General features: G+C 57.5%; 46 protein-coding genes (1 of these 46 running past the window's edge). 17 read left to right on the forward strand and 29 right to left on the reverse strand.

Annotation, left to right across the window (positions count from 1 at the left end; genetic code table 11):
• The first annotated feature begins 320 nt into the window (after positions 1–320).
• Positions 321–818: a hypothetical protein gene (locus tag L6963_RS02910; RefSeq protein WP_237206898.1), complete on the forward strand. Its 498-nt coding sequence runs from the start codon at positions 321–323 to the stop codon at positions 816–818.
• 86 nt (positions 819–904) lie between these two features.
• Positions 905–1,411, forward strand: coding sequence for a hypothetical protein (locus L6963_RS02915; protein ID WP_237206899.1), 507 nt, complete (start codon positions 905–907; stop codon positions 1,409–1,411).
• A gap of 174 nt (positions 1,412–1,585) precedes the next feature.
• Here the strand turns inward: L6963_RS02915 and L6963_RS02920 are convergent, their stop codons facing one another.
• From L6963_RS02920 to nhaA (L6963_RS02980), 13 genes are all read right to left on the reverse strand, one after another.
• Complete coding sequence (locus L6963_RS02920) at positions 1,586–2,128, reverse strand: hypothetical protein (protein ID WP_237206900.1); 543 nt, start codon at positions 2,126–2,128, stop codon at positions 1,586–1,588.
• A 175-nt stretch (positions 2,129–2,303) separates the two neighbouring features.
• A complete protein-coding gene (locus L6963_RS02925) occupies positions 2,304–2,855 on the reverse strand; it encodes a hypothetical protein (RefSeq protein WP_237209142.1) in 552 nt (183 codons plus the stop codon).
• A 32-nt stretch (positions 2,856–2,887) separates the two neighbouring features.
• Positions 2,888–4,000, reverse strand: a complete 1,113-nt coding sequence (locus L6963_RS02930) for a hypothetical protein (protein WP_237206904.1) — start codon at positions 3,998–4,000, stop codon at positions 2,888–2,890.
• A 258-nt stretch (positions 4,001–4,258) separates the two neighbouring features.
• Complete coding sequence (locus L6963_RS02935; RefSeq protein WP_237206906.1) at positions 4,259–5,197, reverse strand: DUF808 domain-containing protein; 939 nt, start codon at positions 5,195–5,197, stop codon at positions 4,259–4,261.
• Between the two features lie 134 nt (positions 5,198–5,331).
• Positions 5,332–6,396 carry an NAD(P)-dependent alcohol dehydrogenase gene (locus L6963_RS02940; RefSeq protein WP_237206907.1) on the reverse strand — a complete coding sequence of 355 codons (1,065 nt, stop codon included), beginning with the start codon at positions 6,394–6,396 and terminating at the stop codon, positions 5,332–5,334.
• Between the two features lie 64 nt (positions 6,397–6,460).
• Positions 6,461–6,796 carry a PLD nuclease N-terminal domain-containing protein gene (locus L6963_RS02945; protein ID WP_237209144.1) on the reverse strand — a complete coding sequence of 112 codons (336 nt, stop codon included), beginning with the start codon at positions 6,794–6,796 and terminating at the stop codon, positions 6,461–6,463.
• Between the two features lie 155 nt (positions 6,797–6,951).
• Entirely contained in the window at positions 6,952–9,417 is a 2,466-nt protein-coding gene (locus tag L6963_RS02950) for a 5'-nucleotidase C-terminal domain-containing protein (protein WP_237206911.1), read from the reverse strand.
• A 103-nt stretch (positions 9,418–9,520) separates the two neighbouring features.
• Positions 9,521–10,939, reverse strand: a complete 1,419-nt coding sequence (locus tag L6963_RS02955) for a TIGR01777 family oxidoreductase (RefSeq protein WP_237206912.1) — start codon at positions 10,937–10,939, stop codon at positions 9,521–9,523.
• Between the two features lie 233 nt (positions 10,940–11,172).
• Positions 11,173–11,631, reverse strand: a complete 459-nt coding sequence (locus L6963_RS02960; RefSeq protein ID WP_237205367.1) for a hypothetical protein — start codon at positions 11,629–11,631, stop codon at positions 11,173–11,175.
• Between the two features lie 455 nt (positions 11,632–12,086).
• Positions 12,087–13,589: an APC family permease gene (locus L6963_RS02965; protein ID WP_237206913.1), complete on the reverse strand. Its 1,503-nt coding sequence runs from the start codon at positions 13,587–13,589 to the stop codon at positions 12,087–12,089.
• A gap of 176 nt (positions 13,590–13,765) precedes the next feature.
• Positions 13,766–15,316: an alanine/glycine:cation symporter family protein gene (locus tag L6963_RS02970; protein WP_237206914.1), complete on the reverse strand. Its 1,551-nt coding sequence runs from the start codon at positions 15,314–15,316 to the stop codon at positions 13,766–13,768.
• A gap of 309 nt (positions 15,317–15,625) precedes the next feature.
• On the reverse strand, positions 15,626–16,984 hold the full coding sequence (nhaA, locus tag L6963_RS02975) for a Na+/H+ antiporter NhaA (RefSeq protein WP_237206915.1): 1,359 nt from the start codon (positions 16,982–16,984) through the stop codon (positions 15,626–15,628).
• Between the two features lie 218 nt (positions 16,985–17,202).
• Positions 17,203–18,552 carry a Na+/H+ antiporter NhaA gene (nhaA, locus tag L6963_RS02980; RefSeq protein ID WP_237206916.1) on the reverse strand — a complete coding sequence of 450 codons (1,350 nt, stop codon included), beginning with the start codon at positions 18,550–18,552 and terminating at the stop codon, positions 17,203–17,205.
• A 414-nt stretch (positions 18,553–18,966) separates the two neighbouring features.
• Between nhaA (L6963_RS02980) and L6963_RS02985 the strand changes: the two genes are divergently transcribed.
• The 3 genes from L6963_RS02985 (at position 18,967) to L6963_RS02995 (ending at position 21,880) form a co-directional block, all read left to right on the forward strand.
• Positions 18,967–19,485, forward strand: a complete 519-nt coding sequence (locus tag L6963_RS02985) for a MarR family winged helix-turn-helix transcriptional regulator (RefSeq protein WP_237206917.1) — start codon at positions 18,967–18,969, stop codon at positions 19,483–19,485.
• 621 nt (positions 19,486–20,106) lie between these two features.
• Positions 20,107–20,739, forward strand: coding sequence for a superoxide dismutase (locus tag L6963_RS02990; RefSeq protein ID WP_237196787.1), 633 nt, complete (start codon positions 20,107–20,109; stop codon positions 20,737–20,739).
• 163 nt (positions 20,740–20,902) lie between these two features.
• On the forward strand, positions 20,903–21,880 hold the full coding sequence (locus tag L6963_RS02995) for a thermonuclease family protein (protein ID WP_237206918.1): 978 nt from the start codon (positions 20,903–20,905) through the stop codon (positions 21,878–21,880).
• A gap of 95 nt (positions 21,881–21,975) precedes the next feature.
• Here L6963_RS02995 and L6963_RS03000 read toward each other — a convergent pair whose 3' ends face one another.
• From L6963_RS03000 to L6963_RS03035, 8 genes are all read right to left on the reverse strand, one after another.
• Positions 21,976–22,833 (reverse strand): thermonuclease family protein, encoded by an 858-nt coding sequence (locus tag L6963_RS03000; protein WP_237209147.1) that lies wholly within the window; start codon positions 22,831–22,833, stop codon positions 21,976–21,978.
• The gene (locus L6963_RS03005) at positions 22,833–23,657 is read right to left on the reverse strand and encodes an NUDIX hydrolase (protein ID WP_237206920.1); all 825 of its coding nucleotides are present in this window, start codon (positions 23,655–23,657) and stop codon (positions 22,833–22,835) included. Before L6963_RS03005 ends, L6963_RS03000 begins: the two co-directional genes overlap by 1 nt.
• Before the next feature lie 322 nt (positions 23,658–23,979).
• Positions 23,980–24,300, reverse strand: coding sequence for a putative quinol monooxygenase (locus L6963_RS03010; protein ID WP_237206921.1), 321 nt, complete (start codon positions 24,298–24,300; stop codon positions 23,980–23,982).
• A gap of 128 nt (positions 24,301–24,428) precedes the next feature.
• The gene (locus tag L6963_RS03015) at positions 24,429–25,280 is read right to left on the reverse strand and encodes an anchored repeat-type ABC transporter permease subunit (protein ID WP_237206922.1); all 852 of its coding nucleotides are present in this window, start codon (positions 25,278–25,280) and stop codon (positions 24,429–24,431) included.
• The gene (locus L6963_RS03020; RefSeq protein ID WP_237206923.1) at positions 25,277–26,056 is read right to left on the reverse strand and encodes an anchored repeat-type ABC transporter ATP-binding subunit; all 780 of its coding nucleotides are present in this window, start codon (positions 26,054–26,056) and stop codon (positions 25,277–25,279) included. The genes L6963_RS03015 and L6963_RS03020 overlap by 4 nt, the downstream gene beginning before the upstream one ends.
• Positions 26,053–27,093: a choice-of-anchor M domain-containing protein gene (locus tag L6963_RS03025; protein ID WP_237206924.1), complete on the reverse strand. Its 1,041-nt coding sequence runs from the start codon at positions 27,091–27,093 to the stop codon at positions 26,053–26,055. The genes L6963_RS03020 and L6963_RS03025 overlap by 4 nt, the downstream gene beginning before the upstream one ends.
• A gap of 225 nt (positions 27,094–27,318) precedes the next feature.
• The gene (locus L6963_RS03030; RefSeq protein ID WP_237209145.1) at positions 27,319–28,794 is read right to left on the reverse strand and encodes an anchored repeat ABC transporter, substrate-binding protein; all 1,476 of its coding nucleotides are present in this window, start codon (positions 28,792–28,794) and stop codon (positions 27,319–27,321) included.
• Between the two features lie 94 nt (positions 28,795–28,888).
• The gene (locus L6963_RS03035; RefSeq protein ID WP_237206926.1) at positions 28,889–30,982 is read right to left on the reverse strand and encodes a TIGR03773 family transporter-associated surface protein; all 2,094 of its coding nucleotides are present in this window, start codon (positions 30,980–30,982) and stop codon (positions 28,889–28,891) included.
• Between the two features lie 125 nt (positions 30,983–31,107).
• Here L6963_RS03035 and L6963_RS03040 point away from each other — a divergent pair, with 125 nt between their 5' ends.
• Together L6963_RS03040 and L6963_RS03045 are read left to right on the forward strand one after the other, a co-directional pair.
• On the forward strand, positions 31,108–33,852 hold the full coding sequence (locus tag L6963_RS03040; protein WP_237206927.1) for a choice-of-anchor M domain-containing protein: 2,745 nt from the start codon (positions 31,108–31,110) through the stop codon (positions 33,850–33,852).
• 186 nt (positions 33,853–34,038) lie between these two features.
• Complete coding sequence (locus tag L6963_RS03045) at positions 34,039–35,274, forward strand: NRAMP family divalent metal transporter (protein WP_237206928.1); 1,236 nt, start codon at positions 34,039–34,041, stop codon at positions 35,272–35,274.
• Between the two features lie 78 nt (positions 35,275–35,352).
• Here the strand turns inward: L6963_RS03045 and L6963_RS03050 are convergent, their stop codons facing one another.
• The gene (locus L6963_RS03050; protein ID WP_237206929.1) at positions 35,353–36,039 is read right to left on the reverse strand and encodes a GntR family transcriptional regulator; all 687 of its coding nucleotides are present in this window, start codon (positions 36,037–36,039) and stop codon (positions 35,353–35,355) included.
• 162 nt (positions 36,040–36,201) lie between these two features.
• On the opposite strand from L6963_RS03050, the gene L6963_RS03055 reads away from it, so the two are divergent.
• On the forward strand, positions 36,202–36,858 hold the full coding sequence (locus tag L6963_RS03055) for a hypothetical protein (RefSeq protein WP_237206930.1): 657 nt from the start codon (positions 36,202–36,204) through the stop codon (positions 36,856–36,858).
• A gap of 167 nt (positions 36,859–37,025) precedes the next feature.
• On the opposite strand, the gene L6963_RS03060 is transcribed toward L6963_RS03055, so the two are convergent.
• The 3 genes from L6963_RS03060 to L6963_RS03070 form a co-directional block, all read right to left on the reverse strand.
• Positions 37,026–38,834 (reverse strand): acetyl/propionyl/methylcrotonyl-CoA carboxylase subunit alpha, encoded by a 1,809-nt coding sequence (locus L6963_RS03060; RefSeq protein WP_237206931.1) that lies wholly within the window; start codon positions 38,832–38,834, stop codon positions 37,026–37,028.
• A gap of 8 nt (positions 38,835–38,842) precedes the next feature.
• On the reverse strand, positions 38,843–40,609 hold the full coding sequence (locus tag L6963_RS03065) for a carboxyltransferase domain-containing protein (RefSeq protein WP_237206932.1): 1,767 nt from the start codon (positions 40,607–40,609) through the stop codon (positions 38,843–38,845).
• A 375-nt stretch (positions 40,610–40,984) separates the two neighbouring features.
• On the reverse strand, positions 40,985–41,134 hold the full coding sequence (locus tag L6963_RS03070) for a hypothetical protein (RefSeq protein ID WP_237199849.1): 150 nt from the start codon (positions 41,132–41,134) through the stop codon (positions 40,985–40,987).
• A gap of 267 nt (positions 41,135–41,401) precedes the next feature.
• On the opposite strand from L6963_RS03070, the gene L6963_RS03075 reads away from it, so the two are divergent.
• Positions 41,402–41,941 carry a DUF559 domain-containing protein gene (locus tag L6963_RS03075; RefSeq protein WP_237225451.1) on the forward strand — a complete coding sequence of 180 codons (540 nt, stop codon included), beginning with the start codon at positions 41,402–41,404 and terminating at the stop codon, positions 41,939–41,941.
• Between the two features lie 96 nt (positions 41,942–42,037).
• Here the strand turns inward: L6963_RS03075 and L6963_RS03080 are convergent, their stop codons facing one another.
• Positions 42,038–42,799, reverse strand: a complete 762-nt coding sequence (locus L6963_RS03080) for a LamB/YcsF family protein (protein WP_237206934.1) — start codon at positions 42,797–42,799, stop codon at positions 42,038–42,040.
• A gap of 135 nt (positions 42,800–42,934) precedes the next feature.
• Between L6963_RS03080 and L6963_RS03085 the strand changes: the two genes are divergently transcribed.
• The 7 genes from L6963_RS03085 (at position 42,935) to L6963_RS03115 (ending at position 53,675) form a co-directional block, all read left to right on the forward strand.
• Entirely contained in the window at positions 42,935–44,173 is a 1,239-nt protein-coding gene (locus L6963_RS03085; protein ID WP_237206935.1) for an MFS transporter, read from the forward strand.
• A 40-nt stretch (positions 44,174–44,213) separates the two neighbouring features.
• A complete protein-coding gene (locus L6963_RS03090; RefSeq protein ID WP_237206936.1) occupies positions 44,214–44,702 on the forward strand; it encodes a hypothetical protein in 489 nt (162 codons plus the stop codon).
• Between the two features lie 336 nt (positions 44,703–45,038).
• Positions 45,039–46,742 carry a DUF5635 domain-containing protein gene (locus L6963_RS03095; RefSeq protein WP_237206937.1) on the forward strand — a complete coding sequence of 568 codons (1,704 nt, stop codon included), beginning with the start codon at positions 45,039–45,041 and terminating at the stop codon, positions 46,740–46,742.
• 47 nt (positions 46,743–46,789) lie between these two features.
• Positions 46,790–48,910, forward strand: a complete 2,121-nt coding sequence (locus L6963_RS03100; RefSeq protein ID WP_237206938.1) for a hypothetical protein — start codon at positions 46,790–46,792, stop codon at positions 48,908–48,910.
• 106 nt (positions 48,911–49,016) lie between these two features.
• The gene (locus L6963_RS03105; protein WP_237206939.1) at positions 49,017–50,726 is read left to right on the forward strand and encodes a type I restriction-modification system subunit M; all 1,710 of its coding nucleotides are present in this window, start codon (positions 49,017–49,019) and stop codon (positions 50,724–50,726) included.
• 2 nt (positions 50,727–50,728) lie between these two features.
• Positions 50,729–51,841 (forward strand): restriction endonuclease subunit S, encoded by a 1,113-nt coding sequence (locus tag L6963_RS03110; protein ID WP_237206940.1) that lies wholly within the window; start codon positions 50,729–50,731, stop codon positions 51,839–51,841.
• Between the two features lie 4 nt (positions 51,842–51,845).
• Positions 51,846–53,675 (forward strand): DUF6119 family protein, encoded by a 1,830-nt coding sequence (locus tag L6963_RS03115; RefSeq protein WP_237206941.1) that lies wholly within the window; start codon positions 51,846–51,848, stop codon positions 53,673–53,675.
• 206 nt (positions 53,676–53,881) lie between these two features.
• Here the strand turns inward: L6963_RS03115 and L6963_RS03120 are convergent, their stop codons facing one another.
• The 3 genes from L6963_RS03120 to L6963_RS03130 form a co-directional block, all read right to left on the reverse strand.
• On the reverse strand, positions 53,882–55,228 hold the full coding sequence (locus L6963_RS03120) for a HEPN domain-containing protein (RefSeq protein WP_237206942.1): 1,347 nt from the start codon (positions 55,226–55,228) through the stop codon (positions 53,882–53,884).
• 68 nt (positions 55,229–55,296) lie between these two features.
• Positions 55,297–55,773 (reverse strand): DUF4411 family protein, encoded by a 477-nt coding sequence (locus L6963_RS03125; RefSeq protein WP_237206943.1) that lies wholly within the window; start codon positions 55,771–55,773, stop codon positions 55,297–55,299.
• Positions 55,773–56,918 (reverse strand): ImmA/IrrE family metallo-endopeptidase, encoded by a 1,146-nt coding sequence (locus L6963_RS03130; protein ID WP_237206944.1) that lies wholly within the window; start codon positions 56,916–56,918, stop codon positions 55,773–55,775. The genes L6963_RS03125 and L6963_RS03130 overlap by 1 nt, the downstream gene beginning before the upstream one ends.
• Before the next feature lie 483 nt (positions 56,919–57,401).
• On the opposite strand from L6963_RS03130, the gene L6963_RS03135 reads away from it, so the two are divergent.
• Positions 57,402–57,671, forward strand: the 5' portion of a protein-coding gene (locus L6963_RS03135; protein WP_237206945.1) for a hypothetical protein. 60 nt of this gene lie beyond the right edge of the window; 270 of the gene's 330 nt are visible here — the first part of the coding sequence; it begins with the start codon at positions 57,402–57,404; its stop codon lies off the right edge, out of view.

Genomic DNA, 57,671 nt, shown 5'->3' on the forward strand with positions numbered 1-57,671 from the left:
ACACACGCAGACGACACTCCTGGTGCAACCTTCTAGCCCCCGATGACTTCGAAGCACTCACATCAGCTACACTGACCCAAGCAGCATAGCTAACCCCCGACGTGTCTACTTTCCAGGGGTCAGGCCCTTATCGGGCTCCTCAGGAGGTGGTTGATGGTGCTTTAGTGGTCTTATAATTGTCGGAACTAAAGCCAGTACATATCACTGATCTCGTTGATACAGGAAAAGAGTAGGGATTTGCTATGCATAGGGCGCGATTATTTCAGTTACGTGTTGTTGGTGCGATCGTATTGAGTTCTTTATTTTTGGGAGGGTGTTCTATGAACGGTTCTGAGGATTCTGGTGTAAAGGTTGATCCGTCCTCGTCGGCTTTTGATGCATCGGTGGATGTGAATAAGGATTTTGAGCAGGCGGTATTGGGTACAGTTGAAGCTTCAGGTATTTCTGATAGCGACTGGAGATATGCCGGAGGAGATACTTTCGGATCGGAGGATTTCAAAGCTTATGTGCCCCAGATGAGTACTTACTGTGGCAAAAAAGAAGATGGAACAGAGCTGTATAACAAGGATTTGCGTCTTGAAGCAGAGCATCGCTTTACAAAGGAACAGTACCTGAAGAAGAGTGATGATATGTGGGCGCACTGGGAGTCACAGGGGCAAAAGCCATATGTAGTAGGTTCTGATTCTTCTTCGAAGAAGATTGCCTATAAGACCGAAGGTGGTGCCCTGATTCAGTTTGATGCTGGTAAGGGCGGTCTGATGGTTTTTGCGGATTCTGCGTGTGTTTTGCCGGGGGAGCCTGATCCGTTGGCATCTTAGATTGTACTTATATGACGGGTCTTGTTGTGCGCAAATCAGTAATGGGGTGGCTAGTCCTGGGCACGATGGTGTGTTCTGGGTGCTCTATGCAGTTCGAGGATGGTGCGGTTAGTTCGGTTTCAGATTCTGAAACGAAGGTTGAGGCTATGCGGGATGATTTTCGGGTAGCGGTTCAGGAGACGGTAGAGGCTACCGGGTTAGGGACAGAACACTTTGAATGGAACGGCAGCAAACCTTATTCTGAAGTTTCTTTTGAGCCAGGTCAATATCGCGCTACTGGGTGCGGAGGGAATGCTAAAGACGGGTTTGAGTATCACTATGCTGCTGTGGTTAAAGGGGATAGGAAATATACGGCCACGGAGTGGGAGGTGCAGTCTGAGAAGGTTCGTGCTCGGTGGGAATCTTTGGGGTGGGAGGTGAAGAATGTTGCTCCGGGAACGAGGGATGCTCCTGGTATTACGATTGGTGCTTCTACTCCGGCGGGTGTGACGGTGTTGTATACGGTTAGTGAGGGCGGCGTGGATTATGTGAATGTGGATTCACCGTGCTCTGCTGAGATTCCGGCCCCGTCGTCGTCGGCTTCTACCTCGTAGCTTTGATGTTGTTGGGGTATATTTCTATGGCTAAGTAAAACAAGAGTATAGGGCATACTTTAAATTGATATGTACTGTTATATGTACGTGGTTTAGTTCCGACAATTGTTTTTTGTTTATTTTCAATGTACGGGAGCGGAACTAAACCCAGTACATATCACTCATCTTTTATCCCTATGCTTTCTCACCGGGGTAAACCTGAGCTGAAGATTCATCACCCTTAAACCCAGCAAAACACTGCGTATCAGCCTCCACCGATTCACCACCAATCCCAGCGGTATAAACCACCACAGTCCCATGAGCTAAATCGGTAGCTATCTGCATCATGCCCTTACTCTCACCGACGTTACGAACTTTCAGCCCACGAGATTCCCACGCCTGGCGAACTTTCTTAATCTGGTCTTGATAGTTCTTAGTGCCGAGGTTCTGGCCATAGGTAGTAGCCTTGAGTTCGAGGCTCCCTTCACCTTCCCCACAGGGAAAAACTGTCACATCAGCCCACGAAGCTTCCTGATATGGAAAAGGCATCGTATTATTCTTCCACCGAAACTTCGCTTCGTTCCCGTTAGCGCTAGCGGCAATAGTTACGGCAGAATACATATCTTTGAAGATTTCATTAGTGCTCGGCTCAACAGCCTCATTCTTCTGATCCACAGAACCACATCCTGACAATACAAAAACTAAAACAACCACAACCGACAAAAAAATACGCTTCATCGCATTACTCTCCTTCGCCTTACAATCTGCTGGTCAAAAGGTACTACTTGATACCTAGAATGCCATCTTAAATAGTTTGTACCGTACCCTGCTGAGATTCCTGCACCGTCGCAATCTGCTTCTATCTCGTAGCTTTTACCTTTTGGCTCATTCCCAGAGGGATAACGCTTCGTACCTATTGTTGAGCAGCGTACACCACAGGCTCCTCCACCGGGTTGCCCTTATCAAAGAACTCAGGAATACACTGTGAGGTTACTTCAATATCTTCACCAATAACACTAGCGGTATACATCAAGTTAATATCGGTATCAGTGACAGTCAGAATCTGTTTCTTATCAGGATCCTTAGGGGTTGAAAGATCTTTCACCTCCCAGCCTTGAGACTCCCAATACGCTGAAACTCGGTCGATAGCTTCCTGAGGATTTTCATAGCCTAAATTTAATCCGTAGGTATCAAACATGCCATAAATTTTGGCGATATCTTTATTATCGCAACCTGAAATATACGGAGAAAAATCAGTCCATTTAGCCTCATCCGGATACGGGAATTTCTCATACCCACCCCGCCACTGATAATCATCCCGATGCACACTAACAGACATCGTCCCCGTCAACGCAGCATAATAGTCTTCAAATACCTCATTAGCAGACGGCTCAGGCGATAAAGCAGAACACCCAGAAACACCCACCACAAACACACCCACACAAGACACTGCCAACCGACGCACCCGAACACCCCTCCTATACCTATCGTTCCACTTCATCGAGTTGCCTGCCTCGAATAATACTCCACCTCACCACGAACACCCACCACCTGATCCTCCACCACAGACACCTCACCCACAAAACTCTTACGCACCAACGAACCAGCCGACAAGGGCAACCACCTCTTCTTCTCCAAAGCCCCAACCAGCCCCTGAGGCCTCCTACTCTTCACCCGAGTCCACCAACGATCCTCAGACACAAACACAAACGACTCCCCAGATACAGGATCAGCCTCACCCACCACCATGCGCAACTGACCTGACTCAAGAACGCTGATCTGCACATCATCCACAGAAACATTAATAAAAGACACCACCCAACTGTGACGCCGCACATAATCCTCACCCGGCACCTGCACAAAACTTAAAAGGTTCTTATCCACAAACATCTCAACGATGCGTGTACGGGTTGGTTCAAGATTTGGCTCTTGTTCAAAGTACATGGACTTGCGATAGCGAAGCTCTTGTGCTGATAGATACTGGGTGGGCACTTGACCAGTGAAGGTGAAGGGGCCGGTGATGGTTCCTCTAAGGGTATAGCGGTGAGTGGGGTTGGAAGGGACGAAGTGGTGGTAGAGCTTAAAGCTAGTGTGGGTGTTGGTGAAGGCTGAGAGCTCGATGGCGTAGGGTTGGTTGGTTTTACGGATGTTGGTGATGGGTTCTGTGGGGGGTGCTGTGGGGGTGGGGATGCGGTAGAGGCGGGTGGCGTGGATGTGGTGGTGTTGTGTGTGGCGGGTCCAGGCGTAGAGGGTGTGGTGGGTTTCTTTCCACCAGCGGGGGCGGGGGCCGATGAAGGGGGCAGGGGTGAAGGAGGCTGCGCCCCAGGTCAACACAAGCCAGCCTAAAGATCCAGCAGACACAAAGCCTGCCAATAAAAATAATAGATTCTCATTGCCGAAGTAATGCAACAAGATGGACGCAACTAGGAGACCTAAGAAAAAAATCCCGCTGGCGCCAAGAATGAATAGGTAGAGGTCCATCCAGAAGGGGTCTTTGGTGAGGGCGTAGGTGCGGTTTTTTCCTGCGCCGAGGAGGGCCCAGCCACCAAGACTAATAACAATCAATCCTATACAAAAAAGAATAGCTGGAGTTATCTCGTAGGTTGTCATTAGCTAAGCATTCCTTTTAGTCCGTTAAAAATATTCCACTTATATCTGCTACCCGGCCCCCCTGTCTCCCCTACCCTCGCCCTTTAACCTGCTGGCCAAAAGCTACTACTTGATACCTAGAATGCCATCTTAAATAGTTTGTACCGTGCCCTGCCCGTTTTTGATACTAAAAACGGGCAGGGCGCGGTACAAACTAGGGGAGGGGTTCGTAGGGGCGAGCGTGATCCTGCAGGACCCCTCCACGAGGAGCTACAAAGCCTAGTGGTGCTTCTTGCCGGGCAAGAAGTGGACCACAGCGGCAATAATGCCGCCCCAGATCAGGCCGATCACCATAGAGCAGAAGGTGTTGATCAGCCAAGCTGCTACTCCGCCCAGGGCGGGCAGGTGGTGGCCGTACTCCTCAAGATGGTGCACGAACTGGTAGGGAGCCTCCCACCAGTGCATATCGTAAAGACCCAGCAGAATAATGTGGCCACCCACCCAGAGCATGGCGAACGTACCCACGACAGAAATAACGTTCATGACCACGGGCATAGCCTTCACCAGGCCCAGGCCAAACTTCTGCGCCCCGGCAGATTCACGCTGAGCCATCGCCAGGCCGATGTCGTCCATCTTGACCAGCAGACCCACAGCACCGTACACCAGCAGGGTAATGCCGATACCGACCACAGCCAGAATAGCGGCGCGGGCCCAGAAGCCCTCAGAAGCAACCTCGTTCAGGGCAATCACCATGATCTCGGCGCTCAGAATAAAGTCGGTGCGCACAGCCCCCGAGATAATCTTTTTCTCGGCGTCCTCACCCTGCACCACCGCGGGAGTTTCTTCCGCGGCGTGCTCCTTCTTCGAGAACATCTCGATGACCTTTTCGGCGCCCTCAAAGCAGAGGTAGGTGCCGCCCAGCATAAGCAGGGGGGTGAGCATCCAGGGCAGGTACTGGCTCAGCAGCAGGGCTGCAGGAAGAATGAAGACCAGCTTGTTGCGCAGGGACCCTACCGCAATTTTCTTGATGATGGGCAGCTCACGCTTGGGTTCGATATTGCGCACGTACTGCGGGGTGACGGCGGCGTCGTCCACCACCACACCGGCTGCCTTCACGCTGGCGCGGCCAGCTGCCGCTGCTACGTCGTCCGCGCTTGCGGCTGCCAGCTTGGCAAGAGCCGCTACGTCATCTAAGAGAGCCGCTAAACCACCGGCCATAGAAATCTCCTCGGGAATGAAAGGTTGTCTTGTTCCTAAGAATACTGCCCGGCGGCCCTAGGCAGGCTAAGACCCCGCACACACTTTGGCGGGCGGGGTCTGAGCTACCTCCAGATCAGGACGCCGGTGGTCGGCTAGGCGCTGACCTCAGCGCTGTCGAAGGTTGCGGTGTCGATGACCACGCGGAACTGCACATCACCGTCCACAACACGCTCATAGGCGGCATCAACCTCGTCCACGCCGATTTTCTCAATCACAGCGCCGATGCCGTGCTCGGCGCAGAAGTCCAGCATTTCCTGGGTTTCGGGAATACCGCCGATGTTGTTGCCGGTGAGTACCTTGCCGCCCCCAATCAGGCGGTTCATGTGAATCTCCAGGGCCTCCGGGGGTAGGCCCACCACCGAGAGGATACCGCGGGGCTTAAGCAGGCCCAGGTAAGAATCCAGGTCGATGGGGGCAGAGATGGTGTTGAGGATCAGGTCGAACTCACCGCGGTGTTCGGTGAAGAAACCCTCGTCGGTGGTAGCCAGGGTGCGGACGGCACCCAGCTTGGCGGCGGCGTCCGCCTTCTTGAGGCTGCGGGAGAGCACGGTGACCTCGGCGCCCATGGCGGCGGCAATCTGCACGCCCATGTGCCCCAGACCGCCCAGGCCCAAGATGGCAACCTTCATGCCGGGCTTAACGCCCCAGCGGGCCAGGGGTGAGTAGGTGGTGATGCCGGCGCAGAGCAGGGGCGCTGCCACGTCGAAATCCAGGGCGTCGGGAATGCGCAGAACGAAGCGCTCATTGACGGTGACCTTCTGGGCGTAGCCGCCCTGGGTGATGGTGCCGTCCACGTCCTTGGAATTGTAGGTGCCCACAGAGCCGTTCAGGCAGTTATTCTCGAAGCCGGCAACGCACTGCTCGCACTCGCCACAGGAATTGACCAGGCAGCCAACACCCACGCGGTCACCCACCTTGAACTTGGTGACGGCAGAGCCAACAGCCTCAACAGTACCCGCGATCTCGTGGCCTACGGCCAGGGGGAAGTGGGCTTGGCCCCACTCATTGTGGATGGTGTGAATGTCGGAGTGGCAGATACCGGCTGCCTCAATCTTGATGACGACATCGTCCTCGCGGGGGTCGCGACGCTCGATTTCGGTGACTTTGAAGGGCTGGTCGGGGCCAAATTTTTGCAGGGCCTTGACGGTGATAGGCATAGAGTCTCCTGAATGAGGTGGTGCTGTCACCTTTCACTCTACGCCTGCCCGCTTCTTGCGCTACCTACTGCGCCGCCGGTTCGCTCTCAGAGTGAGAGCTGGCGGACTCAGCCAGTTCGCGCCGGTCAGCGCGCATGCGCAGCCAGTAGGCTAGGGGGCCAACGATAGGGATAAAAAGGGTGAAGAGCAGCCACTTGAGCTTCTGCGTCTCACTCAGGTGGGGCTGGCGGTGCACGGTGAGCACGCAGAAAATGGCCAGGCCCATGGCAAGAAAGAGCAGGGGGTAGAAGAACCAGCCGAAGAGGCTGAGCTGGGTTCCGGTTTCTTCAGCGGCGCGGACGCCCGCAGCAAGTAGGCCTGTAAGGGAAAGGGCGGGGGTGGAAAAGACATCGAGGGGCATAGTGTCCATGGTAGTGGGCAGAAGAAAGAGAAGGGACCAGATCGCTCCGATAGTCCTTGTACACAACACATACAATGCGGAGTAATCTGGTCCCTTTGCGGGGGCAGACTAGATTTTTAGCGCAAATGCGGTATCTAGCCTATGAAAGCCAACTCTTAGGCCTTGCGGCGGCGGTTAGCTACCAGGGCAGCACCACCGGCAAACAGGGTCAGGGCGCCCGCGCCAGCAATCATAGAGGCGGTGAAACCGGTGTTAGCCAGGTTGCCGGAGGAGCTGCTACCCGAAGAAGAGGTAGAGGACTTGATGGCGCTGCCGTCCTCAGCCTTGTTGGTGTAGTTGGGGTCCTGCTCGCACCCTACGCCGTCCTTATCGGCATCCAGGCCCTTGTGGAAGCCTGCCTCGTCGGACTTGATGGAGCGGCCCAAAGCGTCCCATACAGCGGCGCAGTTCTCGTACTCAAAAGCGGTAGCTGAGGGGGCAGGTGCAACAACAGTGCTCTCGGAGCTAGGAGCTACGGTCGGCTCGGTGGTGGGCTCAGCGGTCGGCTCAACAGAGGGAGCGACAGTGGGCTCTTCGCTAGGAGCTACGGTCGGCTCTTCAGAAGGAGCGGGAGTAGGTTCCTCAGAGGGGGCAGGGGTGGGTTCGGCAACCGCACCGGTGAAGTTCGCGGAGAGGCGGACGGTGGTGCCAGCAACGCCGGTCGCATCAGTCAGAACAACCTCGTGGGTGCCGTTGGTGATGCCCTTACCTGCCAGGTCCAGGGAAACTGCCGCGGTGCCGTCCTCAGCAACAGCGACGGTGCCAACCTCAACGCCACCCACGGTAACCTTCAGCTCGGTCAGAGCGGGTACGCCGTAGCTACGAACGTTCAGGTCGGACAGGGAGAAGCTCAGGGTGCCGTTGACGTCGTAGCTCTCAGCCAGATCTGCCACGCGCACAGCCTGCTTGGCGAAGTTGGGGTCAACGGTGCCAGCGTTCTTGAAGTAAGAAACGAAAGCGTCTGAATCTACCAGAGCGGTGTCCTTGGCGTTAGCGCCCTGGGAGAGGGTGCCGAAGTTGTCGCCGCCGCCCAGCAGGAAGCTGGGGATAGCGACGGTGTAGGTGTCGGCGTCCTCAACCTTTGTGCCGTTGACGTACACATCGAGGATGTTGGAGCCGCGGCTTGCGTAGCCCTCAGCGTCGGGGGAGCCGGTGTAGGTGTAGGTGACGTTTGAGGAGAAGCCCAGCTGCAGGTAGGGGCGGGTTGCCATCTCGCCTGCCGAGTTCTGCTGCCACTGCTCTTCAAGCACGGTCTTGAGCTGGGCGCCGGTGAGCTCGGTGGTCCAGAGGTTGTTGGCGAAGGGGGTCACGTTGACGATGTCCATGACGCGCACGTTCTTGTTTACGGCCAGACCCAGTGAGGTGCGCAGGCCGCCGGGCAGCTCATCGCGCAGACCGCCGGGGTTGACGATGCCGATATCGGCGGGGGTGCGGCCGGTGGAGTTAGCGGCAGCCAGGTACATATCCGCTACCAGGTGACCCATGGTGGACTCGTAGTTGCGCATGTCAAAGCCACCCTGGGTGTCCTTGGCGGAGTCAAAACCGGTGGTGATGGGAGCGCTGACCTGGCCAGCTACCACAGAGCCCTGCTCGGTGGCGTAGGTGTTGGCGTTGGTGATGATGGTGTTCACGTTAGCCAGGACGGGATCAGCTGCAATCTGCTCGGCGGTGGGGGCGCTCATGCGCTTGACCAGCTCTGAGGAGTAGGCGGTGACGTTCTTCTCGGCGTCCAGGGTCAGCACAACCTTGCCCAGGTTATCGCCGTAGTTGCCGGTCTGAATAACGGGGCGGGTCTTGCCTGCCTGGCCGGGAACTGCGCCATCAATGACGTACTCGGCGTGGGTGTGGCCGGTGAAAATAGCGTCCACGGCGGCGCTGGTCTGGTTGATAATCGCGTCAGCTTCGGGAGCTGAGGTGTCTACACCCTCGTGGTACTCAGCGATAATCACGTCGGCTTCGCCGTTGCTTGCATCACCGTCAGAGAGCTGGGCGGCGTACTTGTTCACGGCCTCGATGGGGTCGGTGAACTGTACGGACGCCAGCGCTGAGGGGTCAGTCAGCTGCGGGGTTTCGGTGGTGACAGCACCAATGACGGCCACGGTGGTGCCGTTGACCTCGGTGGTGTAGTAGGGCTCCAGGGCGGGGGTGCCGTCAGCCTTCAGGACGTTGGCGCCCAGGTAGGTGAAAGAGGAAGCAGGGATAATGCGGTTGACCAGGTCGTCCATGCCGGCATCGAACTCGTGGTTACCCACGGCGCTGGCAGAAAGGCCCAGGGCGTTCAGGTAGTCCAGAGTGGGCTGATCCTTCTGCACGCTGGAAACGTAGAGGGAGGCACCTACGTTATCGCCAGCTGAGAGCAGCAGGGAGCCGTCGGTGGCAGCGGCACGCTCGGTCTGGATGGTGTTGGCCAGGCCCATAGCAATGCTGGTAGAAATACGACCGTGGAAGTCGTTAATGTTCAGCAGGGTCAGGGTGGTGGTATCGGCTGCACCTGCACCCGGAACGGGGGCAACAACCAGGGCAACAACGGTTGCACCGCTGGCTGCCAGGCCAGCAAGACGGCGGGAGAGAGAAGAAGACATGCTTATCTTTCGGTGAGAATGATGATGTGTGTCATTCAACAGAATAGCCCGCTCCGCGCCGTCTCGCCGGTGTTTACAGTGACATTTCGGTGAACAAAAAGCCCTAGCGAACCAGCTCGTGAGCCAGAGCCCGCTCTAATTCCGGCTCAAAGAAAACGTAGCCACTAGCCAAGAGCTTATCGGCGCTCGCCAGCTGGCTCGCCAACGCTAATTCCTTCACTCCCTCCTGCCCCAGGGCCAGGGCAGGTACGGCAGCAGGGATAGGTAGCAGGACGGGGCGGCGTAGCACCTTTCCTACTGTCTTGGCCAGGGTCTTTGCCGTTACCGGCGTGGGTGCCACCGCATTTACCGGCCCCTCTAACTTTTCAGTGAGAACAGCGTGCACGTAGATACCGGCAATGTCGTCCAGGCTGATCCAGCTCTGCACCTGCTTACCTGAACCAACCCAGCCACCGGTCCCGCTCAAGAAGGCCGGAAGCTGCAGGCGCAACATGCCACCCAGGGCAGACTGCACCAGGCCGGTACGCACGTTCACTACTCGAAGTCCAGCCTCGCGGGCAGGCTCACAGGCAGCCTCCCATGCCTGGCACACCTCCGCCAAGAAGCCACGCCCGGCGCTATCTTCTTCAGTGAGCACCACATTCCCCCGGTCAGCACCGTAGAACCCCACTGCCGAAGCGCAGACGAAAACCTGCGGGGCAGCGTCCGCACCCCTCTGTTGCACAAGCTCAGCCAGAGTTGTTGCCAGCAGGGTTGTGGACTCAACGCGAGAATCAAGAATCTTCTTCTTATTCTCCTCGGTGAAGCGCTGGTTGATGCTGGCCCCGCCCAGGTGAATCACGGCGTCCGCCCCCTCAAAAGCGGCGGTATCAACCTCGCCAGCAGACGGATCCCAACGGAACTCGTGCTCAGCCTCGGGTGCGCGGCGCACCAGCGTGCGCACCGTATGCCCACCACCGGTCAGCAGGGCAACCACCTGGCGCCCCACCATGCCGGACGCCCCAGCCACCACGACCGTCAGCGGCTCCTGCTGGTAGCGCTGCTGAAAATCAAGATCGGCACCGATTCGGCGCTCGCGGGCAGCAAAAACCTTCTCAAGCTGTTTCTGAGCAGCGACCTGAGCCAGTCGTTCGGCGCCAGCCCCCACCTTTTCTACGGGTGCAGGGGCTGTGGGGAGCACCCTAAAAGTAATGCTGTCACGCACCACCGTATCGCCCGGGGTGGGCAGGAAATCGTGGGTGTGCTCCCAGGCCGAAAGGGGGCCGCGGGCCAGCTCATCGGTAAAGGAATCGGCGGACGCCCGAGTATGGCGAGCTGCCCACGGCAGGGTTAGCAGGCCCGAGGTCAGGGGCAGGGCCACCCGGGTATGAGCGGTACTTCCCGGTTCCTGAGGACTGCCCTCCTCAACCACAGACCCAGCCCAGTGAGGGGTCGCCCGGGTCAGGGCACCCGGACGCATAAACCAGGTGCGCACAGTTTCCTCGGCATAGGGGTAGGCGGCGGTATAGGTAAAGTTAGCCATGGGAGCCCTCCTGGGATCAAAGGAATTTTAAGCAACCTTACCTTTTAGGAGGGGTAATGCGCAGCAGGTACGCGCGATTGATAGAAAAGAAAGCCGACCTAGAGACCTATTCATTAAGGTGGGTGGAGCAGGCTCACAGCGAAGCTGCTGGCTCGGCGGCTGGCGTGAATCGCCTTGTGAGCGAAGCGAACCAGGCGAGAGGGTCGGCAGCGAGCGTGAGCCTGCGGAACCCCTTAGATAGCCAGAGCGGTTAGTTTGGCCTCCACAGCCTCAATCAGCTCAGCCAGCGTAGTGATGTAATACTTCTCAGCCAACGTCACCGCATTCTCACCCGGCAGGCCATCCGTAGCGAAAGATCCCAGGCCAAAACCCGCCCCCGTACCAAAGCTGCTGGGTGCGGGTGCCTGGCCGCCCGCGTCCTGACCAAAAGCGCCCACACCAAAGGCGGACGCCGGGGCGCTCGCCGCCTCGCGCGTGAGGGTGTACCCGTAGGCGGTCGAATCGGCATAACTGATATTGAGCACATACTCCACCTGCACGCCGTCCTCGGAGCGCTCCACCGACAGGTCAGCATCGTCAAGAAACTCACCGTCGAGCTCCAGACCACCGTTGTACTCAAGGGCCCACCCAAACTTACGGGCCAGCGCAAAGGCGGTCTCTTTAATCTGGGTGTGCTGCGGATCAACGGCCATTGATACTCCTTGCCGAGGCGGATGTTTCGTATCTACTGTACTCGGAGTCAAAGAAAGGGGATAAAGAGAAGTGGAGACGAGCCCTTCCCAGGGGGCTCGCCTCCACTTCGATGCACTGCCCACACCCCTGCGGGCAGCTATCAGAGACGATAAATTTGAAACACACTCATACTCTGAATCGCAGGTCTGTCAGCCCAAACTCTTCCAGACCTACTACACCAAGTATGACATCTGAACCTCTGCAAAACCTGAGATTCTGTAGGTATAAAAGGGGATAAAAACTAGGCAGGTATATAGGGTTGCCCCCTATTTTGGGTCTGGCAAGGTCAAACAAAACCACCCCTAAATAGTGCAAATTTTATCTATCTGTAAAAAATTTCTAGACCTTCAGGGCGTGTTGCCCTCTCTGTCACACGCTTGGCCGGTGCTAGAGAGGGCATGGTGGTACAGTCGCTCTATTTCACCTCGTCCAGGTCAGCAGACTCGGGTACCTTGACCCGGGTATCCATATTCAGAGTCTCACCCCGGAAGAAGGGCTTGAACTCGTCCCGGCCCATCAACAGCGCCATCAGGCCAAAACCAATCACAAACGAAGCTACCGCAGTGACAAAGACACCGCTGGTACTCAGCATCTGGGTATAGCCGTACTCCGGGTCAGCCATATTGACCAGAGAAATCACCAGAATCGCGGTCATCATCACGCCACCGGTTGCTGGAATGATCAAACGGAAGACCACATTGCGGGCGCTGGTGAAAATATCGCCCCGGTAGTACTTGATGCAGGCGAAGGACGTCACTGCGTAGTACAGGGCCACAGCCACACTGGCTGCCTCAATCGTATCGGCCAGCATGTTCTCACTGATGTAGGTCATGCCCGCGTAGAAGAGAGCCGAGCAAACACCCATATAAACAGTGGAAGTCTTAGGGGTCTTGAACTTGGGGTGTACATCGCCGAACTTAGCCGGAACTGACCGGTAAACCGCCATAGCGAAAATGCCGCGGGACGAAGGCAGAATCGTGGTCTGGCAGGTTGCCAGGGCAGATACAGCCACCGCCAGAATGATGATCCAACCCCAGGAGCCCAGGGCGGCGTCCTTAAAGGGGGTGAAGACGTCGTCCGAATTATCGGGGTTAGCCAGGCCAATGCCGCCCGACCCAGCGCCCGCGTACATCAGGGCCACCACGGTCACAAACACATAGGTAACCACCAAAATAGAGCTGGAAAGGACGGCTGCGCGCCCCGGGGTGCGGTGAGGGTCCTTGGTCTCTTCGGCAATGGCCAGGCAGGTGTCCCAACCCCAGTAAATGAAGATAGCGATGAGAACAGCCTGAATCATTCCGTCAAAGCTAGCCTCAAAGGGATTGAACCAGCTGGCTTCAAACTCATAGCCGGTCACAGCCCCCGATGCCAGGGAATTAAAGACACCCAGGGCCAGCAAAACAATCGCCACGTACTGAATACCCACCAATAGCCACTGGGTCAGCGAACCGGCCTCAATATTGCGGTAGGAAATCCAAGTGGTCAGGGCAATCACCAGAACACCGGTCGCCACAATGACGTGCTTGTTGTGGGCCAGGTCGTCCTGCCCCACCAGCAGCCAGAAGTAGATAGCCGCAATCTGGGTCTGATTCGCCATAGCAATCACACCCGCAACAATCACGCCCCAGCCAGAAATCCAGCCGGTCTTCGGCCCAAAAGCTTTAGCGCCCCAGGTGAAGACCGTGCCCGAATCCGGCACCGCCTCGTTCAGCTCTTTATAAGAGAGCGCCGTCAGGAGCATAGGGATAAAACCCAAAATCAGGGCTATCGGGGCTTGGTAGCCCACGGCTATCACGATGAAGCCGATAGAGGCAGCCAGTGAGTACATGGGGGCGGTTGACGCTACCCCGATGACGGTTGAAGAAGCTAGCCCCAGGCGCCCTGCGGCGAGGCCTTTGTGGCGGAAGTCGTTGGTCATTGTCGCTAAAGATCATCCTCTGCGGTGGGGTGGGCGTAAGAAGCCTACCCCGGTGGCGGTTAAGAACAGCTTTCAGTATAGGGGTTTAAAACCAGGACGCCGCCGCGCACCATCCCTGCCAAGGGGCAGGGTGGTGGGCGGCGGCGTCCTAACGGAATAGCTACCCGAAGGGTGAACTACTTGCCGCGGGCGGCGCGCTTTTCAGCCTGCTCGCGGTCGTAGGCCTGCCAGTACTCGCGCTGGGTGAGCTCGTCGGTGCCGTCCCAGGCGTCCAGGTTCTTGATCTCGGGCAGGTCTGAGGCCTGGAAGACCGGTTCCAGGCCGGCCTTGCGCTGGGCCTCGTAGTTGCGCAGTACCTTCATGACCTGAGGCATGAGCAGGCAGACCGCGGTCAGGTTGACGATAACCATACCGCCGTTGAGCAGGTCAGCCAGGTTCCACAGCAGATCCAGCGAAGCGATGGCACCGAAGAATACGAACAGAATCACAATGACGCGGAAGATGTTCATGGGCAGGTGCTTCTCGGTGACGAAGCGGATGTTGGACTCGCCGTAGTAGTAGTTACCGATAATCGACGAGAAGGCAAAGAGGGCAATCGCTACGGTCAGGAAGTGAACCGCCCAGGGACCCAGGTGGGTTGAGAGAGCGGTCTGGGTGAGGGTGCCGGAGGCATCGCGGTTGCCGTAGGGGATATCGCCTGCAACGAGCACGATGAAGGCGGTCACGGAGCAGACCAGCATGGTGTCGAAGTAGACGCCCAGAGCCTGCACGAAGCCCTGCTTGGCGGGGTGGGAGACGGACGCGGTTGCACCGGCGTTGGGGGCGGTACCCATACCGGCCTCGTTGGAGAGCAGGCCGCGGCGCATGCCCTGGGTAATCACACCGATGAGGGTGCCGGTCACGAACTCTTCCAAACCGAAAGCACCGGCGAAGATAGCCCCCAGTACAGCGGGAACCTCACCCAGGTTCATTGCAACAATGATCAGACCCAGAATCAGGTAGAGAACTGCCATGAAGGGAACCAGGATCTCGGTGACCGAGGAAATGGTGCGGATGCCGCCGAAGATAATAAAGCCCGCAATGACCGCGATGATAATACCGAGGGTGACGCGGAATCCCATGCCGTTGGTACCGCTGATGTCAACGCCGAAGGAGCCAGCTGCTGCCCCCACGATGGAGTTGGTCTGCACGGCCACGAACACGAAGGCGTAGGTGATCACGATGAAGGCAACGAAGATGAGACCCAGCCAGCGGGCGTTGAGGCCGCGCTGCATATAGTAGGCGGGGCCACCGATGTAGGAGTCCTCGCCTTTGCGCTTGTAGAGCTGGCCCAGCAGGGACTCTGCGAAGGCGGATGCTGCACCAATGGAGGCGATGACCCACATCCAGAAGACAGCGCCGGGACCACCCAGGATGATAGCCATGGCAACGCCGACGATATTACCCACACCCACGCGGGAGGCTGCCGAAACTGTAAAGGCGCGGAAGGCTGAGATGCTCTTCTTGCCGTTGTACTCGGTACCTGCCGGGTCCTTGAGGGTGCGGAACATTTCGCCAATCAGGCGGAACTGCACGCCTCGTGTTGCGATGGTGATGCCCAGACCTACGGCTACCAGAGCGTACATGAGGAAGTAGGCCCAGAGTGCATCTGAGATGCCGGTGATAACCTCGGTTGCTCCAGCGGTGGATTCGTTAATCCAGTTCACTGCATTGAGCAGAGTATCCATGCGTGCTCCAAATCGTTATAAGGGCGGACCGGTCCGGGGTATGGGTGGGCCGGTTGCACTTGGTGGGGCGCCTTAGCTGCGGCACGGTGGGCAGTAAGGGCGGAGAATCACCGGCGCTAGGGCGGTGAACACTAGGGGTAATTCTCACAGCTCGCTTGCGATTGTGCAAAACAGGTACGGTGTGATGTTGCCGTTTCGCTCTTAGAATTCACCCTAGAAGGGGACCGCACAACCTAAAAGGGACCACGTAATATGCGGTCCCTTTTAGGTTGTGCGGTCCCCTTGCAGGTGTGCTGGGGTGGACGGACGCTAGGCGCCGGGGCGGGGTGTGTCCGTGTTGTCGGTGAAGACGTCAGGGATGCCGTCCTGGTTCTCGTCCACGCTTTCCTTCAGGGTGACTTCCTTGTAGTGCTTGTTGCGGATCGACAGGATGGTGGCACCCAGAAGTGCGGCAATGAGGGAGCCGATCATGATGCCGACCTTGGCGTCCTCGGTGTGCAGGGAGCCTGCCTCGAAGGAGAGCTCGGCAACCAGCATGGAGACGGTGAAGCCGATACCGCCGGTGACCGCCAGGCCAATGACATCGATCCACTTAATATCGGGATCCAGGTTGACCCCGCGGAAGCGGGTAATCAGCCAGGTGGTGCCGGTAATGCCAACGGTTTTACCCAGCACCAGACCGACCATAATACCGATAGCAACGGAATCTGCCAGGGCGGTCTTAAGGCCGTCCCAGCCGCCAACGGCTACACCGGCGGAGAAGAAGGCGAAGACGGGGACGCAGAAGCCGGTGGAGAGCGGACGCAGGCGGTGCTCCAGGGTCTCGGCCAGGGAGGCGTGAGCATCGGCTTGCTTAGCCTGGGCGGTCATGCGGACGGGGACGCAGAAGCCCAGAATGACGCCCGCGATGGTGGCGTGAATGCCTGACTCTAGGAAGAGGGCCCAGGTGATAAGACCCAGGGGGAGCAGGATAACCCAGGCCGCCCACTTTTTCTCGTGGAAGAACTTCTCATGCTTGTGAGTCAGCCAGAAATATAGCCCAATGGGAATGATTGAGATAATCAGGTACCAGGCGTGGAAGTTACTGGTGTAGAAGAGGGCGATAATAACGATGGCAATCAGGTCATCGACCACAGCCAGGGTCAGTAGGAAGGTGCGCAGGGCCGCGGGTAGGAAGGTGCCCACACCGGCCAGCACGGCCACCGCGAAAGCGATATCGGTAGCGGCGGGAATAGCCCAGCCGTGCACAGCGGTCTCATTGCCGTGGTTGATGGCGAAATAGATAATAGCCGGGGTCATGGCACCGCCGAAGGCGGCCGCGATGGGGACGACGGCTTTACCCGGGTCACGTAGGTCGCCCACCACGAACTCTTTTTTGAGTTCTAGGCCGGTGAGGAAGAAGAAGACCGTGAGCAGGCCGTCAGCGGCCCACAGGTGCACGTTCATCATCAGGTGGCTGAAGCCGGGAATGTTCAAGCCCAGCTCGGTATCGCGCACACTCTCGTAGAAATGTGCGGCTTGGGAGTTAGCCAGAATAACGGCGAGCACGGTGGCGGCGAGCAGAATAAAACCACCCACCGATTCCTTGCGCATAATCTCTGAGACGCGGCTGGTCTCGGCGTACGATCCGCGGGAAAAGAGCGGGTCCTTGTGAGGCGTCTGAGTCATGCCTCTCCTTAGGTCGGGTGTGTGTCTTCGCTTGCTTCAGGTTCCATTATGCTCCTTTAGCCCAGCTAATGCCGGAATCTGAGATGCAGAACTGCACACCGGCGTCCGCCCCTCATCTCACTCAAGGGGACCGCAAAACCTAAAAGGGACCGCATATTATGCGGTCCCTTTTAAGAAATCAGGTCCCCTCGGGGGGTGTACCGAGGGGCGGGCGGACGCTAGGCGCCGGGGCGGGGTGCGTCCGTGTTGTCGGTGAAGACGTCGGGGATGCCGTCCTCGTTCTCGTCCACGGTCTCCTTCAGCGCAATCTGCTTGTAGTGCTTGTTGCGAATCGACAGGATAACGGCACCTAGCAGGGCGGCGGTAACCGAAGCGGTCAGAATCGCGACCTTAGCTGCATCGTTGTAGTCGGAGCCCAGACCGAAGGACAGCTCGGCAATCAGCAGGGAGACGGTGAAGCCGATACCGGCCAGGGTGGCTACGCCAATAACATCGATCCATGCGATATCGGGGTCGAGGTTGGCACGGCGCAGGCGGGTGACCAGCCAGGTGGAGACCGTAATACCAATCATCTTGCCGAAAATCAGGGCCAGAATGATGCCGTAAGCAATCGGCTCGGTGACCGCGTCAATGAAGCCCTGGAAGCCGCCGATAGCGACGCCCGCTGAGAAGAAGGCGAAGACGGGTACACAGAAACCTGCGGAGAAGGGGCGCACGCGGTGCTCCATGACCTCGGCCAGGCCGTGGTGGGCGTCCGCCGCTTCGGTGCGCTTGTTCTTGCGCACGGGAATCATGAAGGCCAGAATGACGCCCGCGATGGTGGCGTGAATACCGGAGTTAAGGAAGAGTACCCAGACCACAAAACCGATGGGCAGCAGGATAAACCAGGACGCGGCCGGGGAGAGGTGGAAGAGCTTCTCACCCTTACGCGCTACCAGGGCGTAGAGGGCAATGGGAATGATGGAGAGGGCCAGGAAGCCGATCTTCAGGTCTGAGGTGTAGAAGAGGGCGATGATGGTAATGGCGATGAGGTCATCGACCACGGCCAGGGTGAGCAGGAAGGTGCGCAGGGCAGAGGGCAGGTGGGAGCCAATGACGGCGAGGACGGCCACGGCAAAGGCGATGTCGGTTGCCGCGGGAATAGCCCAGCCCCCGAGGGCCTCAGAGCTGCTATTGAGGTTGACCAGTACGTAGATGATGGCGGGCAGGGCAACGCCGCCTGCCGCTGCCACGATGGGTACCAGGGCCTTGCCGGGGTTGCGCAGGTCGCCCTCGACGAATTCTTTTTTGAGTTCTAGACCGACCAGGAAGAAGAAGACTGCTAGCAGACCGTCGGCTGCCCAGTGGCCGATGGAGAGTTTAAGGTGCAGGCCCCAGAAGTCTGCGCCCAGGTAGGTGTCGCGCAGGCCGAAGTAGTGCTCGGCGGCGGCTGAGTTGGCAAAAACAAGGGCGAGGACGGTGGCAACCAGCAGGATGATGCCGCCGGTGGATTCCTTCGAAAGGATTTCTGAAACGCGCTGGGATTCCTTGTAGGAGCCGCGCGATAGGACGGTGTTTTCTGATGACATAAACGCTCTTTGAGGTCGATGAGTAACGATAAACCGCCTACTCACCGGCCGCTTCTGAAGGGTTACCGGGGCGGACGCCTACAGCGCCGCGGGTGCCTACCTTCAGGTGGGGCGGTGGTGAGTTGGGCGGGCCGACCAGTCTTCCCGGCACACCTTAGTAACCTAGCTTATCAAATGCGAGGTGAGGAGGGGAATTAGATAACGGGAACAAGTTTTGGGAGCGAGCCATGCTAGCAAGAGGACGGCTTGAGGGGTACCTACCGAGACCTGGAGGCAAAAACTAGCCCTAAATAATCGATATTTTTCGCAAAACGCGCCAACACGGGTGCACCAGAAGCAGAAACCCTTTCGAAAGAAACTTAGACTAGGTATAGACAACCCCCAGTCCTCCCCATTGCACCGACCAGAGGAACCATGAGCGAAGAAACCCCCGTAGCCGCTACCGATGCCACCCGCTGGCTGACTGAAGAAGAGCGCGAAGGCTGGCTCTTTATCTCCTCCATCATGTTTAACCTGCCCGGCCAACTTGAAAGCCAGTTGCAGAAGGATTCGGGCCTCAGCTTCGTTGAGTACATGGTGCTCGCTATGCTCTCAGAATCTCCCCAGCACAAACTCACCATGACCGACCTGGCTCGGCAGACCAACACCCTGCTACCTCGACTGTCACGGGTGGTAACCCGCCTGGAGAAAGACAATTTTGTTGAGCGCAGCACCTGGGAGAAAGACCGCCGTGTCTCCATCTGCCACCTGCTGCCCGGTGGTCTGGCTAAGGTGCAGGAGGCTGCCCCCGGCCACGTCGAGGCTGTTCGCCGCATTATCTTTGATCAGCTTAATGCCCGCCAGGTGAAGTCCCTCGCCAAAATCGGTGAATCAGTCCTGGGGGACAAGCCCAGCACGGTCATTAACGTCTCGAATGTAGCCTCTCTCGACTAGGCGATTTAAACCTCTGGTGGTGGTTCCCGCTATGTCTATGCACAGTTCTTATCCACAGCTTTAAATCTGGATTATCTATAAAAAGGTGCCCCGGTCAGCCTGTTTAGGCGGCCGGGGCACCTTTTATCCCCACCTGTGGATAAGTCTGTGAACAATATCCACTTAAAAGGTGGAAAAACCGCCAGCCCTGTGGGTAAAAACGCTCAAAAGTGCGCTCATCACCGAGTTGAAGTGCCTAAAAAGTATGTTTTCCACAGTGCTTATCCACACCCGTGGATAAGTGACACCGGTGTGATTTTCGAACAACACCGGTGTATTTTCGAAAGACTAACCCCCGAGTTGCCCCATTCTGCCCCGTATTCTCTCGAACATCTTCGAAACTCCCACCCGTGTAATTCGAATATCCCCAGTTTTATCCCCACCTGTGGATAACTTTCCCCGCTCTTAAGTGGAAAACTGTGGAGAACCTACCCCGGGCGTCCGCCTGCCCCGTTTTAGACCGTTTTGCCCAGGGCTAAACAAGGGGACTTATCAAGTAACCTCCCGTGACCCCGCGCGCTCCAGTGTGTAGAGTTAAACCCAGAAAGACCCAAAGAAGGGCCTTCAACGAAAGGAATGACCATGTCAGAAAAGTACGTTCTGCCTGAACTCGACTACGACTACGCAGCCCTCGAGCCCCACATCTCAGCCCGCATCATGGAGCTGCACCACTCCAAGCACCACGCCACCTACGTCGGCGGCGCTAACACCGCTCTTGAGAAGATGGAAGAAGCCCGCGAAAAGGGCGACTTCGCCAACATCGGCAAGCTCTCCAAGGACCTCGCCTTCAACCTGGGCGGCCACACCAACCACTCCATCTTCTGGAAGAACCTCTCACCCGAGGGTGGCGACAAGCCCGTCGGTGAACTGGCAGCAGCAATCGACAACGACTTCGGCTCCTTCGACGGCTTCCGCGCCCACTTCGAAAACGTAGCCCTCACCATCCAGGGCTCCGGCTGGGCCATCCTGGCCTGGGACACCGTCGGTAAGCGCCTCGTCATCGAGCAGCTCTACGACCAGCAGGGCAACATCTCCGTTGCGCTGATTCCCGTCCTGCAGCTGGACATGTGGGAGCACGCCTTCTACCTCGACTACCAGAACGTCAAGGCTGACTACGTCAAGGCATTCTGGAACATCGTCAACTGGGAAGACGTCGCAGCCCGCTTCGACCGCGCCGTCTCCCAGACCAAGGGCCTCGTCATTCCCGAAGCCTAAACCCCTCGCGCCCCGTGTGCGGGTAAAAAGCCGGGTGCCGGCGTCCGCTCCAATGAGAGAAGGACGCCGGCACCCGGCTTTTAAGGGCCGCACCGGCCCCGTAATACTGGCAGGTCAAGCGCTGGGGCACCTAGTATGGTGAGCAACACAAAGGAGTAGACCCATGCGCCCTGCCCGCATTTTCACGCCTGCCGCCCTGACCGCTGGCATGCTCACCCTTACCGGCTGCGGCCTCTTCGGCAGTGACGCCGAACCGGTCAGCACCGCCACCCCCAGCGCGACAGATGAAACTTCGGTAGCCCGCGTCCTGCGCGTGATCGACGCCGACACCCTCAGCATAGAGCGCGACAGCACCACCATCACCGTGGACCTACTTGGCCTCGTCACCCCGCAGGCTAAACACGAAAACGAAGACATGCGCTGCCTGGCCCCCGAAGCCGCTGACTACCTGGCCAAGCTCGTTCCCATCGGCTCACCCGTCACCCTCACCTACGACGAGGCCCTCGGGATGGGCGAAACCAGCCAGCCCGACCCGTCCGTAAGCCCCACCATCACCGTCAAAGCCGCAGTCACCCTCCCCGACGGGCGCATGCTCAATACCGAAATGGCCCGGGCAGGGTTCGGCGTGGCTATTCCCGAAGGTGGCTCTACCCTTTACGACACCATCAGTGCAGCCCAAGACCAGGCCGACCAGCAGCAGGCAGGTATCTACAGCCGAACCATTGACTGCACCCTCCCTGCCCGTCTCAATTCAACCCTCACCAGTATAAATAACGCTCAGGGAATGGATCTCAAGGAGCCCCTAGAAGCCGCCGACTCTCTCACCCGCCGCCTAGAAGAATACGAAACTGCTAGCGACCTACCCCTGCTCTCAACCGTCGCCCAAACCCAGTCCGTCAAAACCCTGCGCGACGCCCTCGTCCGCGCCCGCGACAGCAAACGCATCGTCTACAACCTGGCAGAAGAAGCCGAACGAGAAAGACTAGAACGCGAAAAAGCAGAAAAGGACGCCAAGGGCGAGCCCCCGGCCGAAGCTAGCCAGCCGCCAGCTCCCGAACCCACCTCAGCCAACCCGGACAATACCCACCCGGGCGATACACCCCACCCCGAAGACCCGGAAAGCCCTACTTCAACCCCCTAAATTCACCCACAGACCAAACACAAGGACGCCGCCCCTCACCCTCCTGCCTACAGGCACGGAGGTGAGGGACGGCGTCCGCTCTGTTCAAGTGTTGTCTAGGAACCCGGGCGTACCGGAGTATCCTCCGCCTCAGCCTTCTTCTGCTGGTTCACGCTGGTACTGTTTTCAGGGTAGAAATCATCACCCAGAAGACTCTTCAGATCGTTCAGCTGGTTAGCTACCGCATCAAGAGTCACAATAGAACCAACCCACTGAGCCGGGGCAGCCTTCTGCTCTTCAAGTTCAGTGTAAAAAGCTGATGCCTCCTGGTAGATAGTTTCCCGCTCAGAAACTCGCTTTTGATCCTCAGCCGAGGCATCAGCCGAAGTATTAATCTCCCAGCTGCGGGCGTCCTCAACCTTAGCCTGGTGGGCCTGAATCTCAGCCGGAATCGTGCACTCAATGTCTTTGGAGTATAGGCCGATACCTTCGTTGGCGGCGTCCTGCTGGGCCTGAGAAATCTCGCCATAGAACTCATCTGTAGCGGTAGTAAAAGTAGTAGCCACCATGCCGGCCCGCGCCATATCCCGGTTGATAAAAGCGTCACCCGAATACACCGCAGCCTCAACATAGCCGGTCGCCCCGCGCTGGGACTCATCAAAATTCAGAGTCACCTGGCTACCCTCCGGTAGCTTCTCAGCCAGAAGGGCCTTTGACTCACTCACCAGGCAGTTAGAAGAGAGGGCCACACCGTTATCGGTGGGGGAAGAAGTGTTAATCAGGCGAACCTGCTTCTCAACCCCATCAAAACTGGCGGTAAAAGTATTAGCCGACTCAACCGACACCACCGTAGCCGTCATGCCATCAGTGTAAGTAATAGTCGGGGCACTCGCGGTGCTACCGGCCGTATCACCGGACCCACAGGCTGTGAGAGACACCAGGGCGAGAGCAAGCAGCGGGGCTAAACGCTTCATCAAGCATCACCGTTCTCAGCGTTATAGGCGGCCTCGCGGTACATACCCAGAGGGCCCTGGTCCGCAAAGGCGCGCGAGTGGTTGTAGCGGTAAAGGCGCGGCGGGCGGTGACGGGTGCCCTCAACACGCTTACCTGTATCAATAATAGACTTGGACGCCGCAATCTGGCGGCGGAAGTTCGCCGGGTCAAGCGTCCGACCCAAAATCGCCTCATAGACCTCACGCAGCTGGGCGAGCGTGAACTCCTCACCCAAGAAGGAGTGGGCGATACGGGAGTACTCCACCTTATTCTGCAGGCGGTAGAGGGCGTATTCAACGATCTCGTTGTGGTCAAAGGCCAGGATAGGGAGCTCTTCGATGGGGAACCAGCGGATGTTCTCGTGCACGCGGGTGCGGTTCACCTCGGTCTGGGGGATCGATGCCCAGTAAATCACCGACACCACCCGCTCATGCTTATCTTCCTCAGCAGGAACAGGCAGAGAGCCACCCTCACGCATAATCTTGTAATCCGGGGTGCGGTGCACATCGCCAAAAGCATAGAGCTGCTCAAGGTAACCCGGCACCAGGCCGGTCGCCCGCTGAAGGGTATAACCAGCTGCCTCTTCAAGCGACATATCGGGCTGAAGCGGGCCACCCGGCAGAGCCCACTGGCCCTTATAGGGCTCACGCAAGCGACGCACCAGCGGCAGCCACAGCGAATGGTGAGACTCGCCCTCCTTGCGGCGCAGAGCCAAAATCACGGTAGAAACAGCAAGCGAAACCGACGTATGGTCAGCATCAAGATGCTCATCGTGGTGGGCCTGGGCGGCATTCGGCAAAGTCATGTGGCTCCCCGGTCGTAGGCAGTAAAAATCAGGACGCCCCACGGCGACCTCTACACCCATTCTAGTCAATCGGTCAAGAGATAACCCCAGCCCAACACCCCGGGCACAAGCCCGGGGACAAAAACAAGGACGCCAGCAGGCAGCTACCTGCCCACCGGCGTCCTGGTGCGGAGCAAGCTACGAAATTTTCCAGCCTCGCAAGCTCGGCTGATTCGGCTAATGCCTGCGGCTCCGCAGGCTCCGCCGATTCGCCAGAATTGCTATTTCGCTTCGCGGAAATTCTGGCTCATCCCTTCGGTCGAGCTGAAAATTTCTTCGCAAGCTACGAAATTTTCAGCTCTCCCATCTCATCCCAGTCGTTGCCGTCGATGGTGCGGGAAATAATCTTGGGGGTCTCGGTCAGCCAGGGCTTCATGGCTTCCAGCCCCTTGGCGAAGTGATCCGACTCTACGTGAGCTGCCGCGGCGTCGTCCTCAAAAGCCTCAACGAGAACAACCTCGTTGGGGTCTTCCACGCTCAGTGACCACTCAAACCACTTGTTGCCCGGCTCAGCGCGGGTGGCCTCGGTGAACTCGCGGGTAGCGGCCAAAAAGCCCTCGCGATCGCCGTCCTTAACCTGGTATTTCACAACAATGAAAATCACGGGTGTTCCTTCACTCGATTGATAACAGTTCACTTACTATCTTTCCGAGGTAAAGAAGCAAAAGCAAGGCAGAGACCAACTTCCTGTAACGAAGATGCCCTTCGAAAAGTGCACATGCCTGTCACTTTTTAACGGGAAGTTGCACTTTTCAGGGGGAACCGCCCGCGGGCCGCCCAGCAGAGCAGGAACCCGGCAATCATGGTCAGCACGATGACGCCGCCGGTGGGCAGGTTGAAAGCCCAGGAAAGGTAAAGCCCCACCGTGGATGTCACTGCCCCGAAGGCCGGCGCAAAGACCATCATGCGCCCCAGGGTGGAGCAGAGCAGGCGGGCGCTCGCTGCCGGAACCACCAGCAGCGCCAGCACCAGAACATTGCCCAGGGTCTGAAGGGAAATCACAACAGACACGGTAACCACCACGTAGAGCAAAATATCCAGGGCTAGCACCGGCAGACCCGCAGCTTTGGTGCTCTCCTTATCGAGTGATACCGCCACAATCTCTTTATGGAAGAGCCCCAACACAAGCGCCAGCACAGCAGCAATGGCCGCTGCCTGGGCGACGTCCGCCCCCGAAATACCCACGATGGAACCGAACAAAAAGTCCTGCACCGACCCCGAGTACCCTGGGGCCAGGGAAATGATGGTGATACCCAGGGCGAAAGACCCGGCAAAGAAAATACCGATGACCGAGTCCTCTTTGAGCTTCTGGTTCTGGCTAAAAATCGCCACCAGAATAGCGGTGATGACGCCTGCCACCAGGCCACCCACTACCAGCGACCCGCCCACCACAAAGGCTACCGCTAGGCCTGGGAAGACCGAGTGGGCAACAGCATCGCCGATAAAGACCATGCCGCGCATGACCACATGGCAGCCCACCAGCCCGGTAATCAGGGAGGCAATCACGACCGCCGCCAGCGCCCGCGCCAGGAAAGCCAGGTTGGGGTTGAAAAGGTCTTGGATAAATTCGTAGGGAGTAATCATAGGGCTCTCTCACACCCTTCGTGCTGGCCGTGCAGGAAGGCGTAGAGTTCTTCGATGCTGTGCTGCTGGGCGGGGGCGTCCACGGCGAGGGTGCCGCGCACGCCGATAATGCGGGAGCACCAGGTGCGGGCGGCGATCATGTCGTGGGTGGACATCAGAATGGTCATCCCCTCGGCGGCTAGCGCCCGGTAGAGGCGGTTGAGGGAGTCCTGGGTAGGGGCGTCCACGCCGGTGAAGGGTTCGTCGAGAAGCAGGAGCTTGGGGGCGGACGCCAGGGCGCGGGCTAGCAGGACCCGCTGCTTTTGCCCGCCGGAGAGTTCGCCCACGGGGCGGTCTTTGAGGTCGGTCAGCTCTGCCTTGTCGAGGGCGGAGTAGACCGCCTGCCAGTCGGCGCGGCGGGGTCGGCGGAACCAGCCGATGGTGCGGGTGCGCCCGCTCATGACGGCGTTTTCAACGGTGATAGGGAAGTCCCACTGGAAGAGGTGCTTTTGAGGTACGTAGCCAATGTGGGCGCGGGCTTTGAGGGGCGGCTCGCCGAGAATATCGATGCGCCCTTGACCGGTGGGGACAAGCCCGAGCAGGGAGCGCAACAGGGTGGTTTTGCCTGCACCGTTTGCCCCGATCAGCCCGACGAATTCGCCGGGGTGCAGGGTTAGGTTGAGGCCGGTGAGGACGGGCCGCCCCGGGTAGCCTGCGTGCAGGTCGGTGATGGTGACGGTGGGGGCGGACGCCGCTGCGCCGGTTTCTCGCACGGGGGCAGGTGGGGCGGTGGTCATGCGCGGCCCCCGGTGGACTGCTCGAAGGCTTCAGCCTTAGCGGCTGCGGAGCGACGGGCTAGGAGAACACCACCGACGGTGAGGGCCAGAAGTAGCGCGCCACCACCGGCCATGAGGCCAATCGGTAGGGTTGAGTCGCTGTTCTCTGCTTCACTGCTGGTGCTTGAATCGCCAGCTGCCGCAGCGGTGGAGGTTGCCTCGGTCGCCTGGGCGCTCGCGTCCTGGTCTTCCCCCTGGCTCTCGCCCCCTGCGCTGCCCTCGTCAACCGCACCGAGGGCGTCCGCCCCGGCAAACACCTGCTCGTTGCTCACCGAGGAGCCGACAGCGAAGAGCAGGCGGGCAGTATCGCTGACCACGGTGCCATCAGCCAGTTCAGCGTGGGCGCGCACGGTCAGGTAGTAGGCTCCGGGGGCGGTGAAGACCCAGTTGGCGTGGGTGTGCACGTTGGGTTCAACGAAGATGTCCTGGGGGTCGGTGCTGTCGGAGGTCCACAGCACTTCCGGCGCTCCGAAGGTGCCGTTTTCCAGGTACATGGAGAACCCACCGGGGCCCTCTACCCCCTCAAGGGTGAAGGTGACGCCGCGGCCAAGGCGCTCCACCATCTGGGGGTTCTGGGTGTTCCAGCCGGGCCAGACCACCCCGGCCAGCTCGGTCTGTGGGATCACATAGACCTGCTCCCCGGGGGAGGCCTGCACAAAGGAGTAGCGGGGGTCATCGGGCACGGCCATCATAGCGGTGTCATCGCCGCGCAGCACCACGTCGGCAGGGTCGCGCCAAACAGGCTCGGCAGTTGAATCATCGCGGAACATGAGTTCCCAGGAGCCCTCGACAAAGGCCGGGCCCATATCAACGTGCCCAGCGGCGATCTCGTGCTGGCCGCTGATGACCGGCTCGTCGGGCGAGAGGGTCTGTTCCAGGGCGCGCTCTTCGGCGCTCTTATTCTCTTCGGCCGCGTAGGCTGCGGGGGTCAGCGCGGACGCCGGCACCAGCAGGGCTGCCAGGGCCAGGGCGGTGGTGAATCGGGGAGAGATTTTCATGGAAATCCTTGGGTTAGGTGGAACAGGTGCTAGGGGCTCACAGCGAAGCTGCTGGCTCGATGGAGTGAGCGGGTGCGTCAGCACACAAGAGCGAACGGAATCCGCCGCAAGGCGGGGCGTGAATCGCCTTATGAGCGCTAGCGAATCAGGCGAGAGGGTCGGCAGCGAGCGTGAGCCTCTAGCGCCTATCTACATATCTTTTTTCTTTTTGATCATGCTTCGGCCTTATCTGGCAGTGGAACAGTCGGTAATGGCCTGCGCGTTGGCCAGCATCATCTGGGAGTACCTGGGGGCATCTGCATCGAGGGAGTCGGAGTAGAGTTCGCAGACCCGTACCCCGGCCTCCTGGCCTACCTGCTGGAGCACCGGCGTCCTGTTCATCGACCCGCGCTCGGTGTAGAGGGCGGGTACGGCCAGGTCGTCGATGGTGCGGCGCAGGCGCTCGCGCTGCTGGATGCTGGGTTCTACGCCCGCGCCGGGGGAGACGTAGCCGGCGACGGTGAGCCCGTAGGTTGAGGCCAGGTAGCGGTAACCGTCGTGGGTGGTGACCAGGTTCTTAGCCGCATCGGGGAGCTGGCCGTAGATGCGGTGGAGTTCCCGGTCGGTGTCTGCCAGTTCGGTGAGCAGGGCTTCGGTGTTGGCCCGGTAGGTGGCGGCCCCGGCGGGGTCGGCGGCGGTGAGGGTGTCGCGTATGAGCTGGGCTGCGGCCATGGCGTTGGGTACCGAGTGCCAGATGTGGGGGTCGATTTCGCCGTGGACGTGCTTGCCCAGCACCGCCTGGGCCAGCAGGTAGACCTGGTCGCCGGGCTTGCCGAGGAAGCGGTACTGGGGCCCGGCGGGGAGCTCCTGCAGGGTGCGGGAGGGCACCGCAATGACGGTGGTGGCGGGGTCGTGTTCGGTGACCTGCCCGTCGGAGTCGGTGCGAATCACCAGGCGTCCGGTGTCGAGCTGGGCGGTGAGGTCGGCATGCCCGGCATCGAGGACGGTGACGGGCTGGCCGGTGGCCTCCTGTAGGGCGCGTGCCTGGGCGTCGGGGGAGACGCCGACGGCAAAGTGCACGGTGGTTGGGCGGACGTCGGTGAGGCCGTCCAGGGCCGCGCCGTCGGAGCTGCGGGCCTGAGCTTCAAGGTCCAGCGAGTATATACCTGTTTGGGTATATGCCCAGGACAGGTGGGTGTGGGCCTGGAGGGGCAGGGAAGTTTCCCCTAGGCTGCCCGCCCTGGCGGTACCGTCCGCCCCCGTATCTGCTACCTTCTCGACAGACCCAAAGGTTCCGGTGATAAAGGCGGCCAGCTGGCCCGGCCCGCTGGCCTCGGTGGCCCTAAAGGTTACAGAGGCGTCGCGACCCAGGTCGGCATCGCGCGGGGCACCGGAAGTGCGCAGGCCCAGCCAGATGGAATCCAGGGAGGCGTCCTCAACAATCGGAATCAGGGTGCCCCCGTAACTCTCGATCTCTTCGGCAACCGCCACTGAGGCTGCCCCTTTAGGCAGGTTGGCATCAACCGTGCGCACCAGCTTCTGCTGTTCTAGCAGCAGGCCGTTGGTGAAGGCCACATCGGCATAGGCTACGTCGCGAACGTCGCGCAGGGAGGGCTCGTAGGTGTGGGGGTCGGCCCCGGCTGGCACCAGGGAGGTCACCCGGGCTCTGTCCCCAGCAATGGCTGAAGCCAGGTCGGCCAAAATGGGGGTAGAAGCTACCACCTGCAAGCCCTCTTGGCTCCGGGCCCCTGCGCCGCTACAGCCGGTGAGAGCCAGCAGAGCGGTGAGCAGGAGCGGGAGGCAGCTGCCGAGGCGGTTAAGCTGCACGGCGGGCAGAACGGTGGCGGGTAAAGAGCAGGACGCCCGCCCCGGCCAGCAGGGTCAGGGTACCGGCTGCGACGAGGGTGCCAGTAGAAGAGGTGCCGGTGTAGGCCAGCTCGCCCCGGGCTGAGGCCTGCTGGGCCTTGGCGAGCTCATCCTCGCTCAGGGTGCAGTCACGCCCGTCGGCGGTCTTGCCCACGATGCGTACCTGGGAGCCATCGGGGCGGGTGACCAGGCCGGTGGCGCTATCAACCGAGCCCTGCCCATCGCCTGCGGGGGCTTGGGTACTAGAGCTGCTACCGGCGTCCTGCTGCTGGGTCTGCTGTTGGGCCTGGGCCATATCGCCCACCTCAAAATTCAAAGTGCCGCTAGCTGTTGCCTGCCCACCGCTCTTGAGCGGCACCGTCCAGGTGAGGGTTGCGGAGTAGACGCCGGGGGCGGTGAAGACCCAGTTGGCGTGCTGGTGGGTGTTGAGCGGAACCGAGAAGGAGTCGCCCACCCCGTTAAAGACAGTGGTTCCGGCGGATCCAAAGTTGCCGGAGAGGAAGACCGAGAGCCTACCCGGGCCCTGCAGGTCGGTCAGGGTGAGGGTGGCCGGGCCGGAGGCCTGGGCAACGAGCTCGGGGTTCTGGGTGTTCCAGCCGACCCAGGGAACGGTGGCCTGCTGGGTTGCCCCAATCAGATAGACCTCGGCACCGGCCGGGGCGATATGGCCCATGCCGCCGGGCATGGTGGTCTTGGCGCCGTCACCCAGCACAAAAGTCAGGGCGCCGGGCTGCTTCCAGGTGGCGGGGGAGGTGCGGTCGTCCTTGACCTGGGCCGAGAGATTGCCGCCGCTCAGCACCGCCCCGAAGTCGAAGTGGCCGCTGGTGGCTTTGCTGGTGCTTGTATTGACGGCCTTTTGGATGGTGAAGGCGGGCTTGTCCAGGGTGCGCGCGGACGCCCGGTTAGCCGCACCTGCCTCACCCTGCTGGGCCTGCTCGGCAGGTTTGACCAGTTCTTCGGTGGCCATGCACTGCTGGGGCGCGGTGCCCCCGCTACCGCCTGCCGCTGAGTGCTGCTGGGCGGGGTGCTGCTGAGCTGGATTCTGGGCGGTCGGTGCTCGGTGAACCTGGTTGCTGCTTCCCGCCGCCGGGGCTGCATGCTGCTGGCTGGTCTGGGTGCTGGCGCTTTCCTGGCTACCGCCGGGGGCCGGTGCCGGGTTGAAGGGAGCGTAGCTTGGTGCTGCCGGTGCGGACGCCGCTGCCTCGGTTGTCTCTACCGGTGCGGGTGCGCTGGGTTTGGGGCTAGTAGATGAAGGTGTCTCGGGTGCCGTGCTGGGGGAGGGGCTGGTGGGCTGGGCTGCCTCGGTTGGGCCGCCCAGTTCGGCAGGGAGCTGCCCCACCACAAAGGTGTAGGTCTGTTCGGTGCTGACGGGGGTGCCGTCCGCCCGGGTGGCGCTGGCGCGGAAGGTGAGCTCGTAGGTGCCGGTGGCGGTAAAGGCCCAGTTGGCGTGCACGTGGGAACCAATCGGCTGCTGAAGGGCGGGCAGTTTCTCGCGGGAGCTAAAGACCCGCTGGGTGCCAAAGGGGGAGGACTGGAAGACTTCAACTGAGCCGCCCTCTGGGGCCTTGGTATTCACAAGTTCCAGGGTGAGTGTGTCGCCGACTAGCTCACCGGGGCGGATGCCCTCGGTATTCCAGCCGGGCCACAGTACCCCGGCTGCCTGGGTCTGGGGAGCTAGCCAGATGGTTGCCCCTTCAGCGCCCAAAAAATCGAACCCGGCAGGCACGCTGACCCTGGTTTCAGCGCGGTCTTGCAGGTTGAAGACTGTCTGGGTGGGGTCTAGGCGGGTGCGGGGGGCGCCGGGTAGGTCGGCGTAGGTGAAGAGTTCTAGCTGCCCGTTGGCTAGGGCCATAGCCAGGGCGTCGGTGTGCTCGACGGTGAGGACGGTGCGCGCCGCGGCTTCTTCGCTTGCGGTGGGGGTTGCCTGGCTGGCGGTAGGGGCAGAGCTGCCCTGTTCGGCTACTGCTGGGGAGGCTGCTAGGGGGCCTGCAAGCAGGGTCAGTGAAAGGGCTGCAACCGAGAGGGCGCGGGGGAACTGGTGCATAGTGTGCTTTCTAACTGTGTGTTGTTTGGCTTTTCTCGACATATAGAATATCTTTAATGATAATCATTCTCAAGTTGGTTGGGGTGCTGCTGCCCCCAACCCCGCACACACCTAGAAAGACCGCAATGCAGACCCAAGCACCCGCGTCCGCTCCCTCACTACACCCGGCAGCTCGCAGGCGTCCCTACCGCGCCCTCATCCTCTCAGCCCTGGCCATCGCCACCCTGGTGGGCTCGTCCCTGCCCGCCGCCGCAGGCCCCGACGACGGCAAAATCGTAGGCACCCAGGCTCACATTGACGCCCCGCAAACCGTCTGGGAAAACAACAGTTTCAGCCTCTACGCCAAGATGCCCCACGGCGACAAAAATGACGCCCTCGTACCCTTTGACCAGTCTGTTCTCTGGTTGGGCAAGGGTTACTCCGCCCGTGCCGAGGCCAAAAATCAGTACATCTTTACCGTGCCCGATTCCCCCAACGCCAGCTTCCTGGGCAAGCCCGGCGACAAGCTCTACATGGCCCCCTCCCTGCCCTATGGCAACCACAACCCTGCCTGGGTCGGCTTCGGGGCAGATACCAACATCCCCGTAGAAAACTTCCGCGACGGCACCTTCACCCTGGACCTCCTGAGCGTCAATGGCCCCGGCGTCATGGAAATGTTCACCTACCGCTCCAACTACTTCCCCAACGATGTGCGCCGCATGCTCAGCTCCACTGATCCCGACTTCCAGTCGGCCGTGCTGACCCCCGGTGCCCACACCCACAACTTCACCACCTTCTCCCGCCCCGGCCGCTACGAGGTTACCTACCGCACTGTAGCCCGCGGGCTTGACGGCCAAACCATCGAGTCCAAGCCCACCACCGCCGTTTGGCAGGTGGGCGGCAATCGCCCCATCGACGGCTCGGGGGTTGCCAGCGAAACCCCGCTCATCGATACCTACAACAAGGCCCTCACCACCTCTCTTGCCGCAGAAAACTACAGCCTCACCCTGGCACCCAAGGCCACTGTGGAGCAGGATGGCGACGAATCTCTGACCGACATCACCTTCGACGCCGGGCGCACCGACATCTCGGGAACCCTCACCCTCTACAACCAGGGCTACTTCCTGACCGATGTGCGGGTTGAAGGCGGAAAAGCCACCTGGTCAGAAATGCTGGGCTCTCTAGATTCCCAGATTCAGGGCGTCTTTATTCCGGACGGATCCGCGGCAGGCTCCGGCGCCAAAGCTGCCAAGTGGGTGACCCCCGCCCTGACCTACACACCCGGGGAGAGCGCGTCCGTGCGCTCAGATGCGGGTGAAGGACGCTGGCCCGCCCCTGCCGCTGACCCCGGCAACACCCTGCTCCCCACCGGTCACCATGCCCTGACCAGCGGTGACTACACGGTCACCATCAAGCCCTCTGAACACGAGGGCTACAATCTGGTGCAGATTAAGTTCGCCGACCCCACCGTGCGCGGCTACGTTTCAGGTGGCATGTTCCGCCGGGCTGAGGACGCCTCGGGGGCTGCCAACTGCTACGCCCACATCGATAACGGGGTTGCCAGCTGCTACCTGAGCGCAGCCAACTGGCTCAAGGGCTACCACGCCATTTTCAACATCACCCCCCACCCCGATATGGACGCCCGCACCGACCGGCACACAGTCACCAGCGACTATGTGCCCGGCCAGGAATATAGCTCCAGTGGCTCCCTTACGCTTACCGACCCCGTGGTAGCTCCTAGCCAGCCTGCCCCTAGCCTCGAACCTAGCCCTGAGCCCAGCTCGCCTGCTCCTTCACCGAGCAACCCTGCTCCGAGTCCGTCCGCCCCGGTTCAGCCTGAGCCTACCGCCAGTCCGTCCGCCCCCGCCCAGCCCCTGCCTGATGCCCGCCAGTGCCGGGCACCTGAGTTTGAAGGTCGCTACCTGCTCACCGACGGGCACATCGATATCAAGGCAACCCTGGCAGGCGGGGCAGTGAAGCTGGCGCTGAAAGATGAGACCGGGGCTGTCACCCGCGAAGCTGCTGAGCGATCCCTGAATGACGTGGTGCTGGGCCTGGGCGATAACACCCGCTTTGCCCGCCAGGAGCAGATGATGGCCCCCGAGCTGGACTTCCTGGGCGAGGCCGGTAGCGAGTTCTACGGCCTGCCGCAGACCCAGCAGGCCGGTATTCTCTGGCCCGGCTGGAACACCCAGGACGTTGACTACGCCCAGCTTGCTGGGCCGGTCACCCTGCACCTGGTGCCGGTTGAGATGCCGGACGGCGCTGCCTACGGGGTCTACGAGCAGGACTTCGCCGGGGCCGTCACCCTGCACGCCGGGGGTGCTACCAAAGACACCACCATCGACATTGATTTCGCTACACACGCCCACGCCAACTGGGTCTTTACCGACCCCGGGGTCTACGGCTTCGACGTCTACTACAGCGCCCCGCTGCCCAACGGAACCACGGCCCGCAGCGAGACCCAGCGTGCGGTCTTTGCTGTAGGCGGCGCGGCGATTGACGACTGCTTGGCTGCAACTGAGAACGCCCCCAGCCCTGAGCCCAGCCAGCAGCCGGCTGCCCAGCCCACGGTACAGCCATCAGGGGAGTCTTCCGTGCAGCCCTCAGGGCAGCCCGGTGATCAGCCGACTGTCGGGGTAGATGCTGAGCCTAGTTCCACCTCGCCCGGGGCAGGGGAGTCGGCGGACGGCGTCCGCGCAGCTGACAATGACGGTGCAGCTGGCGGCGCCGGGGCGGTCACCGGCCAGTCTGGCACCGGTCAGAGCCAGCAGGCCTCGGGCAGCGGTGGCAGCCTGGCCTCGACCGGTGCCTCGGTGCTGGGCGTAGCTGCTGCCGGTGCCCTGGCGCTGGGGGCGGGCGTCCTGATGCTGCGTCGCCGTCAGCGCTAACCCCCTGCTGAACCCGCCCCCTTAAAAGTGCAACTGCCCTTCACTAAGTGACGGGCAGTTGCACTTTTAAGATGGCACGTACGCGAGCTCTCATCTTGCGATTGTTCAACAATTGTGTAATCTATGTCTATGACCTAGCACGCATTACGACGGCCTCGTCGCGTGCTCCTACCCCCAAGGAGAGACATGGCAGACGCAAACGCCCTGATCACCCCCAAAGACCAGGCCGCCAAGGGGCGCCGTACCGCCCTACTCGGCTCCCTCTTCCTCATGGCCACCAGCGCCATTGGGCCCGGCTTCATTACTCAAACCGGCCAGTTCACCTACCAGATGGGCGCAGCCTTCGCCTTCGCGATTCTGGTATCGATCCTCATCGACATCGCCGTGCAGCTCAACGTCTGGCGCGTCATCGGCGTCTCCGGTATGAAAGCCCAGGAACTTGCCAACTCCGTCCTGCCCGGCCTCGGTATCTTCCTCGCTATCCTGGTCGCCCTCGGCGGCTTCGTCTTCAACGTCGGCAACGTCGCCGGCGGCGGCCTGGGTCTCAACTCCATGCTCGGCATGGACGCCACCACCGGCGGCATCATCACCGCCGCCCTCGCTATCGGTGTCTTCCTTTCCAAGCGAGCCGGCGTCGCCCTCGACCGCATTGTCGTCGTCCTCGGCGCTGTCATGATCCTGGCAACCCTCTACGTCGCCATCGTCTCCAACCCGCCGGTCGGTGACGCCCTCAAAAACACCATCATTCCTAGTGAAGTGAACTTCACCGTTATTACCACCCTGGTTGGCGGCACCGTGGGCGGCTACATCACCTACGCCGGTGCCCACCGTATGCTGGACGCCGGTATCCACGGCCCCGAGTACGTTAAGGACATCTCCCGCTCATCCGTCACCGGTATCGTCATCACCGGCATCATGCGCTTCCTGCTCTTCCTCGCCATTCTGGGCGTGGTCGCTACCGGCGTAGCCCTCGATACCGACAAGTCCATCGCCGGTCAGGCCTTCGGCATCGCCGCCGGTGAGATGGGCACCCGCCTCTTCGGCCTCATCCTCTGGGGCGCAGCAATCTCGTCCGTCATCGGTGCGGCCTTTACCTCGGTGTCCTTCCTAACCACCGCTAAGACTTCCGTAACCGTCAAGAATGCCCTGACCATCGGCTTCATCGTCGTCTCAACCGTCGTCTTCATCGTTGCGGGCAAGGCCCCCGCCACCCTGCTGATCGTGGCTGGTGCCGTCAACGGCCTCATCCTGCCGGTAGGTTTTGCGGTGCTTCTCTTCGTAGCGACCTTCCGCGCCAAAACCCTGCTGGGCGGCTACCGCTACCCCGCCTGGCTTATCGTAATCGGCTGGATCTCCTGGCTGCTGACCATCTACCTGGGCTACAAGTCCCTCAGCGGTATCGCCGCCCTCTGGGCAGGCTAAGTTTCGGCCCCGGTAAATAAGGACGCTCCCGCCCCGCCTTCCCGTACGAAAGGCGGGGTGGGAGCGTCCTTGCGTCTACTACAACTCCTGTGTGAAGTAGTTGCGGGTCTCTGCCAGGTAGTTCCGCAGGTAGGTTCGGGCTGCCTCCCGCTGGCCGGTTTCCATCAAATTCAAGAGGTGGGCATTGCGCTCAACGTAGGGGGCGTGGAAGCCCGGAACCGTGACTTGAGAAAAGAAGAGCAGGCGCATTTCAGCCAGAATGCGCGACATAGCCTGAGTCAGACGGGCGGAGCCCGCGTGGTCGACCAGGGCCCGGTGGAAGTCCTGGTTAGCCCCAGCCATGCCCGTCACTGACCCGCGCTCTCGTGCCTCTTCAGCCCGAGCCAGGGCACGGTGAGCCTGGGGGATAGGCCCTGCCGGTGCTATATCAAGGGCAGCAGCCTGGATTGCCCAGCGCTCAATAAAAAGATCGGCAACCTGTTCCGGGCCGGGGTTAGCCACAAAAACACCCCGGTTGGGAATACGCTCAACCAGATTCTGGGCTTCAAGCAGGGTAAAAGCAGCCCGCAATGTATTACGGGAGACCCCCAGGGCGGTAGCCAGCTGCTCTTCGGTGAGCTTGGATCCGGGGGCGAGGGTACCGGCGTCCATGGCGGTGCGGAGGGTATCAGCAGCCCAGTCGGTGGCCTGGGCGTGGCTCGGCCGGGTACGGGCGATATCAGCTAACGACGGGGTGATGTCGATGTTAGTAGTCTCGGGGTTCACCGTTTCAAGTGTAGTTGGGAGACTCCCGAAACTAGGCGTGAACCCATACAAATTGTTATTTTGCTCCCTAGGGTTTGTCACGGCGACAGCTGCATGCTGTAGAAGTTAGGTGTTAGAACCTGATACCGCTGTAACGAAACTCTTCCCTATTAGAATGTTTCTATGTCACGGTCTCTTCACCCATCCCTTGTTCGTCTTTATAACTGTGCTCTGGACAGTGAATTCCTTTATTTTGATGAGACCTACACCTCTCCTGGCGACCTGCTTCATGAGAATAGTTTTTATGCGCTGACAGCGGTGCAATTTAGAGCCTCAGAATTGGACCTAATCCGCACTGACCTAATGGATATTGTGGATGGAGATTACTTCCATAGCACTGAGGCGTTGCGAACGTATGAGGGGCAGAGAGTTTTTGAAGAGATGCTGAAGTATTTCTCTGATAACCGAGAACCTTCTTTTATTACCTGCAATGTTAATCTTGGCCCGGACGATGATCTTGAGCAGGCACGCCGTCGTTGCATGAAAAACCTAGTAGAAAAATACACTCCTGAAGTGCCTTCATTGCGAGGACTTATTTTTGAAGCCCGACATGAGCGAAAAGATAATAACCGTGATAGAAGCTTCTTGAAATACCTTCGAAAGGAAGGGCTTCTAAGCGATGAAGTCGGAGCAGCATGGGTGTCTCCACAGGATGAGAGACTGTTGTGGGCTCCCGATGCTATGTGCATGGCTTATCGGCGTACTCGAACCCACAGCGATATGACAGCTCACTACTTTGAGAAGTATCTTAGCGACATAGCTCGAGTGTATGAATTTTAAAAAGATGACCCCCACCTGCCGTAGCCACAGTGGGGGTCGAGTTGCTGTGATGCTCTAGGCACCAGGGCTAACTCTACTGCCTCTAGTATCTCGAAAAGTAGTACTAAATTCAAGGTTTGGGGTAGCAATAAGCTGATCCCCCTTGTCATTAGTTTTAATCAAAATTTTTACTCAAAGACCACCAGCACCTCACCTGCCGCTAGGCGCTCGCCTGCTTGGGCGGGGAGGTCAGCCACGGTACCGGCGGTTTCAGCCAGTACCGGAACCTCGGTCTTCATGGCCTCCAGTAGGGCCACCTGGTCGCCGGCGGCTACCTCATCGCCCACGGCAACGGTGTACTTGAGCAGGGCCCCGCCCATAGGCGCCAGTACCTGCCCGGCACCCTCCTGCCCCTGCCCGTTGGCGGGGGTGGCGGCGTCCGCGCCCGAACCCAAAGAAGCAAACACCGAATCGGGCAGGCCCACCCGGTGCGGGGTGCCGTCAATCTCCAGGGTAAAGCGGGTGATGCCGGTACCCGGGAAGACGCTAGCGCCCACCGGCAGCAGGGGCTGCCGGTAGGACGCCTGCGCCCCGCTCCCAGCCTCGGGGCTGGCAGGGGCGGTGGTGGCGCCATCGCCCTGGGCTAGGGAGGGAAGGAAGGCGTCCTCAATCCAGGTCGTGTAGACCCCAAAGTCCCCGTTCTCGGCGGTAAAGGCCGGGGCCTCAAGCACCTGTCGGTCGAAGGGCAGGACGGTCGCCACCCCGGCAATATCCATCTGGGCCAGGGCGAAACGGGCCCGGCGCAGGGCTACCTCGCGGGTCGGGCCGGTGACAATCAGCTTGGCCAGCATAGAATCGAACTCCCCGCTGACCACAGAACCCGGGCGCACCCCGGCGTCCCAGCGAATCCCGGGGCCAGACGGAACGGTCATGGACTCAATGCGGCCAGCAGCGGGTAAGAAGCCACGAGCGGGGTCCTCAGCATTGATGCGGAACTCAAAGGCGTGACCGACCGGCTCAGGAGTCTCGGTAAAGGGCAGGGGCTTGCCCGCCGCAATATCGAGCTGCAAGGCTACCAGGTCAACGCCGGTGACCTCCTCGGTGACCGGGTGCTCCACCTGAATGCGGGTGTTGACCTCAAGGAAGGAAATTGTGCCGTCGAGGGCCACCATAAACTCAGCGGTGCCCACGCCCACATACCCGGCGGCCCGGAAAATCTCAGCGGACGCCCGCTCAATCTGGGCCCGCTGCTTAGCGGTCAGGAAGGGGGCGGGGGCCTCCTCCACCAGCTTCTGGTTGCGACGCTGCAGGGAGCAGTCGCGGGTGCCAACCACCACCACATTCCCGTGGGAATCAGCAGCCACCTGGGCTTCCACATGGCGGGGCTTCTCTAGGAAGCGCTCAATGAAGCACTCCCCGTTACCGAAAGCAGCCACGGCCTCGCGCGAAGCTGAGACGAAGGCGTCCTCCACCTCGCCCAGCTCTCGCACGATACGCATACCGCGCCCGCCGCCGCCGTGGGCAGCCTTGATGATGGAGGGCAGCCCGTGCTCCTGGGCAAAGGCGCGGGCCTCTTCGGGGGAGGCGACGGGGCCGTCCGACCCGGGGGCCAGGGGAGCTCCCACCGCCTGGGCCAGCTCGCGGGCCTTGACCTTATCGCCCAGGGCCTCGATGGTCTCGGGGGCGGGACCAATCCAGGTCAGACCGGCTGCCATGACCGCCCGGGCAAAGTCAGCGTTCTCCGCCAAAAAACCGTAGCCGGGGTGAACGTCGGTAGCCCCCGACTTTACCGCTACCGCCAGCACCTTCTCTATATCCAAGTAGGTTTCGGCCGGGCCGGTGCCCTCCAGGGCGTAGGCCTCATCGGCCAGGGCGGTGTGCAGGGCCTCGGCGTCCGAATCGGCGTAGACCGCCACCGACGCGATACCCTGGGCGGCGCAGGCGCCAATAATACGGACGGCAATTTCGCCACGGTTAGCAACGAGAACTTTACGCATACGGGGGCTCACTTTTCGGTCAGGGTAGGGGTGGTCTGGAGTGGGGTTAGCAGGGTGAAGCGCAGACGGGTGCCGGGCGGAGCCTGGGCCAGTAGGCGCAGGTCAGCCGGGTGTACTGTGGCAATCACGGGGTAGCCGCCGGTGACCGGGTGGTCGGCCAGGAAGACCACAGGTTCACCGCTGGGCGGCACCTGGACTGCCCCGGCCACCATGCCCTCGCTGGGCATCTCCCGGGTCACGGCCCGGGTGAGGACGTCGGTGGGCTGGGGGGCTGCGGACCCGTCGGTGGGGGTGCTCAGGACGTCCTGCCCCAGCGGGGCTTCCTGCACAACGTCAGCCAAAATCAGCCTGACCCCGATACGGTCACTGGACTGGGAGACTTCCCAGGTCACCTCGGTGAAGCGGCCCAGAGACTCGGGGGTAAACCAGTCCTCACGCGGCCCGGGCAGCGCTCGCACTGTCAATACAGTGCCCGGATCCGGCAGGGGCAGAGCTGGCGCGGGATCAGCCACCACCGCTACGGGCGGGTTGGCGAGGGAGAGCTGTTCGCCCGCGGTGAGAGGTTCGGGGCCTAGACTAGCCAGAGTATCGCGGGAGGTGCTTGCCGCTTCGGTTCTAGAGGCAAACCCTCCGCGTACCGCGATATAGGTGCGTAAGCCCCGGGTCGGTGTGCCCAGGGTGAGGGTCTGCCCGGGCTTCAGGGCAAAGGGGGCGTAGGAAGGCACAGTCAGGGGAATCTTTGCCGCCGGGGCTGAACCTTCTGCGGGATCTGTGACCTGCCCAGGGGCGTCCTCGGTAATCTGCGCCGGGGTATCTGCCCCGGTCAGGGCTAGCTCCACATCGGCCAGGGCGGTCAGCTTCAGCCCGCCAGCGAGGTTTTCGAGTACGGTGGCGCCAGCCGAATTACCGACCAGACGGTTAGCTTCAGCTGCTGCAGCCCGGTCCGCAGGCCCAGAGGGGGAGACACCCCAGTGGGTTAGTCCGGCTCGTCCCCCGTCCTGGAAGAGAGTCTGCAGCCCCGGCGCCTTCACCTCAAGTACGGGTCGGGCAGGTGCCTGCTCGTCCTCGGAGAGGTGGACGGGGGCGTCCTTGTGCTCGAGAGAGATAAGCTCCCGCACCGCCTCGAACTGCACCTGCATGCCCGGCTCTAGCAGGGCTGGCGGGTTCTGGGTGAGGTCCCAGAGGGGCGCATTGGTGTGACCGATTAGCTGCCAGCCGCCGGGGGAGGTGCGGGGGTAGATGCCCGAGAAGTCCCCGGCCAGACCCACCGACCCGGCAGGCACCGAGGTGCGCGGGGTGGCTCGTCGCGGAATATCCAGCACATTATCGTGCCGGTGCAGATAGAAGAAGCCCGGGGCGAAGCCTGCGAAGGCAACTGACCAGTGGCCGGTCGTGTGGGCGTAGATTACCGCCTGCTCGCTCATGCCCAGGTGAGCGGCGACGTCGGTGAGGTCCTGGCCGTCGTAGATGACCGGGATGGTGACCGTGCGGCCGTGGGTGCGTACATCTCCGGACGCCTGCGGCAGGTCGGGTGCGGCAAGAAAGTCAGCGGCCTGCTGGGCGGTTTCAAAGCGGACGAGCACTGTTTGGGCCGCCGGGACCAGCTCGGTCTGCCCTGCGGCAGGGTGTTGCTGCAGGTGGCCGTGCAGGTGCAGGGCGTTTTCGAGGGTTCGGCAGTCAACCATAACGGCTAGTAGGCCGAAGGGCTTGACCGTATAGATGGTGGCGTCGCGCTTGCTGGCTGTGCGCCCGCTGGGTGTATGTGCGGTGGTCATGGCGCCCCTCTCTGCCCGGTTGTGCTGAACGGCCTGTCGGTGGTTGGAGTAAACGGAGAGCTCTCAACCACCACTCAGGATTGTTCAACAATTCTGGCAGATGTGGCGCCGCCCACGCAAGCTGCGCTTTCGTTGTGACTGTTCTCTCTGGCGAATGTGACTTGTTTTCCCGAGCGGGTGTTGTTTTAACGTCCTTTCGGGAAGACGAGTCGCATTCGGTGGTGAAGCCATTTTTTGGAATGCTCTGTGCCGGGGTAAGCGCCGCTCAACGGCTCTATCTCTGTGGAAAACCTTGACGCACTGACGTCATACTTCTCGCCCTGAGCAAACCTCCGCAGCTAGGCCTCAAAGTTATCCACAGATGGTAGAAAACGGCTAGTAGAGACGCACCGTATAGGGCATTTTTAACCCATGGAACACTTGTTTGAGACTGTTAAAACTTCGGTTGAGCTTAGACACCTGGGTAAGAGCACTTCCGGTGTAAGCCGCGAATACACCAGGGGAGAGCTCTTCAAAATCGGTCACAACGCCTATATAAAGACAGCTTTATGGGACTCACTAAGCAATACCGATAGGTGTCTAGCCGGGCATGTGGCTTTCATGAAAACAAATCGGGGGTATGTGTTAAGCCATGTGTCTGCCGCTCTCTGGTGGGGTGCCCCTGTGCTGCGGTTACCGCACAAAATATGGGTGAGCCATCCGCACGATTCAGTCAAATCTCGGGGGCGGGTGCAGGTCAGTCGCAACCGGCAGAAGGAATGCGACAGTGCAGTGTTTCATCGGGGAGCCCGGGTGACATCGCCGCTACAGACGGCTATCGATTGCGCGCGGACGCTTCCGGTGATTGATGCCCTCTGCATTGCCGATTACTTTTTGCATTGCCGACTGGTTGATTATGAGGTTTTAGCCCAGCACTTGAGGGAGTTAAGCGGTCGTGGTGTTTGTACGGCGCGTGAGGTGGCTCGTTTGATGAGTACGAAGGCGGAGTCACCGCTGGAGACTGTTGCTCGGTATTGGATTCTGATGTGGGGTCTTGCGCCACCTGCGGAACAGGTGCCTTTATGGGTTGGTGGAAGAACTCTCCGACCTGACTTTTTGTGGGAGAAAGAGCGGGTCATTTTAGAAGTTGATGGCAAGGTCAAGTATGCGGGTACTTTTGGTGAGGCAGCAGAGGACGTGGTTCAGAACGAGCGCCGTCGTCAGCACGAATTAGAGAGCATGGGGTATACCGTAGTGCGCGCTTTGTGGGAAGACATTGTGGTGCACCCTGAGCGCTTGCGTGCAAAGTTGGTGAGGGCTGGAATTTGTGAAGGCTCGCGTCGTCGAATGTGACTTGAATTCCCAAGCGGGCGTTAAAGCAACACCCGCTCGGGAAAACACATCGCATTCGGCAGAACAATAGGGGTAGGACGCCGTCCCCCCGCCTACCTAGGCAAAGGCGCGGACGTTCGCACCGGCGTCCTCAAGAGCTGCCCGCACCTGCCGGGCAAGAGCAACTGCACCGGGGGTGTCGCCGTGCACGCAGATGCTATCGGCCTGCAGAGGCACAACTGAGCCGTCCACGGCTACAACTTCGCGGTCCACAGCCATGCGCACCACGCGCTCGGCCACAGCCTGCGGGTCGTGGATCACGGCACCGGCCTCACGGCGGGACACCAGGGTACCCTCAGGGGTGTAGCCGCGGTCGGCAAAAGCCTCATAAAAAACAGGAACGCCCAGGGCGCCAGCCGCACGGGCCACCGCGGAGTTGGGAAGGCAGAGAATCGGCAGATCACCCAGCTCGTGCAGGGCCTGAGCTACTGCCGCAGCCTGCACCTCGTGGTGAACAATAGCGTTGTAGAGACCGCCGTGGGGCTTGCAGTAGCGCACTTCGGCGCCCTCAACCCGCGCTACCGCCTCAAGCGCGCCCACCTGGTAAATCACCGCGTCGGTGAGTTCGGTGGCGGTCATATCCATGAAGCGGCGGCCAAAACCAGCCAGGTCGGGGTAAGAAACGTGGGCCCCAATGGTCACGCTGTTCTCCCGCGCCGCCCGCACGGTGGTGCGCGCAACCGACGGGTCACCGGCATGAAAACCGCAGGCGATATTGGCTGAAGAGACGGTCTGCATCATCGCAGCGTCATCTCCCATGGTCCAGGAGCCAAAAGACTCCCCAGAATCAGAATTCACATCAATACGTAGGGTGCTCATGGCACTAGCCTACCGCCGCAGCTGTCTGCCGGGCGCACCTTGCTGGGGCGCGGACGTCCGCCCCGGCTTAGCCTGCGCATGTTCCCTGGGCGGGGCAAGAGGGCTAGAATTGCTGAGGTCTACAAAGGAGTGCGCATGACACACGCTACCGACCCCCGCCGGGTCACCCTCTACACCTGGATTATCTCGGTGGGCGGCTTTCTCTTCGGCTACGACACCGGAATTATTAACGGCGCCCTTCCCTTCCTGCAGCAGGACTTTAGGCTGTCCCCAGCGGCAGAGGGTGTTGCGACGTCCGCACTGACCCTGGGCGCTGCTTTCGGCGCACTCCTTGCCGGGCAGCTGATTGACCGGTTCGGACGCCGCCGCGTACTCTTCGTGCTGGCTCTAGTTTTTGCCGCCAGCTCCCTGGGTCTTACCGCTGCACCCAGCCTGGGTATCTTCATCGTCTTTCGCGTGCTGGTAGGTCTTGCGGTCGGTGCCGCCTCAGCGGTCGTGCCGATTTACCTGGCCGAGATTTCCCCCGCCAACCGCCGCGGCGCGATCGTTACCCGCAACCAGTTCATGATCGTATTCGGCCAGCTCACCGCCTACGTGGTCAACGCGATGATTGGCAATATTTTTGCTCATCAGGTGATGATTTGGCGGGTTATGTTCGCTATCTCGATCATTCCTGCGCTGGTGCTTTTTGTGGGGATGTTCCTGGTACCTGAGTCGCCGGGCTACAAGCGGGAGGCTGCCGCCGAGCGCGGTGCCCTGAAGCTGCTCTGGCGCGACCCGGCTCTTCGTACCACCCTGCTGCTGGCTGCGGCTATTGGTATCGTGCAGCAGGCAACCGGCGTCAATGCCCTGATGTACTACGGCACCCAGGTGCTGCGCGAGGCGGGTTTTTCCACCGATGCTGCCCTGACCGCCAATATCTCCAACGGCGTGCTGTCGGTTCTGGGTGCCGCCGTGGGTCTCTGGTTTGTAGGACGCTTCCCCCGCCGCCTGGTGCTGACTATCGGCCTGACAGGCACCACCTTTTCCCTGGTCATGCTAGCTGCTACCTCGCAGCTGCTGGACGCGTCCGCTCGGCCTTGGGCTACCCTCTTTATCTCTATTATTTTCTTGGTCTTCCAGCAGGGTGCCGTATCGCCGGTGACCTGGGTGCTCATGAGCGAAGTCTTCCCAGCTCGCGTGCGTGGCGCCGGTATGGGTGTGGCTACCTTTGTCTCCTGGATCGCTAACTTTATGGTCTCCCTCTTCTTCCCGCAGATGGTGGCAGCCCTTGGCTTAGGCATGACGTTTGCGGTCTTCGCCGTCATCGGCATTGGCCTGATTGCCTTCACGCGCGCCGCGGTGCCCGAAACCGCCGGCCGCGATATGGACTAGCCGCCCGGCGTCCGTCCGCCCTACTACCCTAAGGAACCCTATGGCTCGCCCCGACTACGGCATTGGCCCGCTGGCCCACGCCCTGGCTACCGACTTTGGCTACGATTTTGAGTACGACGCCCCGGCTGAGGTCGATGGCCTCTGGCTAGAGACCGCCGAACTTGAGAAGACCTACATCGACCTGACCGGTCGCGTCTTTACCCTGCTGCTGAACATTTTTTATATTGGGGACGAACGCCGCTACGGCTTCGCTCTCTTTGAGCTAGAGGACGCCGCAGAACCGGGCGCTGAGCCGGATGCGGACGCTGGTGAGCAGCTGGTGCTGCAGGAGGACGGCTTGGCGAGTGCGGCTGATTTGAAGGCCCGGGTAGCTGATGTGCTGGCTGATTCCGCCCAGCTGCTGGCCGAGCAGGACGCCTACGACCTGGGTGAGGCCATTCGTAGCGTTGATGCTACCTATACTCCGGAGCAGCAGGCGGCTATTCTTGAGGCTTCGCAGGTGCAGAAGGGGAAGTCTTTCTTCGCATAGGGTTTCCCCGCCCGTGAGGGCCGCGAGAAATGTGTGTGTTTGAGAAAAGCGAGCCGAAGGGGCTCGCTTTCTCTCGTTAAAGTTTGGGCTTACACAACAGATTCCGTGGCTCCATTGGAAAACTGGGTGATTTGTGGGGTGAGCGTGGGGAGGGGTGGCTAATCTGTCAAAGTAGTCCACCTTTGTGAAATTTTGATAGATTAGATAGCCTGATAATCTGTCAAAATCTCCCAGGTTAACGAAATTTTGATAGATTAGATACCCCTCCAATCTGTCAAAATTCTTGTAAGTGGGCTTAAACTGGTAGGAACCCGAAACCCTTACACGGAGGCAGGCATGAACCACTTAGCCCGTATTCAGCTAGAAGAAGCTGTCGAAGGTATCTTTGCGTCTTACCAGCAAGGGCATCTAACAAAGACTCGGGAAAGCCAAACTATTGATTTCAAGGAAGAAGCCGGGCGCCGTAACGGGCGAGAAATACTCCCAGGTAACGCAGAAAACCCTGAGGCTGCAACAAAGTTAGCTGATGAAGTGGCCTGTCTTGCAAATTCTCCTGGTGGCGGTGCTCTCATACTGGGTGTGGAAGACGGAACTGGCAAGCTAATCGGCACTGAACTTGATGTTGATTGGTTGCGTCAGCGCATCAACAATGCTGTTCAGGTAGCTCCGGATATCGTTGTGCATACTATTTCTGGTATTCGTTTGCTTGTTATATATGTTGCTCAGGCGCGTGAGCCTGTTGCGGATACCAGCGATAGACTCCGTTGGAGGGTGGGCGACAGCTGCAGCCCCATCGATCGTGCGGAATGGTGGCAGTATATTGATTCCACACGAACTGTAGATACCATGGCGGAGAAAAGCGCAGCTGGCCCTCAGGACGTAGGTGCGGGTACAGAGCGTCTTCTAAGGAATCTTCTGGGTAGTGAAGATGCCGAGAGCCTTGATCAAATTTTGCGGAAGATCGGCGCGCTTCGTTCCGATGGTTATCTTTCAGAAGCCGGTCGGCTTTTATTGTGTGCGTCAGAGAGAAGCTATCTTAACTTCACTGCCTTTGATGTTACCGGTGGGTCTATTCTCAATAGGGTTGAGGCGCCTCTTGGGTACTCTCTCCTTGAGCAAATCAGTTTTATTGAGGAAACCATTAAAAATTTCAATACCCAAACGGAATTGACTGTGGGTCTTATGCGTCAAGGGTATAGACGCATTCCTCAGTCTGCTGTGCGTGAGGCGTTACTTAACGGGGTGGTTCATCGAGATTGGAATAGATCTGAGCCCACGGAGATTCGATGGGTTGACCTTGACTTTTCTTTGCTTGTGAGAAGTCCTGGTGGGTTTTTTGGGTCTGTGAATGCAAGCAATGTTTTGAGTAATCGGGAAGCCCGTTACCCGGCTCTCTCTGACCTATTTCGCGCTATTGGTTTGGTGGAAAAACAGGGCGTGGGTGTGGATCGTATGTACCAGTCCATGATGATGCTGGGTTTGAGGCGCCCTGAGATCTATGACGTTGAAGGCGCATATGTGGAGTGCCTTCTGATTGGCGGGCAGCCCACCATGGCTGTGCTGGAATTATTTGAGTCTATCCTCCCCGAACCGAGACGGTATGACCTTAAGGTGACGATGGTGCTTGACCTGTTGATGCGGCATGCTTTTGTTTCGGTTGCGTCGGTTGCTGAGGCACTTCAGTGTTCTGAAGCAGAGGGGGAGCTGGCATTGAGGGCTACTTTGCAAAGCACCTTTGAAGGGGAACCGTTGATTCAGTCCTACAAGGAGGCCTGGATTCTGGGTAAGAAGGTTGGGCGGTTCCTTGCCGGTAACGTAGGAAGAGATTTCTCTCCTCTAGTTCCATACCTATTAAAGGACAGGGGGAAGATGAAGCGAGTTGCCTTGGACTGGCGAGAGAATTTTGGTGCTGTTACATCTGGTGATATGGCCGAAATTTGCCGGGTTGCTGTGGGTACCGCTAAGTCAGTTCTCGAGGAGCTTCGCGAAGAAGGCACCATGGTGCTTGTTGGCCAGGGGCGGACGACGCGTTACGAGTAGTTAGTTTTCCGTTGGGGCCTGTCTGACCCCATGAGTAGAATCGATGCATGACATCTAGCATTGTTGAGCAGCATAATATGGGGCAGCTTCGTTCTCTTTTTTCCGGTTTGAGATTGAATGCTTCGCAGGCAGCTCGTGTTGCTGGTGTGAAACGGCCAGTGATTTCTACGTGGGCCTCACGTCATAACGATTTTCCGCGTGCTGTAGAGCAGGGCCTTGCATCTCGGGAGACGCTCTATGATGCTTTTGATTTTGCAGTGTGGGCTTCACATCGAAAGCAGGCAAAGCGATCTTTTGAGGAGATGCTGGTGCAGGCTGCTGTTGAGGCTAGCGTGGCTCCGGCTCTTGAGAAGAATCTTGAGTTGCAGCAGCTGATTCAGTCGCTGACGACCCTGGTACTGGTTTTTCGTGTGGTTGAGCCTATTGCCGGGGAACGCCCTGTGGCCCTGTTACGGCGCTATGCAGAGGCTTCTCCCCAAACGGTGGGGAATATGCGGCCTTTTATGCTGAAAGTTGATTCAGAAGATTTAGCTCTTTTGATGTGCCCTGCATATGTATTGGCTCGTTTCTCTAGTGATGTGTTGGGGGACGTTCACCTTTTTTCTTCCTTGGTGATGGTGCGCCAGAAGCTTGGCGAGCAGATTTCTGGTGAGTTGGGTGGATTCTTGCGGAGTATCAGTGCGCGTTTTGCTGGTGATGTGAGGCTGCATTTTGCTTCTGGTGTTGACTCGGCCCTGACTGTGCAGGTGGCACAGAATATGGCGTTGACTCAGGACTTCCGGCGGAACCTGCACCTCACTAGTGCAGGAATAGCTGGGGGTAGCGATTTTGCTAGGCTGCTGAATTTTTTGGCGGATGAGGAGCTTCTGCTGGTACCTGAGAGCGGTGGGTCTGGCCGGGAGCCTGCTCTGGTTGTTGCAGTGCTACCCCTCGCCAAATCTACGGTTGATAGTGTGCAACAGTGGTCTGATATTGAGGATTTACTGTTGGACGCTCCCCTTGGTGTGCCCGTTGTGGTGCTGGGGAGGTCAGAGGTTCTAGGTTCGGCTTTTAAAGCGAGCGAGGATGTGCCGCGTCAGGCTGTGCTTGAGGCTGGGCATTTGCTGGCTTTGGTGAATTGTGGCCAGAAGCAGTTAGTGAATGAGTCTGGTGCTCGGCTGATGTTGGGTGTTTTTGAGAATCGTAGGAGGAGCGGTTCTGGGCAGAAGCCTCTTATTGGCGTGATTGATCTTGCTGAGAAGTTTGATGCCTTTCAGCGGGAAGCACGGGAAGAAGCCTTGCATGATATCGAGTCTTTGGTGGTGGAGAGCCGCCAATCGGCGGTCCGGAGCGCTTCTGGCGAGCATCACCTAGTGAGCGGCGCGCGTGCACGTTGGGAAGACATTAGAGAGTTTGGTTTTGACGCTGTAGTGGAGTTGTCTTCACGGGCGTCTAGTATTCCAGATGCGGTGTCGGGTATTAAGCGGGATGTTGAGCGTGTTAACAGCGCTGTGTACCCCAGGTTTTCATTGGATTGGTGGGTAGATTCTGTTTCTGGCTCCTCTACGAGGACGCTTGGGGGCGCTCGCGAGGACGGTCAGTTGCGGCGCGTTGCTGGCATGACTGCGCAGAAGCTAGCTGAGCATGCTGGGGGTTCTTCTGGTGAAGGTACTGTGCGGGTTGTTGATGTTGAGGCTATGGAGCATTACCGCCAGATGGGCGTTTTACCTGCTGAGCATGATGCTTTGAGCGCAATAGATATGCTGAATCTTGAGATCGCACAAGACGGTGACCTTTTGGTTTGTGAGGGCCCGCAACCGGCTGTTTATGCGGTTCGTGGTGGTTTGATGGTGGCTAAGTCTCCGGTCTTTATTGTGAGGCGGAACTTGCCGGGCAGGGTTCAGCCTGATTTTCGGTTGGAGGTTTTTGCCGGGTTAGTACAGGCTGCGCTTGATGCTCAGGTGCGAGGTGGGGCATCGAAGGTGAGCTGGCTGAGGGCTCGTGTTTCGGGTGAGTTGCTGAATGCTGTGTTGAGCGATGTGTCTAATGAACAGGTGGATCGGTTGGACCAGCAGTTGAAGAAGGTGCGAGAGCAGAAGTTATTGCTGTGGGAGCAGTTGCTGGCCCTGGAGTCTCTTGAGAAAAATACCCTGGGGGGCCTGGCGGAGGGCTCAATCAAATTTTCGTAAAATATTGTGGCTATCGATACGTCTCCGTATCACTATATGTTGATGCATAGGAAAAATCAGAGCTGGTAGTCTTGCACCAAAGCTTACTGATGAAAGGTGAAATCTAATGGCTACTGTGAAGAAGGGTAATTCCTCTGCCTCCACCCCGGAGGAACTGCGCGATATGATGTGGGCTGCCGCCGATAAGTTGCGTGGTTCGATGAACGCGGCGGACTACATGAACTTCGTGTTGGGCCTGATTTTCCTTAAGTATGTGAGTGATAGTTTTGACGCTTGTGCACAGCAGATTAAGCAGGAGCTAATTGATGATGGCTATGAGGGGGCAGCGCTCGACGAAGAGCTAGAGGTTTCCCTCCAGGATCCTGATTCTTTCTATAGTGAGGGTGTCTATTTTGTGCCTGAGAAAGCTCGCTGGGGCTACATCACTAACTTTGCTAAGACTGACAGTATCGGTGAGGTGCTGGATGCGGCCATGCGCGAGATCATGGAGCAGAATGATCGTTTGCGTGGTGCGCTGAGCGAGATTTATAACAAGGAGAACGTGGATCAGCGCCGTCTTGCTGGCCTGATTGATTTGTTCTCTAACGCTGACTTTAAGGGTATTCGTGAGCAGACTGGCCGTTCTTCTCAGGACGTGTTGGGTGAGGTTTATGAGTACTTCTTGGGGAAGTTTGCGGCCAAGCAGGGCCAGCGTGGTGGCGAGTTTTATACTCCGAGGTCTGTGGTGCGAACGCTGGTTGATATTTTGGAGCCGGTGGATGGCAAGCTCTATGATCCCTGCTGTGGTTCAGGTGGCATGTTTGTGCAGTCTGAGAAGTTTGTGGAGCAGCACGGTGCCTACTTTAAGCAGGAGAAGGGCTATGAGCCTGCTCTGATGGTTTATGGTCAGGAGCTTAATGATCAAACCTGGCGCCTTGCGCGTTTGAATCTTGCGATTCACGGTATTTTTGGTGAGTTGGGTGATCGTTGGGCTGACACCTTTACCGAGGATAAGCATGCGGGCACGAATTTTGACTATGTGCTGGCTAACCCGCCTTTTAACTTGAAGGATTGGGACCGTCGTACTGATGATCCGCGCTGGAATTTTGGTGTTCCTCCGGTGCGTAATGCGAATTATGCCTGGTTGCAGCATATCTGGAGCAAGTTGAATGCGGGCGGCTCTGCGGCTGTGGTGTTGGCAAACGGTTCGATGAGCTCTAATACGGGTGGTGAGAATACTATTCGTGAGGAGATGGTGCGGGGTGACGCTGTGGCTGCGATGATTGCCCTTCCTGCCAACCTCTTCTTGGGTACTGCGATTCCGGTGTGCGTGTGGGTTCTTGCCAAGGATAAGGGCGCTGGTAAGCGCGGTAAGAATGACCGCAAGGGCGAGATTTTGATGATTGATGCCCGCGATATGGGCCATATGGTTGACCGGACGACTCGGGTATTTTCTGATGAGGACGTTGCGAAGATTGCGGGTACCTGGCATCGCTGGCGCGGTACTGATTCGGAGCTGAATACGGGTGAGTACGAGGATGTTGCTGGTTTCACGAGGTCTGTATCTGTGAAGGATGTTGAGGCTGAGGATTGGGCTTTGACTCCGGGGCGTTTTGTGGGGTCTGCGGCTGTAGTTGAGGACGGCGAGCCGGTTGAGATTCGTATTGCTCGTTTGCGTGAGAAGTTGAGTGTGCAGTTTGCGGAGTCTCAGCGTCTTGCTGAGGTGGTGCAGAAGAATCTGGCGAGTTTGGATTTGCCGCCGGTGCCTGTTGATAGCGAGGACGATGAATTGGGGCAGGACACCGCAGCTGAGGTTGCAGAAGGCGAGGTGAAGTAGCGATGACTTCAGCAAAGCTGGGCGACGTTCTAGATAAAATCATTGACTGTGAGCATAAAACAGCTCCAGAAACCATAGGAGAAGTCTACGCGTACTCTGTTGGTACCCCTCATCTAAAAGAGGGCAGAATTTTATACAGCCAAGCTAAACCAATTTCTCAAGAAACTTATCTGCAATGGACTAAGAGGGGAGAGCCAGAAGCGGGTGATTTAATTCTTGCTCGTGAAGCACCAGTTGGTCAGGTGGGGCTAGTAGGAAACGTCAGGGTTGCATTGGGACAACGCACCGTGCTGCTCAAAGTGAATAAGAAATTGTGTGTTCCAAGATATCTGCATTACAAGCTAATATCCCCGCGAATGCAACGGCTGATGCAGGTTTGGTCTGAGGGCTCAACTGTTGCACATTTGAATGTCAAGGATATTCCTAAGCTAGACATCGGTAACCTTCCACCACTTTCAGAGCAGCGACGTGTGGCTGAGATTTTGGGGTCTTTGGATGACAAGATTGAGGCGAATTCCTGCCTGATTGAGACCCTTACAGAGTTGGTTGACGCGCGGGTGGCTGAAGCGCATACGCAGGGTGCTGAATCTGTGAAGATTAGTGATTTGGCTATTCAGTCTAAGAATCAGTTGTTGCCTTCAAAAGCTACTGAAGGACTGGTTTTGCACTATAGTTTACCAGCTTTTGACGCTGGTACTGTGCCTGCTGTGGAGGAGGCTGGTTCTATTCGGAGCAGCAAGTTTGTTGTGAGTAGACCTGTGGTTTTGTTCTCTAAGTTGAATCCTGGGACTCCGCGTATTTGGATGGTTGAGCCTGATTCTGAGGAGTATAATTTTGCGTCGACGGAGTTTGTGGTTTTGGAGCCGCGGGATGGCGTAAGTCTGGGTACTTTGTGGGCGGTTTGTCGTGACCCGCGGGTGTCTCAGAAATTGTCGGAGTTTGCGCGTGGCACTTCGTCAAGCCATCAGCGTGTTTCTCCGAAGGATATCTTGGAGTCCAGTGTTGTGATTCCTGATATGTTAGAAGAGGAGACTACTATGATTCGCAGGTTAGTTGCCGAGAACGTTTCTCTCACCGAAACCCGCGACCTCCTTGTCCGCAACTTGATTGGATGACTGTATGAAATTTAATATCTATAAGTTGGCAACATCAGAATCAAGTTTTGAAGAAAAAATCATTGATTTCCATACCCTTTTAGGGATTAGACATGATGAAGAATGTATAAATTTAAATTCTTCGGAGAGTAGGCATTACGATGATGATAATCTAGTTTGTGGAATAGATAAATACACAAAGAAAGAAATTCCCAATGGAGAGGATCCAGAAAAAGAAATCCTGATTTGGTCTGCCTTGGTCAATAGAACAAGTCCAGGTGATCCCCTGTGGGGTAGCGACTTCTTTTCTTTGTCGGACGTTCCAAGAGAATCAATAAATTTTGAAAAGAAAAACACTACGAGTGGGCTGATTTACCTAAGGTTTATCAATAGAGTAAATGCTAATTTTCCTGCAAGTGAAGAAAGTGCAGATTGTTCACTATTTATCAATAATTATAATCTGGAGAAATATTTTATTAATTATAATGAATCTGATTTTTTAATTACATGGGGTGAAGCATGGAGGGTCACTGGTGATATTAGGGTTGAAGACTTTGGCCTTAAGGTAGTAGCTAATTTAATCCATAAAGACGAGCTGCTGCATCTAGCTGCTAAAGAAATTAGTTTGAATGGGCGTTTAGTATCAAGTCGAATCTATCGTCCCGGAGAGTTTACTCAATTCAAAATTGATTCAGATTCAGAATTGACAAATAAAATATCTGGTGAATTTAAAGTCAGGGATGAGTTATTTTCCAGTAGTCAATTAAATAAAATAAAGCTATCCGGTGCGTCGGGTATTACTTTTGGATCATCCAAGTACTGCCCTAATATTGAGGATTTGATTTCAGATATTAGTTTATTGAATAACTACTATTATAGAGACGATTATAAATCTGAGCATGAGTACTTAGATAGCCTTGAGTCTATCCCAAAGGGGTCACAACTTTATGAAGATATCATTCTTGAAATTATCAGAGGTCTGAATAGTGGCACACAAGAATATATTCTTGATCTTGAAGATGCGGACACTCTCGAAGAAGAAAACTATATATTAAATATAGGTGTATCTTCGATTGAAGAGTTTTTTCAGGTAAGACATTTATATTATGATACTCAGGCGGATGAGCATTCTGTTAAAGTATCATCAATTCTTCGTGCTGAAGTTCAAATAAGTAGCAATACATATATTTATTTTTGTGGAGATATATACAGAGTTCCTCAGGGAGCTGTTGAGATTTTAGATAGAAGTCTTGAGGAAATTAAATACATCGATGGATTGCTAGGTAAAGACTGGGACTCTTCAGTTGATGAAAGAGAGTTAGATTATAATCAATCAATCCCTTCGATACAGAATAAATTTCTATCTCTAGATCAAGTGCTTTATAAACCAGATAGAAATGAAACTGCCTATGAGATATGTGATTTATTTTCTGCCGATGGATATATGATTCATGTTAAAAAAGATGCAGGGTCAAGTAAGGGACCGGCGAATATATCTCATCTTTGTGCTCAGGCATATAATAGTACATTTTCAATGTTGAATGATGGTAATATTTCTGATGACTATGAATTAATTTTCGCAACTGGAAACATTGCATCTCAAACTTTAAACAATGAAGTTACATCTGGCTCAATGCGTAATATTAGAGGAAACCTCAATTCATACTCTGGTTTAATCAAAAAGGAGAATTTTAAGACTGTGTTATGTCTAGCCTTAGATGTGAATGGTTTTTCAGATTCTCGAACTAATATATTATCTATGAGTTATCTAAGAAAAATTACAATAAATAATCTAAAAAATAATTTAAAAAATAAAGGGATGGAGCTGTATCTCACAACCATTAAATATAGATAGTTGCCTTTATAATTTATTTAAAAATCTTATACATAGCTTTGCAAGGGTAAATTCCAAACTAGTTTTCTTGCAAGATTCGTTGCGCTCGTTGTGGGCAATTCGTGGCAGGGTCAGTAAGTTTACGTTAGTGCTATCTTCTTCCCCGGAGCTCCTTGTGAAGCGACCTCGATATAGTGACGGTGTACTCCTGTTTTTCAGGAGCACACTCAATATTTCAGTCTGTCTTTGTTCTTGATAAGTGTTTCATCTGCAACACCTAACTTCTTCGCTAGCCAGCACCGTATCACTGCCAAACCCTGCTTAGCGCGTTCATGCGCCTCTAATCCATCAGGTAAGGGGTTATCTGCATGCTTGCAGCCTTTGTAAACCTCATTGAAATTAATTGCCCAAGTCTCGGCGTCCGGTTCATCTGAAATGCCTAAGTCAGACCACGGTAGTTTTTCTGCAACCCTTTTAAAATATCTGGACGCATTTGGCTTGTTGCAGCCAATAAAATCACATCTATGCCTTTTTCCTGCTTTTTCACACTCAGGTGCATATCCGTCGTTCTCATCGTAGAGCCAAATTGCATACCCTAAGGCTTCTAGTGCAACACCTATCTGAATGAGGCGGCTTTCTGCCGCCAGATGTGGCTGAAAAATCGTCTCAACCGCAATCCAGGTAGGGCGCGACCACTTCTCATAATCATCAACCCACTCCGCAATAAGATCTCTATCAGCATCCTCCAACAAAAAGAGTGGACCGGTTTTTGAGAAGTCTTTCTTAGGATCAAAATGTCGCTGGCGACCAAACACCGAGGCGAAAGCATCAACCCAGAGCTTCTTATCTGTGCTTGCCGCAAGCTCGGGCTGGTCATCCTCCCTGACCACAGACTCAAGCTCTATAGAACAAGGATAGTTATAAACCAAGCACATCAAATCCTGAAACATTCGATGAATCCTCTGGTGCTCCTCCCAGGTCCTCAACTCAGAGGTATAGGTGCGAAGCTTTGTACTATCTCTATAAGTAAATTCGCCCTGATGCCTACCAGAATAACCAGGTAGCTGCACCCCAGGGGAAGCAGAAGCTGAGAACTTTGAGCCTAAATCAATAGCATCAACCAATGAGGCTTTCAGAAGCGCAGAAGAAAAACCCTTACCTTCTTGAAACTCTAAGGACTGCTTAATAACCTGGACACCAGACCACTGCACAAATCCCTCTAAACGGGAACTCATACCATTGACAGACTCATAAGCAAGCGGAGCAGAGCTCCTGACTATACGGTCGCATGAAAATGCCATAGTATTCATGCCGCTTGGCAAAACTAAAGCACCACCATTGGCCCTTCTGATGTGGGAGAGCGAAGCATTGCCTCCATTACTGCGAAATTGGGCAAAATCTGGAACTTCTTCTTTGCCGTAGTTTGAGAAATCCTCAAAAGATTCAGCAAGACCGAGCAGGAGTAGCTTGGCTTTACCGTCCTGAATAGTTAGATGTGCCGGAACTTTGTCTTCCCCAAAACCATAAACAAACCCAAAGTCGCTGAGCCCTTCAACTAACTTCTTACTGTTCATCCTGTCCCTTATTCCGCATCTATACTTACCAGGAAAATTTTCGATGGAACCGATGATTCACTAAAGAATCAGAAGCGGGCTCCGAGAGCACGCATCATCGTGAATGTATCAACGTAATCTACACCGAAAGCACGGCAAACATCTGGAACCAGAACGCGTTTCTTAGACTCAGGGCGCGGCAGTTCATGAGTCAAAACAGTCAAACCATGCGCTGCAGCATAGGCCACGAGAAAGTAATCAGCAATTCCCAAAAACTCATCTACCGCTGACTGCCTATAACCTTGCTGCTTTACCCAATCCGCAATCTCACCCATCGCCTGAATGGTTGCACCATCAGCAATATCCCTGAAGAAACGAGATCTGTTCTTTGCCCACTCAGTCAGAGCATCGTTGCCCTCCTTGAGCTCATCCAGCACAGGTTTAATACTTACCAGGCTCCCAGCGCCAAAATTCCAATCAAGGAACTCCCAGAAGCTCGGCACAAGGTCAAAAGCATAGTAGCGGCGGTATGCCTCAACCAAAATATTGGTATCTACCAGGAACATCACCAAGCACCAACCTCACGTGCGAAACGCTCAAAAGTCTTAGTCTGCCTAACCCCCAATAAACGTTGGGCATCAGGATACGACATCCTACCGCTACGAGCCTCGCGGTACACTGCCCGTGCAAAACGCGGCCCCACTACAAAGGGGTGCGACTTATAAAACTCGCCACCAGAAGACCCCTTCTCGGTCTTCTGCCGCAGAACCTCCAAAGCTCGAGCCTCAAACTCAGGGTAAGCCACAGACCACTGCTCAAAAGAAATCAGCTTCAAATCCCGAAGCCGATTCAGCAGAGCCAACGCACTCACCCTAAAACGCTTCGCCACAGGCAACACCGTATCCTCGCCCAAGGAACGCAGAGCAAGTCTGCTCACCTCACTGGCGGGCATGAGAAAGGCCGCTGCAAACTCATCGCACCAACGCTCAGAACGACTTAAGCTTCCACTCTCTTCAGCATCATCAGATACACCAGACTCACCCAGAACCAAATGCCCCACTTCATGGAACATCGTGAAAACCTGAGCAGCATGAGACTCTTTGCCATTCACAAAAATAAGCGGAGCGTACTCATCAGAAAGAGAAAAGCCACTGAACTCTTGAGTATCAAAAGGCCTACGGGTAGAGCCAAAATAGCCAGCCACACTTACAAGAACACCCTGATTCTCAAGGAAAGTAAAAACCTCCTTGCGAGACTCAACATAGCTCTGTGCCTTGCTGGCAGTAGAAAAACTCCACAGCTCACGCAAACGCATTGCCACAGCCTCAGGTGCGTCACTCAAGCTGGCACTACCAACCCAATCCACAACGTCCAGACCCTGATCAAGCGCATAATCACGGAACCAAACCTGCTTACGCTGCTGTGCGTAAATCTCATCGGTTAGTTCCTGAGAATAACGGCTACTGCGCCTATCACGCCTGCGAAAATCAGGCAGAGGCTTCTCAAGTGCTGGTGGCTCACTCATCATCAAGTAGCCAAAGGGAACGTGAGTGCTGTTCGCAAACTCCTGTAGCTGCTTTAAAGTCGGCTGCAGTGAGCCTTCAAGCCAACCCACCACCTTGTCGCCTAGCCGCAAATCACCAGGTTCAACACTAGCTTGTTCCAAAGCCCAAGAAATCAAAGCGGGTTTCACCGGGACCCGAACGCTCACACTGCACCCCCTCACGAAGACTGCTTAAGAAAACACCCCTATGGACATGACTGAGATAGCTTGACACCAGGCCTCTTAACGGTATGAGGGGACTCTACTTCTAATTTAATCTATTGATGTAAACCAGCGCTACACAAAAGTGAAGAAAAGCATGGCACGTTCTGGGCAGCGGTTCTATAGAGATAAGCCAACTACGGTTCCAGCGCTAGGTGAACCATAGCGCGATGAATACCTCGCACAGGGCACGACTGAGTGCTCAGAACATGCTCCTTGGCAAGTGGTTGGAAGCCCAAAAGATTGTACAGTGAGTGTGCAAAAGATTGTACAGTGACTGTACAATCTTTCGGTTTATGGCTGCTGGAAGGGCATCAAACATCAAGAGAGCAACTGATACGCCCCATTATCACTGTCACACTTCTCCCAATGATTTCCCCTTGCATAAGCTAGGAACAGATAAGACACCCCTAGCAAAGGAACAGAACCATGGCATTCATCGACGAATCAGAATGGGAAAGCTTCGCACTCGAAAAAGAAATCACAGCCCTCGAAGAAGCCAACCCCTCAGATAAGGCACCTGCCTTCAAGTACCTGAGCCTGAGGCGCTTCAAAGACCTACTCGGCGAACACCGAACCTCAGCAACACACTATGAGCGAGCCGCAGAACTCTCCCTCGTCTACGACAGGGTAGCGGTAGCGTCCAGCTCCTACTTCAGTGCCGGCAAAGCGCTCTACCTCTCTAAGGACCCCGCGGCT

Origin of the sequence: Rothia nasimurium (assembly GCF_928392795.1) — a bacterium.
In the GTDB taxonomy this organism is placed as follows: domain Bacteria; phylum Actinomycetota; class Actinomycetes; order Actinomycetales; family Micrococcaceae; genus Rothia; species Rothia nasimurium_F.

What these genes read in the sequence shown, in the direction of transcription:
- L6963_RS02910 (WP_237206898.1), top strand. Translation starts at nt 321, where the DNA reads ATGAACGGTTCTGAGGATTCTGGTGTAAAGGTTGATCCGTCCTCGTCG.
- L6963_RS02915 (WP_237206899.1), top strand. Translation starts at nt 905, where the DNA reads ATGCAGTTCGAGGATGGTGCGGTTAGTTCGGTTTCAGATTCTGAAACG.
- L6963_RS02920 (WP_237206900.1), bottom strand. Translation starts at nt 2,128, where the DNA reads ATGAAGCGTATTTTTTTGTCGGTTGTGGTTGTTTTAGTTTTTGTATTG.
- L6963_RS02930 (WP_237206904.1), bottom strand. Translation starts at nt 4,000, where the DNA reads ATGACAACCTACGAGATAACTCCAGCTATTCTTTTTTGTATAGGATTG.
- L6963_RS02935 (WP_237206906.1), bottom strand. Translation starts at nt 5,197, where the DNA reads ATGGCCGGTGGTTTAGCGGCTCTCTTAGATGACGTAGCGGCTCTTGCC.
- L6963_RS02940 (WP_237206907.1), bottom strand. Translation starts at nt 6,396, where the DNA reads ATGCCTATCACCGTCAAGGCCCTGCAAAAATTTGGCCCCGACCAGCCC.
- L6963_RS02945 (WP_237209144.1), bottom strand. Translation starts at nt 6,796, where the DNA reads ATGCCCCTCGATGTCTTTTCCACCCCCGCCCTTTCCCTTACAGGCCTA.
- L6963_RS02950 (WP_237206911.1), bottom strand. Translation starts at nt 9,417, where the DNA reads ATGTCTTCTTCTCTCTCCCGCCGTCTTGCTGGCCTGGCAGCCAGCGGT.
- L6963_RS02955 (WP_237206912.1), bottom strand. Translation starts at nt 10,939, where the DNA reads ATGGCTAACTTTACCTATACCGCCGCCTACCCCTATGCCGAGGAAACT.
- L6963_RS02960 (WP_237205367.1), bottom strand. Translation starts at nt 11,631, where the DNA reads ATGGCCGTTGATCCGCAGCACACCCAGATTAAAGAGACCGCCTTTGCG.
- L6963_RS02965 (WP_237206913.1), bottom strand. Translation starts at nt 13,589, where the DNA reads ATGACCAACGACTTCCGCCACAAAGGCCTCGCCGCAGGGCGCCTGGGG.
- L6963_RS02970 (WP_237206914.1), bottom strand. Translation starts at nt 15,316, where the DNA reads ATGGATACTCTGCTCAATGCAGTGAACTGGATTAACGAATCCACCGCT.
- nhaA (WP_237206915.1), bottom strand. Translation starts at nt 16,984, where the DNA reads ATGACTCAGACGCCTCACAAGGACCCGCTCTTTTCCCGCGGATCGTAC.
- nhaA (WP_237206916.1), bottom strand. Translation starts at nt 18,552, where the DNA reads ATGTCATCAGAAAACACCGTCCTATCGCGCGGCTCCTACAAGGAATCC.
- L6963_RS02985 (WP_237206917.1), top strand. Translation starts at nt 18,967, where the DNA reads ATGAGCGAAGAAACCCCCGTAGCCGCTACCGATGCCACCCGCTGGCTG.
- L6963_RS02990 (WP_237196787.1), top strand. Translation starts at nt 20,107, where the DNA reads ATGTCAGAAAAGTACGTTCTGCCTGAACTCGACTACGACTACGCAGCC.
- L6963_RS02995 (WP_237206918.1), top strand. Translation starts at nt 20,903, where the DNA reads ATGCGCCCTGCCCGCATTTTCACGCCTGCCGCCCTGACCGCTGGCATG.
- L6963_RS03000 (WP_237209147.1), bottom strand. Translation starts at nt 22,833, where the DNA reads ATGAAGCGTTTAGCCCCGCTGCTTGCTCTCGCCCTGGTGTCTCTCACA.
- L6963_RS03005 (WP_237206920.1), bottom strand. Translation starts at nt 23,657, where the DNA reads ATGACTTTGCCGAATGCCGCCCAGGCCCACCACGATGAGCATCTTGAT.
- L6963_RS03015 (WP_237206922.1), bottom strand. Translation starts at nt 25,280, where the DNA reads ATGATTACTCCCTACGAATTTATCCAAGACCTTTTCAACCCCAACCTG.
- L6963_RS03020 (WP_237206923.1), bottom strand. Translation starts at nt 26,056, where the DNA reads ATGACCACCGCCCCACCTGCCCCCGTGCGAGAAACCGGCGCAGCGGCG.
- L6963_RS03025 (WP_237206924.1), bottom strand. Translation starts at nt 27,093, where the DNA reads ATGAAAATCTCTCCCCGATTCACCACCGCCCTGGCCCTGGCAGCCCTG.
- L6963_RS03035 (WP_237206926.1), bottom strand. Translation starts at nt 30,982, where the DNA reads ATGCACCAGTTCCCCCGCGCCCTCTCGGTTGCAGCCCTTTCACTGACC.
- L6963_RS03040 (WP_237206927.1), top strand. Translation starts at nt 31,108, where the DNA reads ATGCAGACCCAAGCACCCGCGTCCGCTCCCTCACTACACCCGGCAGCT.
- L6963_RS03045 (WP_237206928.1), top strand. Translation starts at nt 34,039, where the DNA reads ATGGCAGACGCAAACGCCCTGATCACCCCCAAAGACCAGGCCGCCAAG.
- L6963_RS03055 (WP_237206930.1), top strand. Translation starts at nt 36,202, where the DNA reads ATGTCACGGTCTCTTCACCCATCCCTTGTTCGTCTTTATAACTGTGCT.
- L6963_RS03060 (WP_237206931.1), bottom strand. Translation starts at nt 38,834, where the DNA reads ATGCGTAAAGTTCTCGTTGCTAACCGTGGCGAAATTGCCGTCCGTATT.
- L6963_RS03065 (WP_237206932.1), bottom strand. Translation starts at nt 40,609, where the DNA reads ATGACCACCGCACATACACCCAGCGGGCGCACAGCCAGCAAGCGCGAC.
- L6963_RS03080 (WP_237206934.1), bottom strand. Translation starts at nt 42,799, where the DNA reads ATGAGCACCCTACGTATTGATGTGAATTCTGATTCTGGGGAGTCTTTT.
- L6963_RS03085 (WP_237206935.1), top strand. Translation starts at nt 42,935, where the DNA reads ATGACACACGCTACCGACCCCCGCCGGGTCACCCTCTACACCTGGATT.
- L6963_RS03090 (WP_237206936.1), top strand. Translation starts at nt 44,214, where the DNA reads ATGGCTCGCCCCGACTACGGCATTGGCCCGCTGGCCCACGCCCTGGCT.
- L6963_RS03095 (WP_237206937.1), top strand. Translation starts at nt 45,039, where the DNA reads ATGAACCACTTAGCCCGTATTCAGCTAGAAGAAGCTGTCGAAGGTATC.
- L6963_RS03100 (WP_237206938.1), top strand. Translation starts at nt 46,790, where the DNA reads ATGACATCTAGCATTGTTGAGCAGCATAATATGGGGCAGCTTCGTTCT.
- L6963_RS03105 (WP_237206939.1), top strand. Translation starts at nt 49,017, where the DNA reads ATGGCTACTGTGAAGAAGGGTAATTCCTCTGCCTCCACCCCGGAGGAA.
- L6963_RS03110 (WP_237206940.1), top strand. Translation starts at nt 50,729, where the DNA reads ATGACTTCAGCAAAGCTGGGCGACGTTCTAGATAAAATCATTGACTGT.
- L6963_RS03115 (WP_237206941.1), top strand. Translation starts at nt 51,846, where the DNA reads ATGAAATTTAATATCTATAAGTTGGCAACATCAGAATCAAGTTTTGAA.
- L6963_RS03120 (WP_237206942.1), bottom strand. Translation starts at nt 55,228, where the DNA reads ATGAACAGTAAGAAGTTAGTTGAAGGGCTCAGCGACTTTGGGTTTGTT.
- L6963_RS03125 (WP_237206943.1), bottom strand. Translation starts at nt 55,773, where the DNA reads ATGTTCCTGGTAGATACCAATATTTTGGTTGAGGCATACCGCCGCTAC.